This window comes from Symbiopectobacterium purcellii (assembly GCF_019797845.1).
Taxonomy (GTDB): Bacteria; Pseudomonadota; Gammaproteobacteria; order Enterobacterales; family Enterobacteriaceae; genus Symbiopectobacterium; species Symbiopectobacterium purcellii.
In genome coordinates this window covers 1,728,468-1,786,138 of sequence record NZ_CP081864.1, presented here as the reverse complement: position 1 = coordinate 1,786,138, position 57,671 = coordinate 1,728,468, and the positions used below count along the sequence as shown (strand labels likewise).

The following is a 57,671-nucleotide window of genomic DNA, read 5'->3' as shown; positions in this document are numbered from 1 at the left end:
GAGCGGATCATCGAAAGCAGCCCGGCAAGCGTTGTTGTTGGACAACAAACAGACGAGCGCCGCCCTGCACTCATTGCCCGGTGCGAAGAGGCGGCTCAGATGAGCATGGAAGTCTTCGCTGAAACATGGAAAAACCTGACCCACGAAGAGCGCCAGATTATCGGCAATGCAGAGAAGGAGCGCATCAAGAACACCGCCCCAATCGAAGCAGAATTCAGAGAGGTAGAGCATGCAACAGCGCAGTGATGAATGGTTTTCCGCCCGTTGTGGCAACGTGACCGCCAGTCGCCTGTCTGACGTGATGGCGAAAACGAAATCTGGATACGCTACCAGCCGTCAAAACTACATGGCAGAGCTTATATGCCAGCGCCTAACCGGAAAGGTGGAAGCAAGTTACTCCAACGCCGCCATGCAGCGCGGCACTGAACTTGAACCGGTGGCGCGGGAGATGTACCTGCTTAACCAATTTGACGCAGAAGTGACGGAAGTGGGATTTATTCCCCATCCAGATATCGCAGGATTTGGTGCATCGCCTGACGGACTCGTAGGGTGCGATGGTCTGATTGAAATCAAGTGCCCCAATACATGGACGCATTTAGAGACCATCAAGACTGGTAAGCCAAAACAGCAGTACTTGCTCCAAATGCACGCCCAAATGATGTGTACGGGCCGAAAGTGGTGTGATCTTGTCAGCTATGACGACAGGCTACCGCCAGACCTTGCCTATTACCAGTTGAGAATTCATCAGGAGGATAAGCTGGTTGCTGAAATAGGGGAGGCGTTAAGGCAGTTTCTGGCTGAGCTTGAAAGAGAACTTGAGGTTATTAGAAACTTATCCAAGGTGGCGGCATGAGTACCTGCACGTCGTCGGGCGGCTATACAGATGAGTTCAGCCTGACGCGGGAGCGGAGTTGCTGAAAGCTGGAGGGTCGAGCAGGGATCGAACCCGCATCTTACGGTTGGGGAACACGTACGCTCTTCCACATTAAGCTACCGACCCAGGGTGGCAGAATTGATTAAAGGGCCGTAACGAGAAAAGCTTTCACAACCAGAGAGATAATACCCAAGATTCCAGCACTCAGCATCCAGCGCATTAACTTCTGCTCTGAGCGGATACCCGCCATCTCAAGCTGTAAATCCTTGCGGACTAAAGATATCTGCGCCTCGGTCTTCTCGAAGCGAGCCTGCATCTGAGCTTCGTTCTTCTCGAAGCGAGCGTCAATATCCTTACGGACATCGGCTATCTGCGCGTCGGTCTTCTCGAAGCGATGAGCCATATCCTTACGGACATCGGCGACATTCCGATTTACCTCAGCGATATCAGCCTTGGTAGCGACATCAGCCACTTCATGAGATTTACGTACGACCAGCGAAATCGCCTTGGCTTGCTCTCTAGATATGCCAGCAGTTTCAAGCTCTTCTGACGCCTGCAATGTATCAAATGCAACCTGGCCCATAGCGGATCCTCCTGTGTTAAGCCAAGTGTAAGCGATCTGACCGCAAATCTGCAAAATTTTACCCGTTAGTCCTCTGATAACCACATACGTTTAATTATGGAGAAATTGTTATGTCTAAATTAGTTGTCATTGAAAATGCCACGATGAGTTGCTGATAAAGAAAATCAGGCCCCTTATCCCGCCGCGAAGCGGGGCGAAATAGTGGCCGGACAAGTATCATTAACGTAACCATGCGGTGGCGAATCAGCGTCTGAGCGGGAGTAATGATATGTGGAAAAAGAAAATGGGTTATCACCGGCGTTCAGTGGCAGAAACAGCGATGTTCCGCATAAAAACTTTGCTGGGTGGCCATCTGAGCCTGCGTGACTATGATGCTCAGGTAGGTGAAGCCATGGCGATGGTCAAAACGCTGAACCGTATCACGTTGTTGGGTATGCCACACAGCGTCAGGATCGGATAACAGGTGTAGCAGAGGGAGTCATCCTGTCGGCTAATTCTGATTTATTCAACAAAGCCATTTATTGAACAACCTTTTTTGTGAAAAGCCGATTATTAATAGTCATTCTAAGAATGAAGAATACAATATACCAATGATATGGTTTATTCTTTTAACTTGATGTCAGATGAATAAGGAAAAGCATGATTAACTTAACTTTAAAGAAACCAAACGTTTGTGTTTTAAATGTGCAACTAACCTCTGTTAGTAATGAAAAAGGTAATGTTCATTCGACAGCATTAGCAAAAGAAATACATTCCATTTATAACAGACCCTCTGTTCCACGCTTTATTTTCAATGAAGTAAATATTAAGTCCGGCCTGAATAAACATGGAAATACCTTTCAGGGGCTCCCGAAAAGTAACGTATCAACGCAGCCCGGCTGTATCAAAAACGTTGCAGACCAACGTAATGGCGTAAATAAAGTAAAACATGAAGGTTGCAGCATTGGTGATCTACTTAATAAACATGGAAATAACTTTCAGGGGCTCCCGAAAAGTAACGTATCAACGCAGCCCGGCTGTATCAAAAACGTTGCAGACCAACGTAATGGCGTAAATAAAGTAAAACATGAAGGTTGCAGCATTGGTGATCTACTTAATAAACATGGAAATAACTTTCAGGGGCTCCCGAAAAGTAACGTATCAACGCAGCCCGGCTGTATCAAAAACGTTGCAGACCAACATAATGGCGTAAATAAAGTAAAACATGAAGGTTGCAGCATTGGTGATCTACTTAATAAACATGGAAATACCTTTCAGGGGCTCCCGCACAGTGACGAATTAACACAGTCAGATCTTTTCAGAAGGTGTGCAGATAAACATAATGGTGTAAATAAAGTAAAATATAAAGGTTACAGCATTGGTGCTCCACTTAATAAAAATGAGAATGAATCTCAAGGGCTTTCTGCCAGCATGAAAGTAGTGAGAGACGTTTCCAAAAGAAATTCTATCGATATAGAATCTTATGGTCATTTTCTTGAAAATGAAAAATTATTCCCTGTGACGAGTGAAGCAGAAGTGCAAGTTGCACCTGTGGATGATGAAGGTGATATAAAACCGATTACGTTTAAAGATAATAAATCCTATTATCAAATAGCATTTGTAGATGACTTTGTTGAATAAATCAGTCATGTATTCAAAATGTTGATATCATTGTAAAATATCATTTTTGTAGACATAAATTACGGCAATTATCGAGGTAAAGTGCAGATTTTGTAATCAAACAGGGCTTTGTTGAATAAATCAGAGTTAGCAGACAGGATGCTTCCCGCCTAGGCTGTCGTTATGCGATGTTTTGATACGGAACATCGCTGTTTCTGCCACTGAACGGCGGTTATTGACGCAAGGAGAACCCATGCGCTATAGTCAGTCTGCATCTGCAAATTCAGGTGCCGGGATTGGAAACCCGCTGTAATACCGTGTCATAAAGTGACACGCAATTTGCGTGTTTTTTTATGCGCCTCAGCACCCTCTATGGTGGCTCAGGCAGGGGAACCGAAAGGTTCACCGGTTCACGGTATCCGGCATTTCCAACCCTGTCTGGGCTACCACCACGAGATTGGAAACTCCAGTGGTAGCAACACATAAAATACCGTTGGAGGTCTCTATGACCGCATTATCTACCACTCCATTTACTTTTGAAAACCATATAGTTCGCACCATCATCATTAATGATGATCCTTGGTTTATTGCTCAGGATGTATGCGATGCATTAAAGCTCACAAATTCCCGCATGGCTCTAAAGGCGTTAGACGACGATGAAAAAGCTGACGTAAGCTTAACTTACACCAGCTCGAACGGGGTCACCCAGAATCGTGATACCAACATCATCTCCGAATCCGGCATGTTCACCCTGGTACTACGTTGCCGCGATGCAGTGAAGCAAGGCACCTTGCCCCATCGCTTCCGCAAGTGGGTGACGAGTTAAGTACTTCCCTCAATCCGCAAAACTGGTAAGTACGAGCATCCACAATACAAACCCCAAGCAGCCGAACTATTCAACAACAATGATATTGATTGCCTCACTCGCCTCGTCTGGAGCATGGCAAATGGTTTTCATTTTGACCGGGCATGGAGTAACGCCATATGGCACGCCCTGCGCCGTGTAACGGGCGTACCCTCCCCTCAGCACTTCGAAATCCGGCAACTCCCCCTGCTGGCCGAAGAGTGCCGCCGTATCTACAGCATTACCAACACGCTCAAGGGTGCCATCTTCGACGCAGAGAAGGAGACGATACGCCGTGTTCTGCGTCATCGCGAGGATGAGGCTATCGTACTGGGCGAGATGCAGCAGATGCTGGAAGAGAGCACGCAGCAGCATTACGGCGTGATGACCCACGCGCTCGAAAAATGGCAACAGGCGAACGTTAGCCAGTTCCTGCAACGCCACTAACCACTAATCCCGCCCCGGTATCGTGCCGGGGTTCCATTATCGTTTTAACCAACGAGGTATACCTGTATGCAAAATTTAACCATTGCACAAACATTAACCATGTCCAGCCTTGAAATCGCGGAGCTGGTTGACAAACGTCACGACAACGTAAAACGGACTATCGAAACGCTGATTAGCAAGGGGGTAATAACTTCTCCTCAAATTGAGGAAAAGCCCACCGCAGGCCGCCCAACCACCGTTTATATGTTCGAGGGCGAACAGGGTAAGCGCGACAGCATTATCGTAGTTGCCCAACTTTGCCCAGAGTTCACCGCCCGTCTGGTTGACCGCTGGCAAGAGCTGGAGAAGCTGGCAGGCCAACCAGCATTGCCAGAAAACTACATCTCTGCCCTGGAAGCGCTGCTTGAGTCGAAAAAGAGTGAAGAGGCGCTGGCATTGGTCAATAAGAAACAGGAAGAGGAGATTCATTGCCTGCAAAACCTCTTTCAGGTCGGCATGACGCCCGTCCAGTTCTGTAAACAACTTAACGGGGTGAATATTATGGGAGTAAATCTGTTTCTGGCAGAGCGTAATTTCCTCTACGACGGACAGAAAGAGGAAAACAAACCTTATGAGTGGCGTGTAAAGGCGTATGCACGCGATAAATACTTCACCGAGAAAACCGTCACTGTTAACACCGAAAAAGGCAAGAAGCAATTTTATGAAGTTATTCTTTTAAAAGAAGGGGCTAAATGGCTTTATCGCCACTATTTGAAAGGCGAGCTTCCGATGAAGAAAGGCTGGAATGGACAATTTACCCACGATAAATACGCTCAGGTCGCATAAGGAAAAATGATGAAGCAATCACAGGAAATTATCGTTGCTCGCATTATTGCAGCATCTAAAGATATTGTCGCTTGTGAAAAGGCGATGGTAACACTGAAAGATATTTATCGTACCTCCATGCGCCAATATTTCCGTGAGCATGGTGACCCCGGTATTGATGGCGGACGACTCAGTCCGCATAAACCGAAATATGCGGGCGTCATCAAACATACTGACCCCTATTTTATCGCCCTCCTCAAGAAAAAACGTGAACTGCATAATGCCCGTCGTCGCCACAGTCGTGCAACTCAGGCATTAATCAAATATCAAATGGAGAAGGAAGCCGACCATGTTTAACACCTTCTGGACACTGAAAATCATTAACGCCATTTCAATTATGGCATGGATAGCGGCAGGGATAACCACTGTCATTGGCATCATGAATGCAGAGCCAACAACAGTTATCTTCTCAGCAATAGCGTTAGTTTTTAGTCGGTTATTTTTGGAATTTATTGCTGTGCAATTTGTACAGGCAGAAACGCTTAGCAAGATTCTCACTCAACTGGAGAAGGCCAATGAAACCTAAAATACCTAACAGGATAAGAGAGCGGGAGAAGTTATTTAAACGCTTATACCGTGAAGGTCTTATCCATGCAAGACGCATACGACGAACCGGTTATTTATCAATACGACTCTCCCTCTACTGGCGCATGTTATCCAAAGATAACGGTCAGAGTTGGAAAACCATGAGTCACGCCAAGTACGACACCCAAATAGCAATATAATCACAGGAGCACCCCATGAATTATGCATTCGCGGGTCATGCTGCCCTCATGGGGAGCTATCACCCGGAAGAAACCCAACTGGATAAATGGGTTCAATGGTTGAGAAACGGATACCGAAAGCTTATCGATATCCTCATTGCATATGCATATCTACGCTGAAATCTGGCGGGATTGTGGTTACAAATGTTAAGTGAGGTGACTATGTATGAAGTAATTCAAGTTGTGCCGAATAAGTGGGTGACTGAATCACTCCTGATGGTGATAACCGGTCTTTCTGGAAATGCTATCAAAGCGGCTCGTAAGCATTCATGGATGGAAGGGAAAGAGTATCGTCACTACTCTGGAGACGGCCAGCCAAAGGATAACAGCCCCATCATGTACAACCGTCACGAGGTCGATTCATGGATTGAACGACAACGCCCGGCGATCCGCCGTCAAAAATCTGCTTAAATACCCTCTCCTATCCACCCGGAGTAATCACAATGTCGAAATATCCAACGGGCGTAGAGTACCATGGAGGCACTTTGCGCGTTTGGTTTATGTATCAAGGCAGGCGATGCAGGGAAAGCCTTGGCGTGCCTGATACACCTAAAAACAGGAAAATGGCTGGAGAGTTGCGAACGTCGATATGCTATGCGATTAAGACTGGAACCTTCAACTATGCATCCCAATTCCCGCAATCACCAATTCTACGTAGTCTAGGTTACACCCCGGCAGGTGTGACGCTAGGCAATATGTCGGATAAATGGCTTGAGTTGAAGCGCTACGAGATAGCTAAAAGCACATTCAAATGCTACGAGGTGTGGGTTAAGGGGTGTGTCGGTGCCATCGGATCGGAGAGGTTGTTATCTGATATCAAAAACGAAGATATCTTGTCGGCCAGAAGTAGTCTACTGACCGGAAGCCAATCCTATTCACATGGAAATGCAAAATCTGGCAGATCTGTGCGCACGGTAAACGCCTACATAAGCTGCCTGTCGGCTATATTGCAATTCGCATTCGATAACGGCTATATAGACAAGTTGCCGTCATCAGGCATCACTCCCCTACGAAAAAGCAAAAGAGACCCCGATCCATTATCAAAGGATGAGTATCGCCGCGCTATGAGAGCGTGTACAACAAACCCCATCAGAAACCTATGGTGCTTTGCGATCAACTCGGGATTGAGGCATGGTGAGCTTGCCGCGCTGGCATGGGAAGATATTGACACTCAAAACTGGACTGCCACAGTAAGCCGCAACATCTCGCTAAAGGGCCATTTTACTCTGCCCAAAACGGATGCGGGGATCAGGGTTGTTAACCTTACTGACGCTGCTATTGATGCGTTGAAAAGTCAGATGACCTATACGCGCATGGGAAAGAGACATAGCATCGTTGTGGCATTACGTGAATACGGGGAGAGCCGAACAGATGAATGCACATTCGTTTTCTCTCCACAAGTTACATCGCACAATGGGATAGGAGGCAACTGGTACTCACCCGGCTCAATTGGGGGAACGTGGAGCAACATTCTAAAGCGTGCGGGGATCAGGCACAGGAGAGCTTACGAAACGAGAAACACTTATGCGTGCTGGGCACTATCGGCAGGTGTTAACCCAAGCTTTATTGCTTCGCAGATGGGACACACATCAGCGCAGATGGTGTTCAACGTTTATGGTAAATGGATGAAGGACAACAACGACACACAGATGAGCATTTTGAACAGGGATTTTAGCGATAATGTCCCACTCATGCCCCAAGAAATACTCCATAAAAAATAAATCCTTTCAAATCAAAGATATTACCTTCCATATCCAGTGATTGTACTTCATCATGGGTGAAATAGGTTCAACTTCATGCCGAGGGATAACGTATCGTAGATCAAAAAAAGCGCCAGACGTGCCCGTCTGACGCTCTGGAATAACCGGTTGCTTAGGGTGACTGTTTTACGCTGCTGGGCGTCAGAACGTCTCCCAGTTATCGTTTGCTGAGGCACTTTTCTTGCTGCTGGCTAACAGCGCAGGCGCGGGAGTTGCACTTTTGCGCGGCAGCGCTACCGCAGGTGACAGATTTTTATCCTGCGCAGAGAGTTTGAACAGCGCAACGGCTTCGGTAAGCTGACGCGCCTGATCTTCCAGCGATGCAGCCGCCCCTGCCGATTGATCCACCAGCGACGCATTCTGCTGCGTCACGCCGTCCATCTCGGCAACCGCTTGCCCGACCTGACTGATGCCACGACTCTGCTCATCAGACGCATTAGCAATTTCACCCATCAGATCGTTAACCCGCGTCACCGCTACAATAATGGCATTCATCACGTCACCGGTTTGCGCGACCTGCTCGGAGCCTTTACCCACCCGCTGTACCGACTCGGCAATCAGCGTTTCAATCTCTTTGGCCGCCTGAGCGCTGCGCTGTGCCAGATTGCGTACCTCACCGGCCACAACCGCAAACCCACGCCCTTGCTCTCCCGCTCGCGCGGCTTCCACCGCAGCGTTCAACGCCAGGATATTGGTTTGGAACGCGATGCCGTTAATCACACTGGTAATATCAGCAATCTTTTTCGAACTGGTGGTAATGCTGGCCATGGTTTCCACCACGTCAGAGGCCACTTCACCACCGCGCCGTGCGGCCACTGCCGCATCCTGAGAAAGCGTACTCGCCTGATGCACGTTTTCAGCATTCTGCTTCACGGTGGCACTCAGTTGCTCCATGCTGGCAGCAGTTTCGGCCAAGGCGGCAGCCTGCTGTTCAGTACGTGCCGAGAGGTGGTTTTTGCCGCTGCGAATCTCGCTCGAACCTTGATAGATGGCAGCAGAACTGTCGCGAATGGTGGAGACCGTACCAATCAATTTATTCTGCACGTCTCTGAGGTAAGGGATCAGTTGTCCCACACAGTTACGCCCAAACTCGACAACCGGGCTACCAAGATCGCCATCTGCCATCACTCGGAAATGGGCCTTGATGTCATTTAACGGCCGCACCAGATAGCTCACCAGATAACGATCGGTGAGCAATAGCATCAAAGCACCGATCACCAATGCCGCCAGCAGCACACTTCTGCCCCATGACAGCAAAGAATAGACCTGCTGCAACGACTCGGTTGAACGCGACGTAATGCTGTTCTGGTATTTTTCCATCGCGCCGCCAAAAGCGACGCTGAGCGGTGGGTAGGTGTTCATGAACAATTGTTGGAAAACCTCGGGTTTGTTCTCTTGCGCCGCCGCAATCATCGGCTGCAACCCATTACTGATAACAGCCTGCCAGGTGCTGACCATGGCAGCGGCAATCTCAGGATCGACGATAGAGTGATCGGTATTTTTGAATTGTTCTAAAGCATCGCTGGTGTTTTTTAATGCAGTCGCGGCGGCGGTCAAGGTTTTTTCAGCGTCTGCGCTGTTGCCGACCTGCTTAAAATCCATTGATCGCACCATGCGAGTCACAGTACGGAAATATTGGTCATTACCTCTCGACAACATTTCTACATTTTTTTTCTGTATTTCACTTGCTTCAAGCAGCCCTGTCATTTTGCTTAATGATGACATGCTATAAAGGGAAACCCCGGCCCACAACAGCAGAAAAGCCCCCAAAATGATAAGAAGCATTGCCCTGATGGTGATATTTCTTAAAAAGTTCACGGATGACTCCTGTAACCAATTCAGCGATCTTCTTTTACGCTTTTTGTCTGTTCTCTGCGTATTCGTCGAGATCGGCCGTCACTGCGTGACACATAGCTCATGCGCCACAACGTATCAAACACTCCTTGTCGTGTAACAAAAAAAAACATTTACCGGTCTTAACTAACATCATCGGCAATAAACGACTCACCTTTACCCCGGCCGAGCATTAAACACGATAAAAACATCGGCAACAATAGATATAGTCAATTGTTAGCACGAACTGATTTTTTTCGTAATAAATTCCGCTTTCATTAGGCTTTTTTATTTTTGACGGTTAAATGCCATTGGCGACACATGCTTTTTTACACGGTGTATTTGTTCGCTCACACCTAAGCATAATAACAGTAGATATTTCTCGGTTTTTAGCCAGAAAATATTAATTTATTTTTATATATAGCGAGCTAATAATTATTTAAAGTCACAGTGAATACCCGGTATTACCCACTTAAGAGAAGAAAATATTACCCATAACGTTGCGAGAAACTGGCAGAAGATCAGATATTTTCTTTGTGCGACAGACGCAATATTACGGTTTTGTAACAACCTTGAAATAGGTTTATCACGCTTTAGCATCGTGCAGGACGTCTTGCACCTCAGCCACGATTTTCTGTCAGATGTAACAAGGACGTTGCCAAGTCTCGTCACAATCGCTAGACTAAGTTTGTCATTTAAAATGAACAAGTGAGTCAAAGTTAGTCTCAAAAAAAGAAAGGTAGATTTATGGACCTGACGCAGCTTCGGATGTTCTGCCTGGTGGCGGAAACCAGCTCAGTGGCTCGCGCCGCTGAGTTATTGCAGCGCGTTCCCTCCAACTTGACGACCCGATTGCGTCAGTTGGAACAGGAATTAGGGCGCGATCTGTTTATCCGCGAGAAACAGCGGCTGCGCTTGTCCCCTGTGGGACACAATTTTCTCTGCTATGCAGAACGGATTTTGGCACTGAGTGAAGAAGCGATCAGCATGACGCGTGCGGGGGAACCCTCCGGCAATTTCGCACTGGGCGCGATGGAAAGCCTCGCCGTGAGCCATCTGCCCACATTGCTGTCGGCCTACCATGCCCGTTATCCCAGCGTGTCTGTCGCCCTGACCTGCTCGGTATCCAGTGATATCGTCGAGCGAGTTAGAGCCGGAACCCTGGCGACCGCGCTGGTAGACGGGCCGATACGGGCTGACGAACTTAACGGGTGCGCCGCGTTTGGCGAAACGCTGGTGCTGGTTTCCGCCTTGGACCATACGCCGATCGCTCACCCACAGGACATTGCGGGCAGCACGCTGCTGGCGTTTCGCGCGGGCTGCGCCTATCGACACAAATTGGAAAACTGGTTCCATCAGGCAGGTGTTACGCCCGGTCACACGATTGATGTGACCTCCTATGCGGCGATGCTGGCCAGTGTCGCGAGCGGTGCCGGTGTGGCGTTGTTGCCCCTGTCGGTGCTGGATGCACTGGCGGCACGCGAACGGATACAACGCCATTTTCTGCCTGAGCCGCTGGCTAGCGCATCCACCTGGCTGATATGGCGACGAGACGCCTTTGGCCCCAATGTGGAAGCCTTTAAGAAACTGATTATCGAGCAGTTCGATACCTGAACGCCCTTTCGCCTTTCGCCGGACACTATCGCGATTGGCTCCCCCCATTACTGCAACTGCATGACCTATAGGAGCACACCATGAACATGATCAAAACCCGCGCCGCTGTCGCCTGGGGACCGAACCAACCGCTCTCGATTGAAGACGTTGATTTGATGCCGCCACAAAAAGGCGAAGTCCTGGTACGTATCGTCGCGACGGGCGTGTGCCATACCGATGCCTATACGCTGTCTGGCAAAGACCCGGAAGGCGTATTCCCCGCCATTCTGGGCCACGAAGGTGGCGGTATCGTTGAAGCCATTGGCGAGGGCGTGACCAGCGTCGCCGTAGGCGATCACGTGATTCCGCTGTATACGCCAGAATGTGGCGAATGTAAGTTCTGTCGCTCTGGCAAAACCAACCTGTGCCAGTCGATTCGTAGCACCCAAGGCAAAGGGTTAATGCCGGATGGCACCACGCGTTTCTTTAAAGATGGCAAGCCGATTTTTCACTATATGGGCACCTCCACCTTCGCGGAACTGACGGTAGTGCCCGAAATTTCCTTGGCGAAAATCAATAAGTAAGCTCCGCTGGAAGAAGTGTGCCTGCTGGGATGCGGCGTCACCACCGGCATGGGTGCCGTACTGAATACCGCCAAGGTGAAACCCGGTGACAGCGTTGCCGTGTTCGGTCTGGGCGGTATCGGCCTGTCAGCGATTATCGGTGCACAGATGGCTGGGGCTGGACGCATTATCGGTATTGATATCAACACCAGCAAGTTCGATCTGGCCCGCAAACTGGGGGCAACCGATCTGATCAACCCAAAAGATTACGACAAACCGATTCAGGATGTGATCGTTGAGCTGACCGATGGCGGCGTGGACTTCTCTTTCGAATGCATCGGCAACGTTAACGTGATGCGTTCTGCGCTAGAGTGCTGCCACAAAGGCTGGGGCGAATCCGTGATCATCGGCGTTGCCGGTGCCGGAGAAGAAATCGCGACGCGCCCGTTCCAATTGGTGACAGGACGCGTATGGCGCGGCTCAGCGTTTGGCGGTGTCAAAGGCCGCAGTCAACTGCCCGGTATCGTCGATCGCTATCTGAAAGGCGAATTCCCGCTAAAAGATTTTATTACTCACACCATGCCGCTGGAACAGATTAACGAAGCCTTCGATTTGATGCATGAAGGCAAATCGATTCGTACTGTTATCCACTATCGTTAATCCGCGCACCAGGAGGCACGCCCCCATGAATGAGACGCTGGAATTACTGGAAGAGCATCGCCTGTTTGGCGGTTGGCAGCAGCGCTATCGCCATACCTCGAGCAGCGTGAATGGCCCGATGACGTTCAGCATTTATCTGCCGCCAACCGCAGACGATACGCCACCGCCGGTACTGTATTGGCTGTCCGGGTTGACTTGCAATGATGAGAACTTCACCACCAAAGCGGGCGCGCAGCGTATCGCCGCCGAACTGGGGTTGGTGCTGGTGATGCCGGATACCAGTCCGCGTGGAGAAACGGTTGCCAACGATCCCGGATACGATCTGGGTCAGGGCGCAGGGTTTTACGTCAACGCCACCCAAGCGCCGTGGGCCGCGCACTATCGCATGTATGATTACGTCAGCAGCGAGTTGCCAGCGCTGGTGCGTGAGCATTTCAACGTCAGCGATCGTCAGTCGATCAGTGGACACTCAATGGGTGGTCACGGCGCATTAATGCTGGCACTGCGCCATCCTGAGCGTTATCGATCCGCTTCTGCGTTTGCGCCAATCGTTAATCCAAGCGAGGTTCCGTGGGGACGTAAAGCCTTTACCGCTTATCTCGGCACCGATGAAACGACCTGGCAGGCCTATGATACCTGCTATCTGCTGGCGCAGACCACGGCTCGATTGCCGCTGCTGGTCGATCAGGGCGACAGCGATCAGTTTTTACCCGATCAGTTGCAGCCCGCTCGCTTGGCGCAACAGGCAGAGGAACAGGGTTGGCCGCTGACGTTGCGCACGCAGTCTGGTTATGACCACAGCTATTACTTTATTGCCAGTTTTATTGAAGATCATTTGCGTTTTCATGCCAGCCATCTGAAGGCTTAAGCGCTATCCCCCAATGAGGCCGATCGTCCGATCTGCCTCATTCCTTCCCTGCCTATCGCTTACGTCGCACCGACAATCACCTATCACACGGCGCTTTGATAGCGTTTTTTGCGATATTGCAACCAGCAACAGATTGTTAAACTGCTTTTTTTATCACACAATCGTTAACTGATTGGGCAATGCAAGAAACTGTTTCAGGGACCTGTTTAGCGAAACAAGACGCCACAAGAGGCGACGTATAAACAGGGAGATTTCACTGGGAGGGATTTGATTTGCAACGTAAACGAGTGGCTTCAAGCGAACTGTTTTCTGTCGGCTATGATGAAGAAAAAAAACATCTGGAAATTGAACTGTTGAACGGCAGCGTCTATCTGTACAGAGGTGTCGCACGGATGATCTATGAAGAGCTGCTGTCCAGTACAGCAAAGTACCGTTACTACACGCGCTACATCAAAAACTCATTTCCCTTCGATAAACTATAATCACAGTGCAAGCGCCTTATCGGTAGCGGGCCAATAACGGCCCGCTGCGCGGTGTCACAGCGCGCTCATCCGCTCAAATCAGGCACCGAATAGCGTTAGAGCCCTTGCTGCTGCACAAATTCATCGATGTTAGCGATGGTTTTTTCCATCAGCACTTGCAACGCAGAGCCGGATGTCCAGGCAATATGCGAGGTAATCAACAGGTTTGGCATGGTTTTCGCCGCTTTCATTAACGGGTTTTCCAACGACGGTGGCTCCTGCGCCAATCCATCCAACGCAGCCCCTGCAATGCGATGCTGCAACAGCACCGACAACAGTGCCGATTCATCCACCAACGCCCCGCGCGCCGTGTTGATGATAAACGCCGACGGCTTACACAGTGCCAACGTCTGCGCATTGATCAAACCTTGGGTATCCGCAGTCAGCGGGCAATGCAGCGAGATAACATCGGACGTTTGCATCACTTGTTCAAACGGCAAATAACCGGGCCGACACTGCATCGTTCTGCAAACTGCACTTTCATGCCCACCGCACTGGCCAACCGAGCGACCTCTTGCCCTATCGTCCCAGAACCGATGATACCGAGCGTTGACCCCGCAACATCTTTTACCGGATGATCGAAATAGCAAAACTGATTTTGCGCGGCCCAGCGATCGCTCAGCTGATCGCGATACCAGCCCATCAGACTATGCTTGAGAGAAAATATCATGGCGATCACGTGTTCCGCGACCGATTGCGTAGAATACGCAGGAACGTTGCGCACAGCGATCCCCAGTTCCTGCGCAGCAACGACATCGATATTGTTCACGCCGGTTGCCGTAACCGCGATCAGTTTTAGCGACGGCAACACTTGCAGAATCTCACGCGTCAGCACCACTTTATTGGTGATTATCACCTCACACCCTTGCGCACGCTCCACCACCAGTTCCGGTGGCGTATAGCTATATTCAATCCATTCATGTTGACATTGCGGTCTGCGAAAAAAATGCTTTTTCCAGAAAATGGTTTCAGGCAATGCCCCTTTATCCAGGAAAGTGATTTTCAACATGATGTCAGCCCCGAGAGTTAGCGTTGTGATTTATTTGATGATAATAACAAACATTAAAAACGACAATGAATACTGTTTTTTATGCACTGAAGGTTAATTTTTTTCATGTTGCCACGCTTTATTGTTATTCGACACTTTTTTTACTTTACTTGAATAGCGGGTATTGTTATCAACGACCGGTGATAATGTTAATTCGCACTTCAAGTTAACTGCAAATGAAATTGAATTTATTAACATTCATTGTTATGGATGACACCAATGGAAGGCACTTTTTGACTGAAATCATGATGGATATGAGCCAGATAATTACCTTGGTAAACTATTTATCAGCACGCTTATACAATATGATAGAAAAGCACGGTGGATATACTGAATTACGACATAAGCGGAGAATTTTTTTTACGCGTTGCAAATTAACGCTGTAACCGTATTATTCGACAGAAACGTATCTTCATAAAAAACGCCATGGATAATTTGATTACCCATGGCGCAATCGAATCACATGCTTAATCGTTATTTGTGAAAGTCAGGAAAGGTCATGTCTTCATATTTCACAATACGCGTCCCGCGAGACAGCTTATAACCAAACCAGATCAGCAAAAATAATGGAATGCCAATATAGGTTGCGGTGACGCCATACCAGTCAATGTTATCCTGCAAAAATGCCTGATAGTTTTGCCCCAGCGTGATCAACAGGCAAAGCACGAACGCGAAGATGGGACCAATCGGGAAAAATCCTGAACGGTACGGCAGCGCGTTAAGATCCAACCCGTGCTGCACATAGCCACGGCGGAAACGATAATGGCTAATCGCAATCCCCAACCAGGCGATAAAACCGGTCATGCCGGAGGTATTCAACAGCCAGAGATACACCGTTTGATTACCAAACATTGAGGTCAGGAAACAGAGCCCCGCCACAACGGTAGTGGCATACAACGCATTGCGCGGCACACCGCCTTTGGAGAGTTTAGCGAACATCCGCGGCGCTTTGCCTTCCTGCGCCAAGGTAAAGAGCATACGCGTGGAAGCGTACATTCCGGAGTTACCCGCAGAGAGCACTGCCGTCAGGATCACCGCATTCATCACCGCCGCCGCCGACAGCAGTCCGGCATTCTGGAACACCAGCGTAAACGGGCTGACCGTAATATCTTTTACATCATTACGCAGCAAGTTGGGGTCGGTATAAGGGATAATCAGGCTGATAATCAGAATGGCAAACACATAAAACAGCAATATACGCCAGAACACCTGGCGAATAGCGCGTGGAATATTTTGCGCAGGATCTTTTGATTCACCCGCCGCTACGCCGATCAGTTCCGTGCCCTGAAAGGAGAAACCGACAATCATCGCCACGCCAATCATCGCCGAGAAACCACCAGAAAAAGGCGCATCACCAATTTGCCAGTTGTGCCAGCCTGCGTTCTCTGCGCCGCGCAGAATACCGACGATCATCAGCACGCCAACGGCGATAAAGACCACGACGGTGACCACTTTGATCAGTGAGAACCAATACTCGGCCTCACCAAACCCTTTTACCGAGATGTAGTTAAGCAGGAACATCAAGACTAAAAACAGGGCACTCCAAATCCAGCCGGAAACTTCAGGGAACCAGTAGCCCATCACCAACTGCGCCGCCACCAGGTCGACGGCTATCGTCACCGCCCAGTTATACCAGTAGTTCCATCCGAGTGCGAAGCCGAAGCCCTCTTCTACGTATTTGGCACCGTAAGTGGAAAACGATCCTGAAACGGGCATAAACGCTGCCAGTTCACCCAGACTGGTCATCAAAAAGTAGACCATCAACCCGATAAGCGCATAAGAGAGCAGCGCCCCACCGGGGCCGGCCTGCGAAATGGTCGCGCCTGAAGCGACAAACAGCCCGGTGCCGATGGATCCGCCAATGGCAATCATGGTGAGATGCCGCGCTTTAAGCTCACGGCGCAGCGTAGGCGCGCCCTGAGATGTGCTATGTAATTCTTGCTGAGCCATAATATCCTGCGCTCTGTCTAAAATGAGGCGGGATTGTAGCAAATCGTTTTCTACAGAATCGCTATCATTATCGAGTTATAAGAGAGCTTCATAACTGTCGCGCCATCATTAGCAATAAGAAAGTCGAATGGCCGCAGTCAACCCTACTTTGCTGGCTGACAGTATTCCAGAAAGCGTTGCAACACATTGGAAAGGTGTTTTTGTCTGTGGTGCACCAGATAAAGTGTACGCACCAAGTGGGGTTGATCCAGTTGCAACGCCACCAGTGACCCCGCGGCAAGCTGATCGGCAATCACCCGGCGCGACAGACAACTGATACCTATACCGTGACGCACCGCATGCTTGATGGCCTCGGAGTTCCCCAATTCCATCACCAGTTTGAAGTGGGGCAATTGTGCCAAGAGTTGGTGATCCAGAATTTCCCGCGTGCCTAAGCCGCGTTCACGTAAGATCCACGGCGCTTCCGCCAGCATAGGGACGGTAAGTATCTGCTGCGCGAGGGGATTATCAGGGGCGCAAAAAACCACAAGCTCATCCTCCAGCCAGGGCTGCGTCACTAAATCCGGGTGATGACAAGGCCCCTCGATAAAACCGAGATCCACGCTGAATTCTGCCACTGCCGTCACCACGTCCTGGGTGTTGCCCACGTGCAGCTCAAAAGGGATAGAGGGATAATCACGCCGATAGCGCGCTATCATGGCTGGCAAGAGATAATTACCAATGGTGCTGCTGGCGAATACGCGTAATGCGCCATTGTCTTGCTGGAACATTTTTTCTATCTCCAGCGACTGTTCCAAAATGGCCAACGCTTTGGGATAAAGCAATCGCCCGTGCTCATTCACCACTAAGCGCTTACCGACGCGATCGAACAGTTGTACACCCAGTTGCGCTTCTAAATCCGATAACGCTGCGCTCACGGCAGACTGAGAAAGGGCTAGCATAACGGACGCTTGTGTGGTCGATCCGCTTTTCAGGACCTCAGCAAAAACTTCAAGTTGTCTCAACGTGATGTGCATCGTTCGCCCTTACCGGAAATAGCAATAGGTTATAAGCATATAATCAATTTCTCTTTTATCGCCACTCATCATAGGCTGTGTTCCAGGTTAGCTCGACTTCGAACAGGTATAACAATGGCATCTCTTTTTATAATTCAAGGTGATAAATATATCCACCCGCTTTTACGCAAGCTGCCTGGCCTGCTTTTTATTGCCCTTATGACCGTCGGTTTTCTGCAACTGGCCGCGCTCCCTTCGGTTGCCCGTATGGGGTTAGGTTCACTCACCCTTGCCATGGTAGGCGGTGCATTGCTCGGCAACACGCTTTACCCCCCCTACAACGCTACTGTGATGAGGGTGTTAATTGGGCAAAACACCATCTGCTGCGTTTAGGCATTGTGCTGTATGGCTTTCGCCTCAGCCTGCAACACATTGCCGCGCTGGGTATCAGCGGGCTCGTTATTGACGCGTTGGTGCTGACATCCACTTTTCTTCTTGCCTGTTATCTGGGCAAAACCCTGCTTGGCCTTGATGACAAGACAGTATATCTCATCGGTGCTGGCAGCAGCATTTGCGGTGCCGCAGCGGTGCTGGCCACCGCGCCAACGGTGAAGGCGGAGGGCGACAGCGTGGCGATTGCCGTCGCTACCGTTGTCATCTTCGGCACTATCGCCATGTTTCTTTATCCTTGTATCTACTCACTGGCCGTGACTGGCGACTATTTGCCCATCGCGCCGCAAACTTTCGGCGTTTATATTGGATCCACCGTACATGAAGTGGCCCAGGTTGTGGCGGCAGGCCACAGCCTTTCACCGGAGGTCGAAAACACCGCAGTGATTAGCAAGATGTTGCGCGTCATGCTATTGGCCCCGTTTCTCATGCTATTAGGGGGATTTCTGCAACGCCGCACCAGCAGCAGCACAGAAAAAACGCCAATGGCCTTCCCCTGGTTTGCCGTGGGTTTTATCGCCGTGGCCGGGTTTAATTCGCTCCATTGGCTGCCGGATACCTGGTTAACCACCGTCAACCAGATTGATAATCTGCTATTGGCGATGGCCATGGGCGCATTGGGCGTGACAACCCGTTTCAGCGCCGTGCGTCGTGCTGGTACCAAGCCGCTGTTGCTGGCGCTATTGCTGTTTATCTGGCTGATAGTTGGCGGTGCCGGTATCAACCTTGGTATTACGGCGTTGTTGGCATAAATACGCCTTTGGTACGCCAAGCGGTTAGCATGTTGTTACGCTTTTTACGCCAAGCGATCACCTTTGGTTAATAACAGTGGCATACTGTGCGCCAGAGCAATAAGGAGAACAGCATGAAATATGTAGGCGCACACGTCAGCGCGACCGGCGGAGTGGATCAGGCAGTTATCAGGGCCCACGAACTCAAGGCAACCGCATTTGCCTTGTTCACCAAAAATCAGCGCCAGTGGCAGGCTGCACCGCTATCCGAAACGGTGATTGCACAGTTCAAGGCCGTCTGCCAGCAGTACGGCTACCAACCGGAGCAGATCCTTCCGCACGACAGCTATCTGATCAATCTCGGTCACCCGGACACCGAGGCGTTGGAGAAATCACGCAGCGCCTTTATTGATGAAATGGCGCGTTGCCAACAGTTGGGGCTGTCATTGCTTAACTTTCACCCCGGCAGCCATTTGAAACAGATTGATGAACGTGACTGTCTGGCACGCATTGCTGAGTCGATCAATATCGCGCTTGATGCCACTCAAGGCGTAACGGCCGTCATCGAAAACACCGCAGGCCAAGGCACCAACCTGGGCTTCCGCTTTGAACATCTGGCGGCCATTATTGACGGCGTCGAGGATAAAAACCGCGTAGGGGTCTGCATTGATACCTGCCACGCCTTCGCCGGTGGCTACGATATCCGCACCGACGCCGCCTGTGATGAAACCTTTGCCGCGTTCGATCGCACCGTGGGCTTTGGTTATCTGCGCGGTATGCATCTGAACGATGCCAAAAGTGCCTTTAACAGCCGCGTCGATCGCCACCACAGCCTGGGAGAAGGAAACATCGGGCACGCGCCCTTCTGCTATATCATGCGCGACCCCCGTTTTGACGGAATCCCATTGATTCTGGAGACCGTTAATCCGGATATCTGGGCCGATGAAATCGCCTGGCTAAAAGCACAAGCCGCATAAAAAACGCCAGCCGTAAGGCTGGCGTTTTTGCATCGCGTTCAGTATTGGCTTACCACTTACGCCGCTTTCACCAACTGCTCGTCAGGGCGCTTCAGCACAGCATACAGCAGGCCCGCCACCGCCGTGCCCGCCAGAATCGCGAACAGGTAACCCAGTACCGGCGTGATTGCCCCTGGGATCAACAACACAAACAGCCCGCCGTGTGGTGCCATCAGGTGTGCGCCCACGGCCATCGACAGCGCCCCAGTAATGGCTCCCCCCAGAATACAGCACGGAAGTACACGCATCGGGTCACGTGCCGCGTAAGGGATTGCCCATTCAGAGATAAAGCACAAGCCGAGCACAAATGCGGCTTTGCCCCCTTCACGCTCGGACGCGCTGAATTTCTTCGCGGCCACCAGCGTCGCAAGGCCCATCGCCAGCGGCGGAACCATGCCTCCAGCCATAACCGCCGCCATCGGCGCGTAAATCTGGCTACTGAGCAGTGTGGTACCAAACACGTAGGCCACTTTGTTCACTGGACCACCCATATCGGTACACATCATGCCGCCCAGGATTGCGCCCAGAATCACCGCGTTAGCCGTGCCCATGGATTGCAACCAACTGGTCAAGCCCGTTAGGATTTTCGCCACCGGCGTACCTACCACGTAGATCATGATGAGACCGGTGATGAGCGTCGCCACCAGCGGAATAATCAGGATCGGCTTCAGGGCAGACATACTTTGCGGCAGCTTGACATGGTCACTGAGCGCTTTCGCCAGATAACCCGCCAGGAAGCCAGCAATAATACCGCCCAGGAACCCCGCACCGGTACTCATGGCCAGCATACCGCCAACCAACCCTGGTGCCAGACCGGGACGGTCAGCAATAGAGAATGCAATGTAACCCGCTAACACCGGTACCATCAGCTTAAAGGCAGAACCGCCCCCGATGGTCATCAGGTGTGCTGCCAGCGTGCCTTCCTCTTTAAACGCCTCGATGCCAAACAAGAACGAGAGCGCGATACACAAGCCCCCCGCCACCACCACCGGCAGCATGTAGGACACGCCCGTCAGCAAATGGCGGTACGGCCCGGAGCCGCCCTTTTTCTGTCCGGTACTGGCTGGTTGTGCACCACTTTGCGCCGATGACTGGTACACCGTGGCTTCTGCCTGCGCTTTATCCAGTTCCTGCGCCGTTTTCTTCAGCGCAAGACCGGTTGAGGTGCGGTACATTTTTTTGCCGGCAAACTTCGACAGATCCACTTCAATATCCGCTGCCACAATAACCAGATCGGCCTGCTCAACTTCTTCCGGCGTGATCGCGTTACCCGCGCCAACGGAGCCGCGCGTTTCCACTTTCACCCACCAGCCGCGTTTTTTCGCTTCCTGCTCGATGGCTTCTGCTGCCATAAAGGTGTGTGCCACGCCGGTCGGGCACGCCGTCACCGCTACGATACGCGGTACTGAAGACGCACTCACCGCCGCCGCAGGAGCCTGATACAACTCAGCCTGTGCTTTCGCCTGCGTCAGGAATTGTTCTGGCTGGCTGGCAGCCAGTTCAACATCACCGACATACACCTTTTTGCCATTGAGCGCGCTGTCAGCAGACAGTGCACCGCCCAAGACAATCGCCAGATCGCTTTCATTGATCTTGTCAGTCAGCGTCAGGTCCGCTTTCGCAGCCGCCGCGCCGAGCAGTTTTTTCACCAGGTGGCTTCTGGCAAGCCCCAGTGATTTATCTATTATTAGCAGCGTTTTCATGATCTATCTCTTGCTGTTAGTGATTGAAGGGTTTCAGGTCGACACGCGCCATCATCGCGGCCAACTGAGGTCGATCGGTAATGCCAACATTGCTTTGGCTTACGGCCAGCGCCGCAACAGCGGTTGCCAGTCGTAAGGTGTGTTCACTTGATTCACGCATTAACAGGCCATAAATCAATCCGCCGACCATGGAATCACCGGCACCTACGGTGCTGACAACATCGCAAGCCGGTGGTTTGGCCAACCAGGCACCTGAGGCGTTGACCCACAGAGCACCTTCCGCCCCCAACGAGATCACCACATGAGCGATACCTTGCTCGCGCAGCGCATGGGCAGCGTCTACCACATCTTCCAGCGTGGGCAGCTTACGGCCTGCCCAGATTTCCAGCTCACGACGGTTGGGTTTCACCAACCAGGGCGCGGCTTTCAGCCCAGCGACCAACGCCTCACGGCTGCTGTCGAAAATAATGCACGGGCATTGGGTACGCAGGCGTGACATCCAATCGGTAAACGCATCCGGATCGACGCCCGCAGGCAAACTGCCACTGACGGCAACCATGTCGAACTGCCCTAACCAACTGAGGGAATCATTGACGAAGCGCTGCCAGTCTTGCTGTGTGACATCGAACCCAGAGAAGTTGAGATCGGTCACTTCACCGGCTTTTTCCGTCAGCTTGACGTTGATACGCGTGCGGCCGGGTACAACCTGAAAACGGTTGGCAATGCCCAGTTCACTGAACAATTGCTGAAAGCCGTCCTGATTGTCTTTGCCCAGAAATCCACCCACCGTGACGTCAATCCCGAGGTCTTTCAGCACTTTGGCAACATTAATACCTTTGCCTGCGGCGTGAAGACCTGCCGTCTGCACCAGGTTGACTTCACCCCGTTCAATTTCGGGGCAATATCCCACCAGGTCATACGCGGGATTCAGGGTAATGGTGGCAACTCGCCTGCTCATGCTGCGCCCTCTCCTAATCCAGAATTAATCGCTTCGCCAATCGCCGCTAATGCCTGTTCAGCATCGCTGCCCGCTGCGGTAAAACGCAGCTTATGGCCCTTTTTAACGCCCAGTGCCACCACTTTCATCAGGCTGCGCCCGTTAGCCGGTTTACCGGTACCATCCAGGTTGGTCACCGTGATCTCGCTGGTGAACTGCTTGATAACATTCACCAACATGGTCCCCGGACGTGCGTGCAGCCCGTGCTCGTTACGGATGGTGTAATCGGCAGTCAGCACATCGTTTTCTTCCGGTACGTCGCTGGTCAGCAATGCCAGCAGCGTGGCGGCATCAGCATTCAGCAAGCGTTCAGCTTTTTGTGCGATCAGCAGGTTGCTTAAATAATCGATAGGGGATAACGCTTGTTCATCTGCGGCCGCGACCGTGATCAACAGTGCAACCGGCTCGTCATAGGCGGTAAACGCGGTGGCGGGACGGCTTACGGTAACCGCACTCGCCAGATTGCCCTTCGCGTTATCGCTCAACCACACCCCTTGCCCCAGATACAGCGGCTTCTGGCTGACGACTGCGCTGACAAACCCGGCATCGACGGCACCGATCTGCTGCAAACGGCCCGCATTCAGCGCCTGTAATGTCAGCAGGCTGTCCGTGGCGACGTCCAGCGTAATCAACGAGGTATCAAAGCGGAAATCCGCACCCTGCTGCTCACCCATCAGCAAACTGCGTAACTCTTCTGCTGACGCGGTTTTTGCCATCCGCGCTGCCACGCTTTCATCGCTCAGCACGTGGGTTAGCTGACGCAATAACGCCAGGTGTTCATCCGAGCGGGCTGCGATGCAGAGCACCACATAGGCCGTTTCCTCTCCCCAGGCAATCCCCTGCGGAAATTGAAACACCTGAACGCCAGTTTTCAGCACCAGATCGCGCGTATCGGTTGTGCCGTGTGGGATAGCAATACCATTGCCTAAATAGGTCGACGTTTGCAGTTCGCGCTGCAACATGCCATCGACATACGCCGGGCTGACACACCCGGCAGCAGCCAGTGCGGCCGCCACTTGCTGGATAGCGTCCTGCTTGTCGCTGGCAGTGGCACCCATATGAATATCTTGCTGTGATAACTGGAACATGACGCTCCTCTCCGCTTTTGTTGAATCGTTTCAGCAAACAAATGAAGATGTAAGGCCACGAATGGCAAGCAATGCAAAAAAGGATGACTGAAACGTTTCACTGAGTCTGGGCCTAATGTTGCTTTTATGCAAATATTCCACGACTTTCATGTGATGGATTTTTGACATCACGCACATTTTAGCCATTCAGCATGCTGAATTAATAGTAGAAAACCGAAGCAGCTGAAGGCCTGCTGAAGCAAAAAAGATGAAACAGCTTTTCAGAACGCGCAAAGCTCGCGTAAAATGCGCACGCTCGCTGTGGTATCAGGCTTGCATTATCTGACTCAAACGGCACTGACTCTCATCTTGCACGTTTTTTGCACGCGCGTATCGCCCATACGTTTTCTGACTCACAAACGCACTGCCCTAGATTGTTAACTATGTCTATATTGAACTCCGTGTTGCGGCGTCAGCCCGATCTGACATCCTCTGCGTTCCTGGTTATTGCTTTCCTGACCGGTATTGCCGGGGCATTGCAATTGCCGACGTTGAGCCTGTTCCTTTCGACCGAAGTGAAGGTAAACCCGCTGATGGTGGGGCTTTACTATACGGGCAGCGCCGTTATCGGCATTGTGGTGAGCCAAATGCTGGCCACGCGCTCCGACAAGCAAGGCGATCGTAAGCGGCTGATTCTGCACTGTTGTATACTGGGTGCTCTGGGATGCGTGCTGTATGCCTGGAACCGTAATTACTTTATCTTGCTGATTGTCGGCGTCATTCTTTCAAGTTTTGGTTCGACGGCTAACCCACAGTTGTTCGCGCTGGCGCGTGAGCACGCCGACCGCACCGGGCGTGAAGCCGCAATGTTCAGTTCGGTGATGCGTGCTCAAATTTCCCTGTCCTGGGTGATTGGTCCACCCGTGGCCTTTGCCCTGGCGCTGGGTTTTGGTTTCCCGGTGATGTACCTCAGCGCAGCCGTTGTCTTTTTGCTGTGTGGCGCGTTGGTGACTTTTCTGCTCCCTTCAATGCCAAAATCCGCCTTGAAAACGGATACTACGCTGGCATCACCGCGTCAGAATCGGCACGACACGCTGCTGCTTTTTTTCGCCTGTACCGCCATGTGGACGTGCAACGGGGTTTACCTGATCACCATGCCTTTATATGTGGTCAACGCGCTGGGACTTTCTGAAAAACTGGCCGGGATCATGATGGGCACGGCGGCAGGCCTGGAAATTCCTGTAATGTTGATTGCGGGCTATGTGGCAAAACGCGTTGGCAAACGCTTTTTGATGCGCATTGCCGTTGGCGCAGGCCTGCTGTTTTATGTTGGATTGGTGCTGTTTAGCGCAGAGTGGGCACTGCTAGCATTACAACTGCTGAACGCCGTTTTTATCGGTATTTTGGCCGGTATTGGCATGCTCTATTTTCAGGATCTGATGCCAGGACAGGCGGGCACCGCCACAACGCTGTTCACCAACACCACGCGCGTAGGTTGGATCATTTCCGGATCGCTGGCGGGCATCGTAGCGCAATTCTGGGGATATCACGCAGTCTTCTTTATTTCCCTGCTGATGAGCGTGGGGGCAGCTTACTGTATGTGGAAAATCAAGAATGTATAAACAACACGACGTCTATCAGGGCGCCGTTTCTGCTTCTAGCCGTAAAAGATAAATCAGCGCATCACCACGGTTTGTCATACACATCTCCGCCTGCGGTTGCAGCGTTGCGCACACCGCAGGTCGCAACGGTGAGCCAAACAGGCCACAGCGCATCGCAGCATCAAGATGAAGGCAGCGTACGTTGGCGGGCTTCCCCTCGGGCATTCCCGGCAGCGGAGTGGATATTGACGGGGCGATACAACAAGCCCCACAGCCTGAACGACATTCCATCCTGTTTACTCGCATGGCGGGTTTAGTGGCTGCTCCAGCCTAGCAAATTTGCTCGATAACGCCAGTTCAATACAGAGACATTCACCATTTTTCCCGTTTTTATCCCCATAAGCGTTGGCGATTTCACGTTTTACTGGCAGATCGACGATTTACTTAGCCATAAGTTTTTAGTATCATTAAACTAGTACAATACATCTACCTTGGAGCTGCAATGTCAGCCGACGTTTTCCCGCTTTCCCGTTCTCGCTCTGCCTTTGGCGGTGCTATGATCATTGCAGGCACTGCAGTAGGTGCAGGCATGTTTTCCATCCCCATCGTTACCGCCGGTGTCTGGTTTAGTGGCTCCGTGTTGTTGCTGGTTGCCACCTGGTTTTGCATGTTTGCCTCCGGGTTGATGATTCTGGAAACCAACCTGCACTACCCCGCTGGTGCCAGCTTCCACACTATGGTGAAAGATCTGCTCGGAAAACAGTGGAATACCCTGAACGGCCTGTCAGTGACCTTTGTACTTTATATTCTGACCTATGCCTATATATCTGCCGGTGGTTCCATCATCACGCACACGTTGGCAGATATTTTTCCCATCGGGCACGCCATATCAGGGGGAATGTTCTCCCTGCTGGTCGCCTTTATTGTCTGGCTCTCCACGCGCGCCGTGGATCGACTGAGCACCCTTCTGATTGGCGGCATGGTAATTACTTTTGTGCTGTCAGTGAGCGATCTGCTCACTCAGGTCAACCATCCTCGTCTGCTGATGAGTGCGCCCCCGGATGCCCCCTACTTTCCCTATGCGCTGGCCGCCTTGCCCTACCTGTTGGCCTCTTTTGGCTACCATGGCAATGTGCCTGGTTTGGTGAAGTACTATCATAAAGAGGGCCGCACGGTGGCGCGCAGCTTGTTGTATGGCACGTTACTGTCGCTGGCGATCTATTTGCTGTGGCAGTATGTGATTCAAGGCAACATTCCGCGTGAAGGGTTTAAAGCCGTGGTCGCCGAAGGCGGCAACATCGGCAATTTGCTTCAGCACATGGGTAGCGCTGCGCAAAGTGCTTATCTGATCCCCTTGCTAAACGCCTTTTCTTATATGGCGCTGGCCAGTTCGTTCCTCGGCGTATCCTTGGGATTGTTTGATTATATTCACGACTCTTTTTCACTGGCAGACACGCCGCGAGGCCGCACACAGGCCGCCAGCATGACCTTCATTCCGCCAACGCTTGCCGCCTTGCTCTATCCGGATGGCTTTCTGCATGCCATCGGCTTTGCGGGACTGGCGGCGACGCTGTGGGCGGTGATCATTCCCGCCTGTATGGTGGTGGCCGCCCGAAAGCGCTTTGCGTCTGATAGCACGACCTATCGCGCACCGGGTGGAATGTGGCTGGTGGTTATCGTTCTGGCGTTTGGTGCCATCAACATCGTGGCGCACCTGCTCACGCTATTGGGTGTTCTGCCGGTGTACGCCTGACCGACCTGCTATAAAATAGAACGACAGCGATGAATGCACGAGCGGATGATAAAATGCCGCTTGCCTGAATTCAGCGGCGCGAGTAACGTGTCGCCACAAAAATGTCTTTTTCTTTATTACAGGGTTTTTTCATGGCAAGAGCGAACGAAATCAAACGTGGCATGGTGATCAATTACGGTGGCAAACTGCTGTTGGTAAAGGATGTCGATATCCAGAGCCCCAGCGCTCGCGGCGCCAGCACGTTGTACAAAATGCGTTTCTCCGATGTGCGTACCGGCCTGAAGGTTGAAGAACGTTTCAAGGGTGACGACATTCTCGATACCATCACCCTGACACGCCGTTTTGTCACCTTCTCCTATGTGGACGGTGATGAGTACGTCTTTATGGATGATGAAGATTACACGCCGTATATCTTCAAAAAAGAGCAAATTGAAGACGAACTGCTGTTTATACCGGAAGGCGGGATGCCAGGCATTCAGTTGCTGACCTGGGATGGACAAATCCTGGCGCTGGAACTGCCGCAAACGGTGGATTTGGAAATTGTCGAGACCGCACCAGGCATCAAAGGAGCTTCCGCCAGCGCCCGCAACAAACCGGCGACGATGAGCACCGGTCTGGTGGTTCAGGTGCCAGAATACCTGAGCGCGGGTGAAAACATTCGTATTCATATCGCTGAGCGTCGCTATATGGGCCGCGCTGACTAAGTCTCTCTCGCGCCGGTCATTGACTGGCGCGCCTCTCGCCTTTCCCATGCATACGTATTTCCGGAGTCTGATGTGTTGACCAAAGTAAACCTGATCACTGGCTTTCTTGGCAGCGGCAAAACCACCACCATTCGTCATCTGCTGAAACAAAAACCCGATGATGAAGTGTGGGCAGTACTGGTCAATGAATTTGGTGAAATAGGCATCGACGGCGCGTTGTTGTCTGACAGCGGCGCGGTATTGAAAGAAATCCCCGGCGGTTGCATGTGCTGCGTGAACGGTCTGCCGATGCAGATTGGCCTGAATATGCTGTTGCAACAAAAGAAGCCGCACCGTTTACTGATCGAACCGACCGGCTTGGGACACCCGAAGCAGATTCTTTCGTTGCTCACCGCGGAAAGCTATCAACCCTGGCTCAGTTTGCAGGCATCTCTTTGCCTGCTGGATGCGCGGCAGTTACAGGACACGCGTTACAGTGAAAACGAAAACTTCCGCGATCAGTTAGCCGCTGCGGACATTATCATTGCCAACAAGCAGGATACCTACCGCGTGGACGACATCGCCGCGCTACAGCGTTGGCAACAGACTGAAGCGGGCGATCGCCCTATCGTGAGCGCCGCCCAGGGCGAAATCGATGTGTCACTGCTTGATGAACCTCGCCGCAACACGCGCGAACTTCCTGATGGTGCACATCATCATGCCCATGCTTCAGAGCGCGGATTGGCCGCATTGCGTCTGCCCGGTGGCGAAGCCTGGCGCCGCGCGCTCAATGAAGGACAAGGTTACTTTGCCTGTGGCTGGATTTTTTCACCAGAAACGCAGTTTTCCACCACAGCACTGTTAGATTGGGTTCGGTTGACGCCGGTCGACCGTATTAAAGGCGTGATGCGTATTCCCGAAGGGACATTGATTATTAATCGGCAGGGATTGGACCTGCATATTGAAACCAAACCGCTTCCCCCACTCGACAGCCGGATTGAGTTAATTCACACCGCATCGGCACCGTGGAATCAGTTCCAAAGCCAGCTGTTGAACTCCCGTTTAAGCTTTCAGGAATACGATTAAAGCGTTTTTTTCTTAATATTTTGAGTTTCTTGCATGTCACAACGTCAGTTTTTTGCCATTCTGCTGCTCAACGCCGCAGGCGTGGTGCTGTTCTTTTCCTGGTATCTTCCTGCTCATCACGGATTCTGGTTTACCCTCGACAGCGCCATCTTCTTTTACTTTAACCAGCATCTGGCAACCAGTCCGTTGCTGCTCTATACGGTTGCCATCACCAACAACCGCGCTTTCGATGCCTGTGCCCTGCTGGCGATGGGATTGCTTTATCTTTACCATTATCGGCGCGGGGATAGCACTGAACGCCAGCGCTTACTGATTATGGGCGTGGTCATGCTGATTACCGCCATAGTGTTGAATCAGTTAGGCCACTTGCTGCCAGTACAACACGCCAGCCCGACCTATTATTTCAGTAATATCAATCGAGTAGCGGAACTGACCGGCTGGCCGACCAAAGATGCCTCCCGTGACAGCTTCCCTGGCGATCACGGCATGATGCTGATGATTTACGCCGCTTTTATGCTGCGCTATTTTCCGCGCCGCTCATTGTTGATCTCATTGGCCATCGTGGTGGTTTTTGCCACACCGCGCGTAATGATCGGTGCCCACTGGTTTAGCGACATTGCGGTGGGTTCCCTGTCTGTGGTTTTGGTGGCACTAAGCTGGTGGCTGATCTCACCGGCCAGCGACGCAATGATTAATTTTTTGCATCGTTCATTACCGGCGCTAGACGCCCCTCTCTTTGGCGCAACGCCACCAACCTGCACCGGCATTCTGGCCCCAAGCGCCTGGATGCCGGCCTGTCATTAGAATGTCATCTGTCTGCGTTAGGGTTACCCGCGCTTTTAGGATAAATCCTATCCGCAATTTTACGAATTATTACATCATTAATTCTTATAAAGAATTTCCATAAAAAGGCTCGCAATCGCCGGAGCGTTAGGGTAGTCTCTGTAAAGTTTGAGTTTTACCGAACGCAGTTACCCTCGCAATGGAAGAAATTATGTGCGATTCCACACAGTTTCATCCTCAAGTGGTTGGTCCAGGTGAAACTCTGTTTTAGTCTGACTCTCGTTTCGTTTCGGCGTTTATATATGGCGTAGTTGCATACATGACGATGGTGGTCGTTAAGGAAATCAAGGGAACATAACGATAATGGTCAAATCTCAACCGAGCCTGAGATATATCTGGCGGACAATTCCCGCTTTGGCGATGGCACTTGCGCTATCTGCTTGTACAAATACAGGATCTCATCAAGCACAAACTGATCGTTCTGCAATAAATGATAAAGACAGTCTTTTATTGCAGGCCTCTCAGGACGAATTTGAAGCCATGGTGCGTAACCTTGACGTCAAATCCAAACTGATGGATCAATATGCCAGTTGGAAAGGTGTGCGTTACCGTTTAGGCGGTGACAGCCGTAAAGGCATTGATTGTTCTGCCTTTGTACAGCGTACCTTCCGTGAACAGTTTGGCATGGATCTACCGCGTTCGACTTATGAACAGCAGGAAACAGGCACCCAGGTGCAACGTAGCAAACTTCGCACCGGCGATTTGGTACTGTTCCTTGCGGGTTCTACCGGTCGTCACGTTGGCATCTATATCGGTAATAACCAGTTTGTTCATGCCTCCACCCGTGCGGGTGTGATGATTTCCAGCATGGATGAAGTGTACTGGAACAAACGTTATCAAGAAGGCCGTCGCGTCATTAGCAAAAGTGCGACCAGTTAATAGCCTAACCAGTTAGTCACATTTCCCTTGATGTGCAAAACGAAACGAAAACAGAGCGCCGCTTAATCCGCGGCGTTTTTTTTGCTATTCACCTTGCATCCACCAACCTCCCCGCTTGATGAAAACCTGCTCAACCCTCTGATATAAAGTAGGTTACTCGTAACTTTCATGGTAAAAAGGTACGAGCTTGCCTATTGCCCATAGGCGGCAACATCGGTTTGACCTATATTCAAATGAAAATCACCGCAACTTTGGTCTGATGCAAGATAATTGCACTGATTTGCAGGAGAAACACAGCGCAATGCTAAAACGTGTGGCCACTCTGGCTTTGCTCGGTTCTCTTTGTTGGGGAGCCTTTGCCGATACCGTCCAGCAGAACACCTCGTTCGCCTTGTTGGGAGAGCCTAAATACCCCGAGGGATTCACGCATTTTGGTTACGTCAACCCTGACGCGCCCAAAGGGGGGAGCATTACGCTCAGCGCGCTGGGAACCTATGATAACTTCAACCGTTTCGCGTTACGCGGCGTGGCAGCTGAGCGCACCGAACGCCTGTACGATACGCTGTTTACCTCATCCGATGATGAACCGGGCAGCTTTTATCCGCTGATTGCACTGTATGCACGTCATGCTGACGATTTCCGTTGGATGGAAGTGGAACTGAATCCAAAAGCCACGTTTCACGACGGCTCACCGATTTTAGCGTCTGACGTAGCCTTCACCTTCACGATGTTTATGACGCAAGGGGTTCCGCAATTCCGGGTGGTGTACAAGGGTGTCACGGTAACCGCTATTGGCCCGCGCACCGTGCGACTGGAAATGCCTGAGCCAGATAAAGAACGGCTGCTGGGATTGCTGACATTGCCCGTTATGCCTGAGAGTTTCTGGAAAAATCACAGTCTTGCCGATCCGCTGGCCTATCCCCCACCGGCCAGTGGCCCCTACCGCATCACGTCCTACCGCACCGGCCAGTACGTTACCTATAAACGGGTACAAGATTACTGGGGTGCCGATCTGCCGGTGAACCGCGGTTTGAATAATTTCGACCAAATCCGTTACGACTACTACCTGGATGACAGTGTCGCGCTGGAAGCGTTTAAGGCGGGCACTTTCGATCTACGTGTTGAAGGGTCACCCAAGCATTGGGCAACACAGTATCAGGGCGGTAACTTCGCGCGGGGTTATATCATCAAGCGCGATCGGACGAATCAGGCGGCACAGGATACCCGCTGGCTGGTGTTCAATATTGAGCGTCCACTGTTTCAGGATCGCCGCATCCGACAAGCCATTGGGCTTAATTTTGATTTTAACTGGATGAACAAAGCGTTCTATTACAACGCCTATCAGCGCGTCAACAGCCTGTTCCAAAACACAGAATATGCCGCGCAAGGAACTCCCAGCCCAGAGGAATTGAAATGGCTGGAGCCGCTCAGAGACAAAATACCGCCCGAGGTGTTTGGCCCCAGCTTTCAACCGCCAGAAAGTGATGGCAGCGGCTACGATCGCGCCCATTGGCAACAAGCCTTGCAACTGCTTGAGGACGCAGGCTGGGAATTAAAAAACCAGACGTTGGTCAACCGCAAAACCGGGGAGCCTTTTAGTTTCGAGTTATTGCTTCCCAGCGCTGCCAACGTGCAGTACGTACTGCCGTTCCAGCAAAATCTCAAACGATTGGGCATCGACATGAAGCTGCGCCTGATTGACAGCGGGCAGTTTACCAATCGTCTGCGCGCCCGCGATTTTGATATGCTCGCCCGCCTTTACCCGGCAAGAATTTACCCGGATGGCAACCTGAAATTTGGCTGGCATACGAAATACCTCGATTCAACCTATAACACGGCGGGTGTGAGCGATCCGGCCATCGATGCACTTATAGAACAAATCGATGCACATCAGGGCAATAAGGCAGAATTGCTGATATTAGGCCACGCGCTGGATCGGGTGGTGACCTGGAATCAATTTATGATCCCCATGTGGTACTCCAATCACGATCGCTACGCTTACTGGGACAAATTCGCCATGCCAGAAACCCGTCCGACTTATACGTTAGGGCTGGATAGCTGGTGGTACGATGCACAGCGGGCGCAATCATTGCCGCCCGAACGCCGTTAAGGAGCCATGGTGGGAACCTATTTACTACGCCGACTTTTGCTGGTGATCCCCACGCTGTGGGCCATTATTACCATTAACTTTTTTATTGTGCAGATAGCCCCAGGTGGGCCGGTTGATCAGGCCATTGCCGCCATCGAAATGGGTCAGGGCAGCGGGTTTGGTGCCGGTGGCGGTATGGATGGCGCGATGGCGCGCAGCGGCGGGGGTACACTGACCGTGGAAAATGCCTACCGTGGCGCTCGCGGGCTGGACCCAGAGTTGATTGCGGAAATCACCAAACGCTACGGGTTTGATAAGCCGATTCACGAGCGCTATTTCACGCTGCTGTGGAACTATGCCCGATTAGATTTTGGCGATAGCTTGTTTCGCGGCTCCTCGGTGATGGAGCTTATCAAGCAGAGTATGCCCGTTTCTATCACGCTGGGATTATGGAGTACGCTGATCATTTATCTGGTCTCAATCCCACTTGGCATCAAAAAGGCTGTAAGAAGCGGCACACCGTTTGATACCTGGAGCAGCACCCTGATTATTGTCGGCTACGCTATCCCGGCATTCTTGTTTGCCATCCTGCTGATTGTGCTGTTTGCCGGCGGCAGCTATCTTGATTGGTTCCCACTGCGCGGGCTGGTATCGAGTAACTTCGACACCCTGCCCTGGTACAGCAAAATCACCGATTACCTGTGGCACATCACGCTGCCTGTACTGGCAACGGTGATTGGCGGCTTTGCAACGCTAACCATGCTGACCAAAAACTCGTTTTTGGACGAGATTCGTAAACAATACGTTGTCACCGCGCGTGCCAAAGGCCTGGATGAAAACAGTATTCTGTACCGCCATGTCTTCCGCAACGCCATGCTGCTGGTGATTGCCGGGTTCCCGGCGACCTTTATCAGCATGTTTTTCACCGGTTCACTGCTGATTGAGGTGATGTTCTCACTCAACGGGCTGGGTCTGTTGGGCTATGATGCCACACTGCAACGCGACTACCCGGTGATGTTCGGTACGCTCTATATCTTCACGTTGATTGGTCTGCTGCTGAATATTGTCAGCGATATGACCTATACGCTGGTCGATCCGCGTATTGATTTTGAGGGGCGCCAATGAGCCGAATCAGCCCAATAAATCTGGCGCGCTGGGCCCGTTTCCGCGCCAATCGTCGTGGCTACTGGTCACTGTGGATCTTTCTGGTGTTGTTTACCCTCAGCCTGTTCGCCGAACTGCTGGCCAATGACAAACCGCTGCTGGTGCGCTATGACAACCGTTTTTATGCGCCGTTGCTGGTGAATTACCCTGAAACCACCTTCGGCGGCCAGTTTGCCACCATCACGGATTTTCGCGATCCCTATGTGGCAGCACGTATCACGCAACACGGCTGGAGTATCTGGCCGCCGATCCGTTATCGCTACGATACCATTAACTATGCCACCACCCAGTCATTCCCCTCCCCGCCCTCTGGACAGAATTGGCTCGGCACTGACAGTCAGGGGAAAGATGTGGTAGCGCAAGTGCTATACGGCTTTCGCATTTCCCTGCTGTTTGGGCTTTCACTAACCCTGTTCTCCAGCCTGATTGGCATTGTGGTCGGCGCAACGCAGGGTTACTACGGTGGCAAGCTCGATTTGTGGGGGCAGCGCTTTATCGAAGTCTGGTCGGGCATGCCGACCCTGTTCCTGATTATCTTGCTGTCCAGCGTTATCCAACCTGATTTCTGGTGGCTACTGGGTATCACTATTCTGTTTGGCTGGATGAGTCTGGTGAACGTAGTACGCGCCGAATTTCTGCGGACCCGTAATTTCGACTACATCCGTGCGGCGCAGGCCATGGGGGTAAGCGATCGGGTGATCATGATGCGCAGTATGCTGCCTAACGCCATGGTCGCGACGTTAACCTTTCTGCCGTTTATTTTGTGCAGCTCAATCACGACCCTGACATCGCTCGATTTTCTGGGTTTTGGGCTTCCGGTCGGTTCGCCGTCACTGGGCGCACTGTTGCTGGAGGGCAAGAACAATCTTCAGGCTCCCTGGCTCGGCATTACCGTATTTCTGGTGTTGGCAACCCTGTTGTCGTTACTGATTTTTATTGGCGAAGCGGTGCGCGACGCTTTTGATCCCAGCAAGGCACATTGATATGAACCCAACTCCGCTGTTACAGATTCAGGATCTCAGTATCGCGTTTCGCCAGGGCGAGCAGGTGCATCAGGTTGTGGATTCGGTATCCCTCAACGTTGAGCGCGGTGAAACGCTGGCGCTGGTGGGTGAATCCGGCTCGGGCAAGAGCGTCACGGCGCTGTCGGTACTGCGCCTGCTGCCTTCTCCGCCGGTTATCTATCCTCAAGGCGATATCCTGTTTGACGGCGAATCGCTGCTGCATGCGCCAGAAACACGCTTACGCGAACTGCGCGGCAACCGTATAGCGATGATCTTTCAGGAACCGATGGTGTCACTGAACCCGCTGCACAGTATTGAAAAGCAATTGATAGAAGTGTTGACATTGCACCGCGCAATGACCCGGGACGTTGCGCGCGGTGAAGTCCTTAGCTGTTTGGATCGCGTTGGCATACGGCAGGCGCAAACGCGCCTGAAAGACTTTCCTCATCAACTGTCGGGTGGTGAACGCCAGCGGGTGATGATCGCGATGGCTCTGCTGATGCAGCCAGATTTACTGATTGCCGATGAGCCAACCACCGCGCTGGATGTCACCGTGCAGGCACAAATTCTGACCTTGTTACGTGAACTTAAACAGGAGTTGGGCATGAGCCTGCTGTTTATCACGCATAACCTGAATATCGTCAAGCAACTGGCTGACAAGGTGGCTGTGATGCAGGGTGGACGCTGCGTAGAACAAAACCGTTGCCTCGATCTGTTTGCCGCACCGCAGCACAGCTACACCCGGCAACTGTTGGATGCCGAACCCTCCGGTTCCGCCCTGCCTCTGCCGGACGATACGCCGACGCTGCTACGCGTAGAAAAGCTCTCGATTTCATTTCCCATCAAACGTGGGCTGTTGCGCCGCACCGTAGCAGAAAAAAACGTGGTCAATGGCTTGAATTTCACCTTACGCCGTGGCGAAAGCCTGGGACTGGTGGGCGAATCCGGTTCAGGGAAAAGTACCACCGGACTGGCATTGTTACGACTCATCGCCTCACGCGGTAACATAGTGTTTGATGAACACCCGCTGCATCAATTTAATCGCCGCCAAATGTTACCGCTGCGTAGCCAGATCCAGGTGGTGTTCCAGGATCCCAATTCGTCATTGAATCCACGGCGCACCGCGCTGCAAATTATCGAAGAAGGGCTGGAAGTGCACCAGAAGATGAGTGCCTCCGATCGAGAACAGCGGGTTATCGAGGTGATGCGCGAAGTTGGGCTTAACCCCGAATTTCGTCACCGCTATCCGTCGGAATTCTCCGGCGGCCAGCGGCAGCGCATTGCTATCGCCAGAGCGCTGATACTCGAACCCGCACTGCTGATCCTTGACGAACCCACTTCGTCACTGGACAGAACCGTGCAGGCGCAGATCCTGACATTACTGAAAACGTTGCAGCAAAAACGCCATCTAGCCTACCTGTTCATTAGCCATGACTTACAGGTGGTGCGCGCGTTGTGCCATCAGGTTATCGTGCTGCGTCAAGGCGAAGTGGTAGAACAGGGGCATTGTGAACAGGTTTTTTCAGCGCCACAGAGCGCCTATACACAGGAACTGCTGCGCATGGCTACCCTGTAACGGCACAACACGCCATGTCATGGTAGGGCATGGCGTTTAAAACGGATAGAGCGCGCTCAGGGGCTCTGCGATAGCAACGCCCACATTTTTGAGACGACACAATGCCGTGCTTTCATCATCTCGGTGCAAAAACAGACACGGTTCCCCTTCCCATTCCAACACCGCACAATCAATCTGAATTTCAGCCAGCGACTGGTTCAACTGACGTAAAATAACCCAGGCCATTTCGCCGTCATGGCTTAATAATTTAAAGCCAATCAGGTTGTTGTCCTCATCTCGTCCCCGCAGGGGAATACCGCTCAGCGGAATCGGTTCCACCTTGATACCGGCAAAACCCGATAGCCAACGATAACTTTGCGGCAAACGATGCACTACCGAAAGTTGGAGAGTGTCCACTGTTACTTTCCCTCAGGTATGATGATGGTCAACAAACGCAATGACATTGGCGTCAAAGAAAGAACGTTTACTCTCAGTGCCCTGATAAGACGGCACTGCTGAATGAGCATTTCTACAAGAATCCGCGTTGCAATAGTCATAAGTCACCCTTCTTAGCGAATGGAAATGATTGCAATACTGATTAATGCCACGTTGATCACATTTTAAGATTTTTATAGGTTGCCCTATATTTAACGCTTTCCCTGCAATATCTCAACCCCTTTTATTTACATTGTTCACTTTTAAATCATACATTTTACATTTATAGAACAACATTCCAAAAAAAGACAATGTGATATCGATAACACTTGACCGTGATGAAAAAGAGAAGATCAAAATAATGGCGTCCGACCTGAGGGTCAGCAAACAGAGGCTTCCGTTCACCGCATCACTGCGGCAAACGGAAAAGCGAGGTCGAATCAGCGTGCGCGGGCGGCGTAACCATAAAGTAGAAAGGCGGCCACGGAGCAAAGTGACATGGAGGCGATCATCGGCCAGGCGCTGGTAAAACTCACCAGCGACAGCAGGCTTCCGACCAATGCACCCATACCAAAACGGAGCGTGCCAGCCAGCGAGGATGCGGTGCCCGCCATATGCGGAAAGTCATCCAGTATCACGGCCATGGCATTTGACATCACCATCGCGATGCAACCGACATAGATAGCGACCCCCAACACCAACGGCAAAAAGCCCAGATTCAACGCGTAGATAGCCACCAGCGCGATACCGACAGCGAACTGTATCAGTAACCCGATGCGAAACATCTGGTTCGCCCCTAAGCGGCGCACCACACGGCTATTGGTGTAGGTGGTCAGGAACAGGAAGACCACGTTCAGGGCAAAGTAATAGCCGAAATGCTGCGGAGACACACCGTAGAGGTCGATATAGACAAAAGGGCCGGCGTTTAAAAAAGAGAACATGCCAGAAAACGAAAATCCGCTTGCTACCATGTAGCTAAAGACTTTTTTGTGGCGAAACAGCGAGGCGAAATTCCCGGCGGTGGTACGAAAATGAAACGGCTGGCGTTTCTCTACCGGCAACGACTCTTTAACAAAACGCATCACCAGCACCGAGGCAATCAATGACAACCCGGCCAACGTCCAGAAAATTGCATGCCAGCTAAACCACAGCAGCAATACACCGCCCAACATCGGCGCCAACAGCGGTGCGACCGTCATGACCAGCATCACAAATGACATCATGCGCGAAAATTCATCTTTGGCGAAGGTGTCACGCATCAGCGCATTAATCACCACCGCAGACGCCGCCGCTGACAAGCCGTGCAGCATGCGCAGCACGGTAAGCTGCTCAATGGTCTGCGCCAGCGCGCAGGCCACGCCAGCCAACATAAAGACCAGCGTCCCCCCGAGTATCACGGGTTTACGTCCCAGGCTGTCCGCCATCGGGTCGTAGAATAACTGACCGATAGCAAACCCCATAATGTAGGCGCTTAACGTCATCTGCACCTGGCCCGGCTCTACGCCGAACGCTTTGGCAATCACCGGCAGCGCCGGCAGGTACATATCGATGGCAAACGGTGTCAGCATCGACAACAAGCCAAGAATAAAAATCAAGCCACGATGTGATGGCGCTTTCCCCACTGCATGTCTCCCAGCGTTTTGCCCGCAAAATAAAAAAATTCACCGCAGCGGCAGGCCTCCACCACGGTGACGGTTTACACAGCATGATGGCCGGTTTGTCGGCACATCGTGTTTACCTCAGAGGGATGACAAGCGCATGACACATACTGAGTGAGCATGGCGCACGTCGGCTCAACGCGGCATAACGCTGGCCACTTCCTCTTCCGTCAGTGTGCGATACTCGCCCGGCTCAAGCGCATCATCCAGCGCAATGCCACCAATACGCTCGCGGTGTAACTCAACCACGCGGTTGCCCACGGCGGCAAACATGCGTTTAACCTGGTGGTAGCGCCCTTCCCCAATGGTTAACCGGACTTGGTGATCGTCCAGTTTTTCCAGTTGTGCGGGTTTGGTCAGCGATTTTTCGCCGTGTAATTGCACCCCCTGCTCAAACAGGTGTGCGGTATCCTCCGCCAGCGGCTGCTCCAACGTCACCAGGTAGGTTTTTTCACAGTGGTGCTTGGGCGACGTGATGCGGTGCGACCATTGCCCATCGTCGGTCAGCAATACCAGCCCGGTAGTGTCAATATCCAGTCGACCAGCGGCATGCAGTTTGTGCGCAACCGGTTCATCGATAAAATAGAGGATGGTCGGGTGATCCGGATCTTCCGTTGAACACACGTACCCCTGCGGTTTGTTAAGCATAAAGTAACGTGGACCATTCTGCTGCACCAGCGCATTGCCATCGAATGCCACCTGATGGTCAGGTACCAACTTGAATGCGCCGCTTTTAACCACTTCACCGTCTACCGTAACGCGCTGCGCACGCAGTTCCCGCGCCACCAATGCGCGGCTGATCCCGAGTTGCTGGGATAAAAATTTGTCCAATCGCATGAGAAAATCAAGTGCCTGTCTGGGTTAAGGAAGGAAAATCATGCCGTAGTATAGCGAGTGATAGCGATTGCTCCTAGAATGTCCGACGTTTTCCCCCCGAGGCGGTAATGGATACGCACAAAATGTGCGATTGCGTTTCATTAACCACAGACGAGGGTTCGCCCTCGGCGCATAAAAATATAGAATAAATACATCTTTTATTTTCAAGGTTATTACAGGAGCACACGATGTCATCTATTCACGGCCATGAAGTACTGCATATGATGTTGGATTCTGCTGAATCCTACACCACGGAAGGGCTGATTGCCGCCATTGAGGCGCGTTTCGGGAGCGACGCGCGCTTTCACACCTGCTCCGCTGCCGACATGAGCGCGGCCATGTTGGTGGATTTTCTGGCAAACAAAGGCAAGTTTATCCCGCAGGATGCCGGGTTTAACACAGCAGCCAGCAAGATCTGCCAACACTAAGCCATGGCGTTCACCCTACGCCCCTATCAACAGGAAGCCGTTTCCGCCACGCTGGCCTATTTTCGGCAACATCAACACCCTGCGTTGATCGTACTGCCCACTGGCGCAGGAAAAAGTCTGGTGATTGCCGAACTGGCGCGGTTAGCGCGAGGGCGTGTGTTGGTGCTGGCGCACGTCAAAGAGTTGGTTGAACAGAATCACGCCAAATATTGCGCCTGGGGATTGAATGCCGACATTTTTGCTGCCGGGCTAAACCAGCGCCGTAGCGAAGGCAAAGTGGTGTTTGGCAGCGTGCAATCCGTGGCGCGTAATCTGCCTGCCTTTACCCAGTTCTCGCTACTGATTATCGATGAATGCCATCGCATCAGCGATGATGATGACAGCCAATATCAGCAAATCATTACGCACCTGCGCGCGCAAAACCCTGCGTTGCGCCTGCTCGGCCTTACCGCAACCCCCTATCGCCTGGGCAAAGGCTGGATATATCAGTATCACTATCACGGCATGATACGCGGTGATGCTCAATGCCTGTTTCACGACTGTATCTATGAATTACCGCTGCGTTACATGATCAAACATGGCTTTCTGGTGCCGCCACAGCGCCTGGATATGCCGGTGGTGCAGTATGATTTCAGCCGTCTGAACGTACACCCTCACGGCCTGTTCAGCGAAGCGGATCTCAACCGCGAATTACGACGACAGCAGCGCGTCACGCCCCAGATTGTTAATCAGATAGTCAGCTACGGCACCGAACGTAACGGTGTGATGATCTTTGCGGCAACCGTGGAGCATGTCCGAGAAATTCACAGTCTGTTACCGCGGGGAAAAGCCGCTTTTATCAGCGGAGAAACTCCTGCCGCCGAGCGTGATGCGTTGATCGCCGCCTTTAAGCAGCAACAGTTGCACTATCTGGTTAATGTGGCGGTGTTGACGACGGGCTTTGATGCGCCGCACGTCGACGTCATCGCTATCCTGCGCCCAACGGAATCCGTCAGCCTGTATCAGCAGATCGTCGGACGCGGCCTGCGCCTGTCACCGGGAAAAACGGATTGCCTGATTCTGGATTACGCCGGGAATCCCCACGATTTGTATATGCCGGAAGTCGGCAGCCATAAACCGCACAGCGGTAGTCAGCCGGTACAGGTGCTTTGCCCGCAGTGCGGTTTTGCCAACCTGTTTTGGGGAAAAACCACGGCGGAAGGTGATATCCTCGAACACTATGGCCGCCGCTGCCAGGGCTATGAAGAAGACGACAGCGGTGTACGTGTACAGTGTGATTACCGGTTTCGCTTCAAAGTATGCCCGGAATGTGGCGCAGAAAACGACATTGCCGCGCGTCGTTGTCACCAATGCGATCATATTATGGTCGATCCTGACGACATGCTGAAAGCCGCACTCAAGTTGAAAGATGCCCTGGTGTTACGCTGTAGTGGCATGCAGATGACGACCGGACAGGATGAGAAAGGCGAGTGGCTAAAGATCACTTATGTTGATGAAGACGGTGCGGACGTCAGCGAACGTTTTCGCCTGCATACGCCTGCCCAGCGCCACGTATTTACTCAACAGTTTTTACGGGTGCACCAGCGTGCGCCAGGACTGACACTGACATGGCAATCCGCCCAAGATATCTTGCGCCAACAGACCGCCCTGCGTGCGCCAGACTTTGTCATAGCGCGACGCCAAGGCAAACAGCGGCAGGGCTTTTGGCAAGTGAGGGAAAAACTGTTTGATTATGAAGGTCGTTTTCGCCGCGCCAATGAATTGCGCTAGCGGCCCCAACACAGTTTCATTTGCCGCCACGCGGATATTCCGTTAGAATGCAGCCCGCTTTTGTCATGCAAAAGCCACTCTGTTCCATTGTGAATAACACATTCCATTGCGAATAACCTAACCTGTTGCTGGGTCGCCTGTAGCAGGTGTATTTTCTAAAGTAGAGAAAATCATGATCACAATTAATGTTGAAGTACGTAAAGAGCAGGGTAAGGGTGCGAGCCGCCGCCTGCGCGCAGCCAGCAAATTCCCAGCCATCATTTACGGTGGTGCGGAAGCGCCGGTATCTATCGCCCTGGATCACGACAGCGTTAAAAACCTGGAAGCTAAAGAAGGTTTTTACGGTGAAGTTCTGACCCTGGTTGTCGATGGCAAAGAAGAAAAAGTTAAAGTTCAGGCTGTTCAGCGTCACGCTTACAAGCCGAAACTGACTCACATCGACTTCGTTCGCGCTTAATCGTTTGGGGAAACCTGTGGGACGCCGCGTGTTTTCCTAGCAAGCAAGAATGTCGATAAGAAAAACGCCGCTTATGCGGCGTTTTTCGTTTTCAGGTCGCTTATTAATCACCGCTGCTCAAACGGCGCTGTAGCTGATCGCGCAAATTCGGCGGCGTCCCTTTGATGGTAAGCGTGTCAGTCGTCGGATCCCAGAAGATACGCTCGCCCAGCAGCAAGGCATCAAAATTGATCGTTAAACCTCCGCCACTGCCAGCAAACTTGGTGAGTTGGCGTAGCGTACTACGATCCGCAGGGAAACTCTCTTCCAATTCATAGTCCTGCTCTTGCGAAAAAGCATGGAAGGTTTTCTCTCCCAGCGGCGGCAGTTCCTGCGACAACGCCGCAACCTCTATCTCTTCCCCAGCCTGCAACTGCTCATTGCAATAGCTGTACACCTGCTGACGGTATTGCTGACGCTCGTTTTTATCCAACTGCGCCTCGGCGCAATAATCGTCTACCGCCTGCAACAGGCCGCGATTCTGCGCCTTGGTATCAAGCCCTGCGCTGGCGCCGAGGAAATCCATAAAGAAATCCGCGACCTTGCGCCCTACCCGCCCTTTCAGGAAGGTTAGATAGCGTTGAGATTCCGGATTGGTCTCCCACTCCGTGAGATCGATACGCGCCACAATATCCGCATGGGGGATATCCAGATAGTGCGTGCTGCTGATATCCAGCTGTTCATTGACGCGCATGCTGCTGCAACTGTTCAACACCGCCACCAACAGATACTCAACCGCCAGATAGCGGTATTGGCAGAACAGCACGATGCCGCCCTCCGCAAAGGGATATTTCGCCAGTTCATCACGCAACCGAGCGGTAGCCGCGCGACTAAACCCGAGAAAATCCTCCTCCCCTTTACGGCAGCCACGCAGTGCCTGGGCCAGTTCGCTCTGTTCCTCGAACACGCCGTAGGCCTTGTTTTTCGCACTGTAGACGCGGTGCAGCTCAGCCATCATCTCGTCAACGGCGGGGGTGGCATCTAATAACGAATCCCGTAACACCAACTCCAACGTTTGCTCATCGCGTTTGACAAGCTGATGCAAGGCAATCTGGTCGATATCCAGACTCATGATAAACTCTCCTTTTGGCAAGGAGCGTATTCAAACACCAACGCAGGTCCCCTGCAAGAGAAAGCCTGCACCCACCAACGGTTGACGCTAAAATGATAAAATTGCGGAAAACGTCAGGTCGTTACGGTAAGATATTCCCCTTTATCAGCTTGAGAATCGCCCTTTTATGGCACAATTATCCCGTTACAGTGACGAACTCGTCGAACAAGTGCTTTCCGAATTGGTAAGCGTATTGGAAAAACATCATGCCCCCACTGACCTCTCCTTGATGGTTTTGGGCAACATGGTTACCAACCTTATCAACACCAGCGTAGCACCGGGGCAGCGTCAGGTATTGGCTCGTTCTTTTGCTGATGCGTTGCAGGCATCTATCACCACCCATAACGCGCACTAACACCGACCAGAGGCTATGGTAAGCAACCGTCACAACTATCGCGAAAAAGTTTCCCAGATGATCAGTTGGGGGCATTGGTTCGCGCTATTTAATATCCTGTTGAGTCTGGGGGTGGGCAGCCGCTATCTGTTCGTGGCGGATTGGCCCTCGTCGTTACTTGGCCGTAGCTATGCCCTTGTCAGTTGGCTGGGGCATTTTAGTTTTATCGTTTTTGCCGTCTACCTGCTGATTGTCTTTCCGTTGACGTTCGTGGTGATGTCACAGCGTTTGCTACGTTTTCTTTCTGCGGCGTTGGCGACCGCAGGGCTGACGCTGCTGTTGCTGGATATGGAGGTGTTTAGCCGCTTCCATCTGCACTTGAATCTCACCGTCTGGGAACTGGTGATCAATCCAGAGCAGAGTGACCTGGCCCGTGACTGGCAACTGATGTTTATCGGCATCCCCGTGATTTTCATGGTTGAGATGCTGTTTGGCACCTGGTGCTGGCAAAAACTGCGTAGCCTGAACCGTCACCGTATTGGCATGCCGGTCGCCGCGGTGTTTATCAGTGCGTTTTTCGCCTCGCATATGATGTATATCTGGGCCGATGCCAACTTCTATCGCCCTATCACCATGCAGCGCGCGACATTGCCGTTATCCTATCCGATGACAGCACGACGATTTCTGGAAAAACACGGCCTGCTGGATGCACAAGCGTATGAGCGCCGCATTGCGCTACAGGGCAACCCTGAGGCAATTACGCTGGATTACCCGCTGAACACTATTCAGTTCCGCGATGCAGGCAGCGGCTACAATCTGTTGATTGTGGTGGCAGACCAACTGCCGCTCACCCGAATGCCCCAGTTGATGCGTTTTGCTGAAGAGAATGTGCACTTCAGCAACCATTTCAATGTGGGCCAGAATGCCCAAAGCAGTCTGTTTAACCTGTTTTACGGTATCTCGACTACCTATATGGATGGGGTATTGAGTGCACGTACGCCATCAGTATTGGTGAGTTCCCTGAACCAACAGGGCTATCAATTTGGCCTGTTCTCAAGCAATGGCTTCGATAACCCGCTTTATCGTCAGGCACTGCTGTCAGATTTTTCGCTGTCAGTACCGGTAATTCAACGTGATGCGGATACCGTGCAACAGTGGCAGACGTGGCTGGAAACCGCTACGCAACCCACATCGCCATGGTTCTCTTATATTGAGCTGGGCACCACTGGCCCTCACGCCCTGACGGATGCTAAAGCTACCGATCAAAGCATCAGTGCAATACTGAATACGTTGCAAAGCCAAGGCAAGCTGGATAATACCGTCGTGGTTATTACGGCAAAATCCAGCGAACAGGAGAAAGGCAGCCGCTACCGTCGCTCACAGTGGCAAATCCCCTTGGTGGTGCATTGGCCAGGAACACCGGCGCAAACCATCATTAAAATGACGGATCAAAAAGACGTTATGGTCACGCTTATGCAGCGTTTACTGTATGTCAAAACGTCCGCCACAGACTATGCGCAAGGCGAAGACCTGTTTTCAGCCCAGCGACGTAATAACTGGCTAGTGAACGGCAACCGCGGGGCGTTGATGATCACCACGCCGCAGCAGATCATCCAATTGGAAGCCAATGGCAGCTACGATGCCTACAACAGCGACGGCGAAAAATTGCGTGATGAAAAACCGAGTTTACCGCTGCTGTTACAGGTACTAACCAGCGAAAGGCGATTTATTGCCAACTAACTGCCTAAATCTAAAGCGATCGCGCCAGCTGGCTATTGCAATCGACTCAGGAGACGGTAATATAGCGCCCCATAACGTCGGCACGTAGCGCAGCCTGGTAGCGCACTGTCATGGGGTGTCAGGGGTCGGAGGTTCAAATCCTCTCGTGCCGACCAAATAATCCCAAAAAAAACCAACCTTTTACGGTTGGTTTTTTTATGCCTGAAATGTGGCGGAGCAACATCCCTGACAGGGGCCTTGAACCTCCACGCACAAAAAAGGGAGCTTTCGCTCCCCTTTCTCGCAGGCCCATCAGCAATCCGGAAATCATTTGTACAGGATTGCGGTACCACGCAGTTGATCGTTACCGGCTACAGACACAATCTTGTAGGAAGATGCACCTGCTGCTTCCGCTTTTGCCGCTACCTGCGCTTCAAATGCGCTCAGCGTTTCTGCGCCGCTCACTTGCACAGTACCCATGTCTTGCGCAGCAAAGCTACCGAAAGAAACCAGACCAAGAGCAACAACTGCGGCAAATTTTTTGATAATGTTCATGATATAAATCCTTCTGTTCGATGTTTGATGTAAAGGCTATTTGCCTTTGATGTGATGAATCATAGCGCCATCGTTCAGGAGTGAATATCAGAGAAAATTGTTATAATAATTCAAATAAATTGAATCAAACAACAAGGCCTTGCGCATCAGCCCTACATACTGAATGACAGCGCATCATCCGCTCATTAAAACCTATCTCCCCTCACAAAAGCACAACACCCTCAGCAATAAAAAACTAACGGAATAAAAAGCCATATCAGCGCCTTGCTGCTTTTATAAATTTAATATTACTGCGTATTTTCATATAATTACCTGGACATAAAGTCTAATCATTTCAACAGGGAAGATATAATGAAACGCATTCTACTGGCTCTATTTACGTTAAGTTTAGCGGCGTCTGCTTGGGTTAATGCCGCAGAAACGGCAACGCCAGCGGCAGAACAATCTGCAACCAAAATGTTGGTCATCACTGAGGGAAAACTCAAGGATACTGAAGGGGGTTGCGCTTGCAGCTATACCGTAAAAAACCTGCAGAGCAGCCCGCTGAAGCGATTTGAAGCCTATATTTTCGTTAAAAATGGACAAGGAAAATTCAGGTGTGATGCCGCGCATTTTAGTTTCAATAAGCCCATTCAACCCAACGAATCACGAACATTATCCAATGAAGCTTACGGAAAATCCTGTGGTACCCATCCTTCCGTCTCTCTTCTGATGGTGGGCACCTGCAATTACACCGATGGTTCAGAGTGTGATACCGAAAATATTGAGACCACGGATTCTGGCCTGAAGTGGACTGAATAAAAGCGAAAACGCCCGGCAATCAACGCCATTGGGGCTCCACGTCTCATTTCAACTCACCGCCTTCATCGTTTGACAGTCATGGGGTCTGCCTGGGTGTTGACCTCATCCAACAAGAGCAAGGAAGTAAAGACGATTCCAATATCATGTCTCCTTGTCTCAGATATAATAGTTATATAAACAACGTTATTAACGTGAGTAGAGCAGAGGCGTTACGGGGGAAGGGGTTATGCAGGAAACACTGATTGCGCGGATTTCATCCGTGCTGGTGGCTGAAAAATCGCTGGAAGGACTGGTCAGGCAACTACTTGAAATGCTTTAACTTGTAACCAATATGGAATCCACCTACCTCACGCATATTGAATCCGATAAAAATGTGCAGCACGTGCTGTTCTCCCGTAATAGCAAAAAAATGCAGATCCCCGAGGGACTCTCCGTTCCCTGGGAGGACACGCTGTGTCGGCGTGCATTATCGGAAGACCGCTGTGTGATTGACGATGTGCCCAGCCATTGGGTCGATTCTCAAGCAGCGAAACAACTGGGTATCACCACCTACGTCACCACACCGGTACGCCTGGACGACGGATCGTTATACGGTACGCTGTGTGCGGTCAGCGGTGAAAAACAGAAACTGGACGGCCGCAGCGAACAAATATTACAGCTGTTTGCCGAGCTGATAGCGCAGTATATCCAGAAAGAGCAGCTACTCTGCCAACTACAGGAAGCCAACGCGGCGCTGACCGCATTTTCCTACACCGACGAGTTGACCCAATTGCCCAATCGACGAGCGGTGTTCAAGCAATTACCTCAATTGTTTTCACATGCGCTCGGCAGTAATCGCTTTGTCGTCATCGCCTTCATCGATTTGGATGGGTTTAAGCTGATTAACGATCGCTACGGCCATGAGGCGGGTGATGACTTTCTGTGTGCGGTCGGTCTACGACTCAGGCAAGGGATACGCGTAGAAGACATGCTGGGACGAATCGGCGGCGATGAGTTCATCGTTGCAACAACAGGCCCGTATATTCATGAAAATGCAAAGGAAGCCGCGCAGACCTTCAAAGCACGCTTGACCCCTTTGTTGATTGGGGACTATGCGCTTGAGGGATGTCACATAGACTACGCAGGAGCCAGTATTGGTGCGATAGCGATCAACCCGGCCCTGAGCACACCGGATGAAGCCCTGAGAGCGGCAGACACCGTGATGTATGAAGAAAAAAAGCAACGCAGACGTCAGCTTCATTGATCTTTTGTTGGCTGTGGGCCAATACCGCACATCGCGATGATTATCAGGTAGACTGTATCTCACCACACTCTCACCACTCAGTGGCTAATCGAGTTTATCCCGTGAAACGATTCCTGATTGCTTTGATCATCACCAGCCAGCTTTCTGGCTGCGGCAGTATCATCAGTCGAACGGTCAAAGGGCAAGGCCAGGGTCACCAGTATTATCCCGGCGTTCAGTGGCTGCTAAAAGATCGCTGGTGGAAATATCTGGTGATTATCGATCAGCCGCTCTCAATGCTAGCCGATACAATATTGCTGCCCATAGACATGAAACACGGCCCTTATGAATAAATAGGATCTCGTCCGTGTAATTCGACCCGATTGCGGCCGCTGCTTTTAGCCTGGTAGAGCGCCGCATCGGCGTTGTCGATCAGTCGTTGGTAATCTGGGTGATAATCAAACTCTGCCACCCCGATGCTGAGAGTAACGGAAAACGATTGGCTGCCGAAGGCGCTGATCGCCGTAGCCGCCACCTTTTCACGCAGCGTATCGACGATAACGTTAGCCTGATGTAACGACGTTTCCACCAACAGCACCATGAATTCTTCACCACCATAGCGGAAAACGTAATCACTGCTGCGAACGTGATCGTAGATCATGGCTGAAATACTTTTCAGCGTCGCATCACCCGTATCGTGGCCGTAGCGATCGTTAACCTGTTTGAAATGGTCCACATCCATCATCACTAGCGTAAAGGGTTTTCTGGTACTGGTCGCCAGAGCAATTTCCCGACGCATGATGGTCGGAATAAAACGTCGGTTTAACAGGTTTGTCAGAGGATCCTTGCCGTTTTCAAACTTGACCAGTTCGTCAAACATGGAAGTGATAATCAGCGTAATTTGTCCGGTGAGCTGCCGCACATTGCGTAACAGCCGCATGCGCGCCTCCGCCTGAGCGATCGCCGCTGGCGCAGCTGCGCCTATTTCACGGTCAACCTTGTCGATCAGGGTATCCGTTTCACGCAACAGGTCGGGGAAACCAAACAGGTGTTTTCCCTTGTGTGAAAACCATAATCCAAATTCTGAACGCCCCAAGAGCGAAATATCGGCCAGCGGCAACTCTGTCGCCACATGATAGATAAACTGGTTTTCCCAGTTCATCAGTGCCCCTAATTGCCGCTCCCGCTCAACGCTAACATCATCGTACACGCTCAATACGCGGTATCGCTCCTGATCGCGCATGGCATTTTTATAGGTGGGGGAATAGGCGATGGTCATCGCTTCCAGAGCGGTATCCATTGCCAACCCGCTAAAACAAAGTGCGCTGTTGATTACAAACGGAGAGTGCTCCCCTTTATTCGTTAATAGCGGATAAAGATCATTTTTTAATTTGCGGGCACCGCGTGCTACCAAATCGATGGGGAGACCAATACGCGCGTGCCCAACACCCACATGGTGCTGTTGGGCAAGTAGAGCAGCCAAATCCTGTTGAGCACTGCCCAACACGCTGCGCAACCAGTGAAACATGCTGATACTTAACTGCTCTGTGACCTGGCGGGTATTGAGATAGCGATGCGCATGTTCGTCGTTGAGCATGTAATCATAAAAGCGGTCTACCAGATAGCGGACTTCATCATCACTCAGAGAGTGCAACAGAGCATGGGCTTCCGGTTGTGTGATTTCAACCAAGGTGCGCCATTCGCTTAATAATGGCTCGATATGATAATCATTTTTAACAGAAATAGTCATGGGTAGGACATAAAGTGGTTAACCAGCTGCCATGATAGGCGATTCATCTGTGATATACCACCGCGCTAACAGTTTCATTACGGATTATTTCCAAAAGACATCATAAGGTTCGCAACAGTAATCACCAACGCCTATTCGCTCGAGGAAAAAGCGGAAATGTTTTTTTTTCTTTTCACCTAAACGCTATGATCATTTCGTCACACTTCAGACTATCCCTTACTTTACTTATTTTTCCACCGGTCACCTATCTCTATTACTGATCCAAAAAAGGAGATCACCCACAATGGTAATAAGCATAGATCAACATAGAATGCGCATCGGTCATTATCATCAAAGTAAAATGAAAGAAAATGCAAAACGGTGCAATAAGAAAGCACCAAGCACCGTAGATAAAACGGTTAAAAAAATACCCCTCGCGTCGAATATCAAAAATATAGCGCCCTCCTACGACGCTTGTCAGCAGAGAGAACACCGTTTACAATTAAAACAAATAATTTGCTTTATATTATTGTTGAATCACGTTCGCGCACATACGCTATTCGCGGGTGAAAGCCCTGACATCGCCCCTTCTCCGCTGGCATTAAACCACGCGACTCAAACACTGCCGTTGTTAAATGAGCGTTTACGCGTCAAAACAGAGACCACGTCAAATCACCAACGCTATGCTGATAGTAACGAAAAAAAAACGATAGAAAGATCAGAGAAGCACCCTACTCAATAGCCGACCAAGTAACGCATTCAACAACCGCCTTACCCGAAAAAATATATGTGTTTGGCAAAACAGGTATCATCACGAATGATGAAAAAACGTACTATACAATAGACAAAAAAAGGGTGATGTTTTTTTTGAAAATGCCGAAGTATCATTAAAGCAATTTTATGATGATTACCAGAAAAGAACGCCCTCTTTAACCGCTCTCGCCGCTTCAATCATGAAAAAAAATCTTAAAGAGAAACTTAATCTGGATATCGATCCAGATAAAAACTACTTTATGTTATTTAATTCAGCGATGAGTTGTTCGGATTGCTTCTCGGGGTGGTGTTTATCAGGTAGACCGATAGAATATGGCACATTATCAAGCTATCTGATACGAAATTTTCCAGCAGACGCTCAGGAACATCTGGTTTCGGTAAACAGCCAATCCGGTATTTATCGCGTCGCGCCTGAAACGACAAATACGTTTGACAGGGAAAATGAGGTTAAATTGCTGCCATCGGCATTCATTCAACTGGTGTGGGATATCAATTTTTATCAACAAGCACTCGCCCTCTACACCCACATATTCGATAACAATGGTATCCATAGCAAAAAAAACTTTATCGACTTCATCATCAACCTCACCGCTCAGTCACTTACTCACCGTGCCGTATCTGACCTGTTGTCAGGGACCGGGTTGACTAAGAATAACAACGTAACTGCCTCAGTGTTTGATATTAATGGCTATCAATCTGCTGACCTTATTATGTTTTACAATAATAACGAGCGTCGTGTTACGCTTTATCTACCCAGAGCGGCAAATAAATTTGCGGAGTTTGACAGCATAGAGGATATGCAAACATGGGTACTCGATAGCTGTCATGATAAGGTCCACCAGCAGAGTATTACTTCTCACTTTTCACTCAACAATCGACAGGATGGGATCATCTACTCCGGTGTAGATAATTGGATAATCTCGCAATGCAATAGCGTCAATCGCGAACGGGATAAAAGCAAAATCGGCACACAACGTACGCCGATTAGCCCCTCAACATTCTTCACGGTTATGGCAAACAGGCAGCGCGAACGTTTTTTCAGCGATCTGGATACGCGGGTCAAATCAGATGCCGAAGTCATTCGTGACATCTGGGAAACGGATATTGATGCCGCTGCCATTCTGCCCAATCCCATCACTCCCCTTGCTGCATTGGCAATTCATCTCGAGCACGCTTTCGACGGGGATACCAGTGAGGAACGTCAACAAGAATGGAATAAGGTATCGAACGATATCGTCAATCTGGTCTTGATGATAACGTTGGACAAGGTCAGTCGCTTTAATACAGAGGGTTATGAATTTATTGATAAAATCAAATATTCACTGGCAGAAGAGAGCCGCTCAGCGGTGCTTGATAAAACCCTCTCTTTTGAGCACGTCAACGTCAATATCCCCGAACAAGAGATGCTGTCAGCCGCACAGAGCATGACGCTACGCACGCACAACCTTCCCGAACTGGATAAGTCCCTTTTTTCAGAGACAAAACCCGATGCGCAGGGTATTTTCCATTATTCAGACCCACAGTCTGCTTCCGATAACTTAGCAATTTGTATCGAAAACCGTTTTTATGCGGTCCGTCCTGGCTCATTTGAAGGCATGTATATTCTCGCAGATGAGCAGGAGATCGTTTTTTTTGACGGCGGTTACTTTGAACGCAAACAGCCGCCACTCGAACGCGTTAGCTATACACAATGCCGCACTCGCCGAGCACCTGGAGTCCCCTGTACTCGGCTATCAGCATCCATTCAAGAGGCACTGAGTAAAAACAGAGATAAGGGATTTACCAAAGAAGATGCCATGATCATTGGTCGAGACCCTGCGCACCCGGCTTTATTTATTAATATTGAAGGTAAGAAATTTATCGGCTCAGATGACAGGTTTTTCAGAATAAAAGAAAAGGAGAATCTGTTTACCATCTATGCACGAAAAAGAACGGGGATGTTATCCCCTTTTCGACGCCGCAAAGTGATTGCCACATTTCAATTCAGCCAAGTACAGGGGGAACGCTATATCCACACGCCAACAGAAGCGATAATGGAGACACTTGGCGCTTCCCGCCCTGCCGCTAGCCTCTATAACCGCTATCAGGAGCGCGGTGGAGGGCAATACCAGACGAACGCTGCCGAACGGCGCGCCATTAGCGATTACACGCGCAACGTTTCTGACATGATCAATGAGTATCTTGAGCTCGACATGCCTGAAGACTTTTTGGGCCCCATGTTCGCAGAGCAATCATCGCAGATGGTGGCAAATATACGATCGTTGCTGAATAAGCTGCCCAGTTTTCACGGCGTGGTATATCGCGGGGGCGAACTACCTCCAGAGCTCAGGGCGACCTTAAAACCCGGAGATATTCTTCTGGTTAAAAAATTTCTATCCACCTCTGCCGATAAGAATATCGCGATGGCGCACAAGGCCGGCAAAGGGCCGCATCAAGCCTTGTACAAAATCCATGTCAGCCATGCAGCACACGCTATCAGCGGATTTACCCGTAATCTGCATGAAGCGGAGGTGCTGATAGAAGATCGTGCCTTGTTTCGGTGTGTGTCTATTGAGGGTGATAATGTCGAACTGAAAGAAGTATTGGATGCCACTGGTCTCGATGAGGGCAACGTGAAAATAGCGTCTATCTAGCCTTGCGCCCTCTATCGCTGGCTTTTATGAGTAAGCCGTGTCTGACAAGACGTAGCGTCAAAGCAAGATAGCCGTCACAATCCCACAAAACAAAACACTGTTTTATATTTTATGAACAGTGTTTTAAATTATATACTCCGCTCCGCCTTATAAGTAAGGTTCTAGATACCTTTGCCCCGACTCCAGTCGGGGTTTTTTTTATCTGAAATCGCCAGGGTTAGCACACCAGCCCCCTGTTTTAGCCATTAAGGCCACTGCGCTTATTCCAGGGCATGTGCATCAGTAATCTGGCCATACCGCAAAACCCGCTGATACCCGCAAACACCAATCCTGCACCGATGAAACCAGCAACGCTAAAAAAGGCCGGGTGCAACGTGTACCCCAAAACAACGCTTATCAGTGTCAACCCGCCAGCAGCGATTTGTACCTGACGCATAACAGGCAGCGGTTGCGTGCGATCCACGTCAACCGGCAAGCCCGCCTTTTTCCAAGCGTTGAGCCCCCCTTCCAGCAAAAATGCGTGTTGCCCGGGAACCAGTGTTGCTATCTGTTGTGCATACCGTTCACAGCGCGCTCCCGATAAACAGTAAAAAATCACCGTTTTATTTACGGGGAGTGTTATTCCCAACGGCTCGTTGGCTTGATCCCCCAGTGAATACAGTTGTGATTGCGAAATACGCTCCCGCAGGAACTCGGCTGTCTGGCGAATATCGACCATCAACGCTCCGTCGGCCTGGCGCTGCCGAGCATCAACGGGGGAAAGATAGGGTAGCGTTACCATGGTATTCCTCTCTTTCAAGGACAATAGATGTCTTTGAGCGTCATGATGATGCGTTCCAGATCGCGGTTAGCGATCGCGTAATAGATGGTAGTGCCTTCGCGTTGGGCAATAACCAACCCTTCAGAACGCATACGCGCCAGATGCTGCGATGTGGCTGAAGGGCTTAAACCGCACGCCTGCCCAAGTACGCCAGCACTCACCTGCTGACGTTCAACCAACATACATAGGATCAGTAAACGGTTGGCATTGGCCATCGCTTTTAACAACAACGCAGCGTCATGGGCACGGCGCTGCAATTCACTCACGGTATCTGGCATGATTAATTATTTTAGAAAACCCTTAATTAAGGGAATGCTAAAATTACAATTAAAACAAATCAAGCGTTTTCTCTGAAAAGTGTGACCAGGGCTGGAGCATCTTTCGGTTGGCTGTTACTCTATAAAAAAAACGGTCCACTGTTTCAGATTTCTTCTGCACCTGACGTACTGTTGGGGGCGATCATTAGCCAGATCAACGTTTCCAGTAGCAAAACAAGGCACACTATTGCGGCTTTGCGTAATGGCACCAGCAGGTAGCGTTATCGCAATCTCGCTGTTGCGCAACCAGGTCTTATTCAGAATAATTTCAAAGCGGTGCATGAAAAACTTCTCTCGATTAGTCAATAGGTATCACCAAACGGATTGGTACAAAAAGCGGCACTCAAACCGTGTTCTGCTCTGGCGCGAGATCACACCATTGGCTGTGCCCATTTTTATTGAAGGGCTCTGTGTGGTGTTGATGGGGGTATTCAGCACCTTTCTTGTCAGTTGGTTGGGCAAAGAATCCATGGCCGCCGTGGGACTGGCCGACAGTTTCAACATGCTCATCATCGCTTTCTTTACCGCTGTCGCACTGGGTACCGCGGTCGTGGTGGCATTCAGTCTGGGCCAGCGCAATCGCAAACAAGCCCGCGCAGCAACGCGTCAATCCATGTCTTTGCTGGTGCTGGTCTCCTTTTTGTTGGTGCTGCTGATTGAATTGGCCGGCGAAGCCATTATTAACCTGATCGCCGGTTCAGCGGATCAACATGTTAAAGCGTTAGCGCTGGTGTTCCTGCGGCAAACCGGTTGGAGCTACCCGGCAATGGCGATTGCCTTGGTCGGCTGTGGAGCGCTACGCGGTGCCGGTAATACCAAGCTGCCGATGTTCATCAACATCGGTATGAACATCCTGAACATTCTGATCAGTAGCGTACTGATATACGGGATTTTTTCCTGGGATGGGTTGGGATTTTATGGCGCAGGTATCGGCACGACGCTGTCACGCTATATCGGCGCGGTATTTGTTATTCTCACGTTGATGCACGGCTTTAACGGTGCGCTGCGCATCCCTTTCAAATCCTATTTTGCGCCTTTCACTTACACAATTCTGTATGAAGTGTTAAGCATCGGTGTTCCTGCCAGCGTGGAATCCGTGATGTTTAATCTGGGTAAGCTGATCACACAACGCTTTGTCGCCGGAATGGGCACAGAGGTTATCGCGGGCAATTTTATCGCTTTCTCTATTGCGGCCTTGATCAACCTGCCCGGCAATGCCCTGGGATCAACCGCTACCATCATCGTTGGAACACGCTTGGGTAAAGGGCAGATTTTTCAGTCGATTCGCCAGTTGCAGTATATTTTTGTGCTATCCAATATCGGTTTATGCATTCTCGCCTTATCGTCAATACCGTCGGCCAGTTTCCTGTCATCGCTGTATACCAACGAGCCCGAAGTGATTGAGGTCGCCAAGCAGTTGCTGTGGTTGAACGCGCTATTCACCCCATTTTGGGCCGCGGCCTGGGTAGTGCCTGCGGGTTTGAAGGGGGCAAAAGACGCCAGTTACACCATGTGGGTAGCCATGGCCAGTATGTGGGGATGCCGTATTGTAGCGGGTTATATCCTCGGTATCTGGCTCGGTTTTGGCGTTATCGGCGTGTGGATGGGCATGTTCTTTGACTGGATCGTGCGCGGCCTGTTGTATTATCGCCGTATGGTCAGCGGCCGGTGGCTGTGGCGCTACCGGCCTCCCGCCGCTTAACACGCGGTAGGCGTAATAGGCTCGGCACCGCAACACCAGAGACCGGAGCTGGCACGGTGAGTCTGTGGATTCGAGCACGGCCAGCACCAAAATGATAGGTAAACCGGCCCTACATTAACGCCCGCGCGTTTTGCGGGCGCTCAATGGCCGAAAGCGAAAAGCCATCACTATCAGCACAACAACTCCCCATGCCATGATCGTCCAGGCTTGCTCCAAGCCTTCGGTGTGCTGTCGAATGACACCCGCGAGCGTTGGCATTACACTGGCGAGGATATAGCCACCGCCTTGTACAAAGCCCATCAATCGCCCCGTTTCCTGTACATTGGTTGCATGATCGAGTGCCACAATTAGCGACAGTGGAAACAGCGCCCCGATACCCATCCCGAGAAGCAGCATCGCGACAAAGGCCAGAGAAAGCGGAGCCATCAACAACACCACCATGCCGGCAAGCAGTACCACCAGTATCGGTACCAACAGCATACGCCGATCGGGAAAGCGCGAAATCAAGGCGGAAACGGCCAACCCCGCACACACTTCGGTCAGCGTTAATCCCCCCAGCAAAAAGCCGCTTTGCGCGGCACTCCACCCTAACTGCATGTAATAGGGAGGCAACCAAGCCAGTACCAGCGTATAAGCTCCGGTTCCTATGCCAAAGAACAGCATCAGGGACCAATGTTGCAAACCGTGCGGCGCAGGCTGATAAATCGCATTCTGCTCATGATCCTCACGCGAAGACGGCGCTTTGCGCCAGACCAACAGCGCGATGAAAGCGAGGATTCCCCAAAATGCCAACGCACCAGACCAGCCAGCGATACCTGACAAGGGCGAGGCTGTCGCCGCAGCAACCGCTGCCCCAGCCATAATCCCCGTGGTATAAAGCCCCATCAGCAGACTGCTGCGCTGGAGAAAGAAGCGCTTGATAAACGACGGTACCAAGGCCTGAATCAACGCAATGCCTACCCCGCCGAGCGCAGCACTCACCAACAATCCAATGCGCGTATCCCAAGGGAAGCGCACCAGACAAGCAACTGCAATGATAGTAATGCCGAGCAGGATGCCACGATACTCCCCCAGATGACGTTGCAACCAGCCACCGTAAAGCGCACAGATCCCCATTGCCAGAATGGGCAACGTGGTTAACAGGCCAGCCTGACTGTCATCCAAACCAGTAGCCTGCTGAATTTGTTCAAGCAATGGGCCAACCACAGCCAGAATCGGGCGCAGGTTTATCCCGAGCAGAAGAATGGCGATAAAGAGAAATTGGCGTGAGTGCCAGGAGGAAACGGGCATAAAGTGATCCTGTGATGGTTATCTTCGCGCTGAGGATTATGTCATCAAAAATGTCGATGAACGGCTACGTTGGTAGCGCGTATTCTTGCATAAATTATCTTAACGTCAAGATAATCATTTTCCATCCCAGCGCTGCCGTCTCGTGTTACAAACAAAAAAAAATCCGCCATGATGGCGGATTTTCATACAACATCGCATTCCGGTTCAGAATCACACTTCTGACCGCGCGACATCCTTAGAAACGGTAGCCTACGCCAACCGCCCAGGTGCCAACATCGATGCTACGGATACGGCTTTGCTCATAACCAACATCCAGGGCAACGTCCTGAATCGGGTTGAATTGCAGACCAGCACCGTAGGTGAAACCATAATCATCGTTATGGTTGTTGTCAGTACCGTCTACCGCATTGTAGGTGTATTTACCGTGGCTCAGGCCAATCACGCCATAGACGCTTGCCCAATCATTGATACGGTAAGCCGGGCCCGCAGTAAAGCCCATGTATTGGCCTTTATTGTAGTAACCGTCGTTGGACTGGCTGTCTTCCAGATAGGTGAAGGAGCTGATCACGCCAACCTGGCTGTCATCAAACTCATAGCGGTATTTAAGGTTAAAA

At 51.2% G+C, this 57,671-nt stretch carries 56 protein-coding genes, 2 tRNA genes and 4 pseudogenes (2 of these 62 cut by a window edge); 41 read left to right on the top strand and 21 right to left on the bottom strand.

What is annotated here, in order from left to right:
* Positions 1-246: the end of a phage recombination protein Bet gene (bet, locus tag K6K13_RS08260; protein ID WP_222160365.1), read on the top strand. The gene continues 495 nt to the left of window position 1, outside the view; the window shows 246 of its 741 coding nt (coding positions 496-741); the start codon falls outside the window, past its left edge; the stop codon is at positions 244-246.
* Positions 230-853, top strand: a complete 624-nt coding sequence (locus tag K6K13_RS08255; protein WP_222160364.1) for a lambda exonuclease family protein — start codon at positions 230-232, stop codon at positions 851-853. Before bet ends, K6K13_RS08255 begins: the two co-directional genes overlap by 17 nt.
* Positions 854-922: 69 nt before the next feature.
* On the opposite strand, the gene K6K13_RS08250 is transcribed toward K6K13_RS08255, so the two are convergent.
* Both K6K13_RS08250 and K6K13_RS08245 read right to left on the bottom strand, forming a co-directional pair.
* Positions 923-1,000: transfer RNA gene (locus tag K6K13_RS08250), tRNA-Gly, on the bottom strand.
* A gap of 16 nt (positions 1,001-1,016) precedes the next feature.
* The gene (locus tag K6K13_RS08245; protein ID WP_222160363.1) at positions 1,017-1,457 is read right to left on the bottom strand and encodes a CCDC90 family protein; all 441 of its coding nucleotides are present in this window, start codon (positions 1,455-1,457) and stop codon (positions 1,017-1,019) included.
* A gap of 136 nt (positions 1,458-1,593) precedes the next feature.
* On the opposite strand from K6K13_RS08245, the pseudogene K6K13_RS08240 reads away from it, so the two are divergent.
* The 11 genes and pseudogenes from K6K13_RS08240 to K6K13_RS08195 form a co-directional block, all read left to right on the top strand.
* A pseudogene (locus K6K13_RS08240) lies at positions 1,594-1,917 on the top strand (IS5/IS1182 family transposase); the annotation flags it as partial.
* 179 nt (positions 1,918-2,096) lie between these two features.
* Positions 2,097-3,077, top strand: a complete 981-nt coding sequence (locus K6K13_RS08235) for a hypothetical protein (protein ID WP_222160362.1) — start codon at positions 2,097-2,099, stop codon at positions 3,075-3,077.
* Positions 3,078-3,561: 484 nt separating this feature from the next.
* Complete coding sequence (locus K6K13_RS08230; RefSeq protein ID WP_222160361.1) at positions 3,562-3,882, top strand: BRO-N domain-containing protein; 321 nt, start codon at positions 3,562-3,564, stop codon at positions 3,880-3,882.
* A 114-nt stretch (positions 3,883-3,996) separates the two neighbouring features.
* Complete coding sequence (locus tag K6K13_RS08225; RefSeq protein ID WP_222160360.1) at positions 3,997-4,347, top strand: hypothetical protein; 351 nt, start codon at positions 3,997-3,999, stop codon at positions 4,345-4,347.
* A 66-nt stretch (positions 4,348-4,413) separates the two neighbouring features.
* Positions 4,414-5,172 (top strand): Rha family transcriptional regulator, encoded by a 759-nt coding sequence (locus tag K6K13_RS08220; RefSeq protein WP_222160359.1) that lies wholly within the window; start codon positions 4,414-4,416, stop codon positions 5,170-5,172.
* 6 nt (positions 5,173-5,178) lie between these two features.
* The gene (locus K6K13_RS08215) at positions 5,179-5,508 is read left to right on the top strand and encodes a hypothetical protein (RefSeq protein WP_222160358.1); all 330 of its coding nucleotides are present in this window, start codon (positions 5,179-5,181) and stop codon (positions 5,506-5,508) included.
* Positions 5,501-5,737, top strand: coding sequence for a hypothetical protein (locus tag K6K13_RS08210; RefSeq protein WP_222160357.1), 237 nt, complete (start codon positions 5,501-5,503; stop codon positions 5,735-5,737). The genes K6K13_RS08215 and K6K13_RS08210 overlap by 8 nt, the downstream gene beginning before the upstream one ends.
* A complete protein-coding gene (locus K6K13_RS23715) occupies positions 5,727-5,936 on the top strand; it encodes a ParE family toxin-like protein (RefSeq protein WP_434064595.1) in 210 nt (69 codons plus the stop codon). The genes K6K13_RS08210 and K6K13_RS23715 overlap by 11 nt, the downstream gene beginning before the upstream one ends.
* 15 nt (positions 5,937-5,951) lie before the next feature.
* Positions 5,952-6,095: a protease FtsH-inhibitory lysogeny factor CIII gene (locus K6K13_RS23540; protein WP_222160356.1), complete on the top strand. Its 144-nt coding sequence runs from the start codon at positions 5,952-5,954 to the stop codon at positions 6,093-6,095.
* Positions 6,096-6,137: 42 nt separating this feature from the next.
* Positions 6,138-6,386, top strand: a complete 249-nt coding sequence (gene xisR, locus K6K13_RS08200; RefSeq protein ID WP_222160355.1) for an excisionase family protein — start codon at positions 6,138-6,140, stop codon at positions 6,384-6,386.
* 32 nt (positions 6,387-6,418) lie between these two features.
* A complete protein-coding gene (locus K6K13_RS08195; protein WP_222160354.1) occupies positions 6,419-7,696 on the top strand; it encodes a site-specific integrase in 1,278 nt (425 codons plus the stop codon).
* A 180-nt stretch (positions 7,697-7,876) separates the two neighbouring features.
* On the opposite strand, the gene K6K13_RS08190 is transcribed toward K6K13_RS08195, so the two are convergent.
* The gene (locus tag K6K13_RS08190) at positions 7,877-9,553 is read right to left on the bottom strand and encodes a methyl-accepting chemotaxis protein (protein WP_222160353.1); all 1,677 of its coding nucleotides are present in this window, start codon (positions 9,551-9,553) and stop codon (positions 7,877-7,879) included.
* Positions 9,554-10,315: 762 nt separating this feature from the next.
* On the opposite strand from K6K13_RS08190, the gene ptrR reads away from it, so the two are divergent.
* From ptrR to K6K13_RS08170, 4 genes and pseudogenes are all read left to right on the top strand, one after another.
* The gene (gene ptrR / locus K6K13_RS08185; protein ID WP_222160352.1) at positions 10,316-11,182 is read left to right on the top strand and encodes a putrescine utilization regulator PtrR; all 867 of its coding nucleotides are present in this window, start codon (positions 10,316-10,318) and stop codon (positions 11,180-11,182) included.
* Between the two features lie 80 nt (positions 11,183-11,262).
* Positions 11,263-12,384: pseudogene (locus tag K6K13_RS08180) on the top strand (S-(hydroxymethyl)glutathione dehydrogenase/class III alcohol dehydrogenase).
* Between the two features lie 25 nt (positions 12,385-12,409).
* Positions 12,410-13,252 (top strand): S-formylglutathione hydrolase, encoded by an 843-nt coding sequence (gene fghA, locus K6K13_RS08175; RefSeq protein WP_222160351.1) that lies wholly within the window; start codon positions 12,410-12,412, stop codon positions 13,250-13,252.
* A 272-nt stretch (positions 13,253-13,524) separates the two neighbouring features.
* Positions 13,525-13,734 (top strand): KTSC domain-containing protein, encoded by a 210-nt coding sequence (locus K6K13_RS08170; RefSeq protein WP_222160350.1) that lies wholly within the window; start codon positions 13,525-13,527, stop codon positions 13,732-13,734.
* A 95-nt stretch (positions 13,735-13,829) separates the two neighbouring features.
* On the opposite strand, the gene K6K13_RS23160 is transcribed toward K6K13_RS08170, so the two are convergent.
* From K6K13_RS23160 to yieE, 4 genes are all read right to left on the bottom strand, one after another.
* Entirely contained in the window at positions 13,830-14,195 is a 366-nt protein-coding gene (locus K6K13_RS23160) for an NAD(P)-dependent oxidoreductase (protein ID WP_252120452.1), read from the bottom strand.
* The gene (locus tag K6K13_RS23155; RefSeq protein WP_252120451.1) at positions 14,195-14,782 is read right to left on the bottom strand and encodes an NAD(P)-dependent oxidoreductase; all 588 of its coding nucleotides are present in this window, start codon (positions 14,780-14,782) and stop codon (positions 14,195-14,197) included. The genes K6K13_RS23160 and K6K13_RS23155 overlap by 1 nt, the downstream gene beginning before the upstream one ends.
* Positions 14,783-15,295: 513 nt before the next feature.
* Entirely contained in the window at positions 15,296-16,771 is a 1,476-nt protein-coding gene (locus tag K6K13_RS08160) for an amino acid permease (RefSeq protein ID WP_222160349.1), read from the bottom strand.
* Positions 16,772-16,914: 143 nt separating this feature from the next.
* The gene (gene yieE / locus K6K13_RS08155) at positions 16,915-17,787 is read right to left on the bottom strand and encodes a DNA-binding transcriptional regulator YeiE (protein ID WP_222160348.1); all 873 of its coding nucleotides are present in this window, start codon (positions 17,785-17,787) and stop codon (positions 16,915-16,917) included.
* A gap of 114 nt (positions 17,788-17,901) precedes the next feature.
* Here yieE and K6K13_RS08150 point away from each other — a divergent pair.
* A pseudogene (locus K6K13_RS08150) lies at positions 17,902-18,968 on the top strand (YeiH family protein).
* Positions 18,969-19,081: 113 nt separating this feature from the next.
* Positions 19,082-19,924 (top strand): deoxyribonuclease IV, encoded by an 843-nt coding sequence (gene nfo / locus K6K13_RS08145; protein ID WP_222160347.1) that lies wholly within the window; start codon positions 19,082-19,084, stop codon positions 19,922-19,924.
* Between the two features lie 56 nt (positions 19,925-19,980).
* Here nfo and fruA read toward each other — a convergent pair whose 3' ends face one another.
* From fruA to fruB, 3 genes are read right to left on the bottom strand one after another with little or no spacing between them, the layout of a single operon-like run.
* Positions 19,981-21,666 (bottom strand): PTS fructose transporter subunit IIBC, encoded by a 1,686-nt coding sequence (fruA, locus tag K6K13_RS08140; RefSeq protein WP_222160346.1) that lies wholly within the window; start codon positions 21,664-21,666, stop codon positions 19,981-19,983.
* Between the two features lie 16 nt (positions 21,667-21,682).
* The gene (gene fruK, locus K6K13_RS08135) at positions 21,683-22,624 is read right to left on the bottom strand and encodes a 1-phosphofructokinase (protein WP_222160345.1); all 942 of its coding nucleotides are present in this window, start codon (positions 22,622-22,624) and stop codon (positions 21,683-21,685) included.
* A complete protein-coding gene (gene fruB, locus K6K13_RS08130; RefSeq protein WP_222160344.1) occupies positions 22,621-23,751 on the bottom strand; it encodes a fused PTS fructose transporter subunit IIA/HPr protein in 1,131 nt (376 codons plus the stop codon). Before fruB ends, fruK begins: the two co-directional genes overlap by 4 nt.
* A 422-nt stretch (positions 23,752-24,173) precedes the next feature.
* On the opposite strand from fruB, the gene K6K13_RS08125 reads away from it, so the two are divergent.
* Positions 24,174-25,352, top strand: coding sequence for a sugar efflux transporter (locus tag K6K13_RS08125; RefSeq protein WP_222160343.1), 1,179 nt, complete (start codon positions 24,174-24,176; stop codon positions 25,350-25,352).
* Between the two features lie 15 nt (positions 25,353-25,367).
* On the opposite strand, the gene K6K13_RS08120 is transcribed toward K6K13_RS08125, so the two are convergent.
* Entirely contained in the window at positions 25,368-25,622 is a 255-nt protein-coding gene (locus K6K13_RS08120) for a YkgJ family cysteine cluster protein (RefSeq protein WP_222160342.1), read from the bottom strand.
* A gap of 211 nt (positions 25,623-25,833) precedes the next feature.
* Between K6K13_RS08120 and mtr the strand changes: the two genes are divergently transcribed.
* From mtr to yejF, 9 genes are all read left to right on the top strand, one after another.
* Positions 25,834-27,084, top strand: a complete 1,251-nt coding sequence (gene mtr / locus K6K13_RS08115) for a tryptophan permease (protein ID WP_222160341.1) — start codon at positions 25,834-25,836, stop codon at positions 27,082-27,084.
* A 131-nt stretch (positions 27,085-27,215) separates the two neighbouring features.
* Positions 27,216-27,788, top strand: coding sequence for an elongation factor P-like protein YeiP (gene yeiP / locus K6K13_RS08110; protein WP_222160340.1), 573 nt, complete (start codon positions 27,216-27,218; stop codon positions 27,786-27,788).
* A 72-nt stretch (positions 27,789-27,860) separates the two neighbouring features.
* Complete coding sequence (locus K6K13_RS08105) at positions 27,861-28,853, top strand: CobW family GTP-binding protein (protein WP_286206785.1); 993 nt, start codon at positions 27,861-27,863, stop codon at positions 28,851-28,853.
* Between the two features lie 33 nt (positions 28,854-28,886).
* Complete coding sequence (locus K6K13_RS08100; RefSeq protein ID WP_222160339.1) at positions 28,887-29,657, top strand: phosphatase PAP2 family protein; 771 nt, start codon at positions 28,887-28,889, stop codon at positions 29,655-29,657.
* 342 nt (positions 29,658-29,999) lie between these two features.
* On the top strand, positions 30,000-30,575 hold the full coding sequence (gene mepS, locus K6K13_RS08095) for a bifunctional murein DD-endopeptidase/murein LD-carboxypeptidase (protein ID WP_222160338.1): 576 nt from the start codon (positions 30,000-30,002) through the stop codon (positions 30,573-30,575).
* Between the two features lie 301 nt (positions 30,576-30,876).
* Positions 30,877-32,685, top strand: a complete 1,809-nt coding sequence (locus tag K6K13_RS08090) for an extracellular solute-binding protein (protein WP_222160337.1) — start codon at positions 30,877-30,879, stop codon at positions 32,683-32,685.
* Between the two features lie 9 nt (positions 32,686-32,694).
* Positions 32,695-33,789, top strand: a complete 1,095-nt coding sequence (locus K6K13_RS08085) for a microcin C ABC transporter permease YejB (RefSeq protein ID WP_222160336.1) — start codon at positions 32,695-32,697, stop codon at positions 33,787-33,789.
* Positions 33,786-34,811, top strand: a complete 1,026-nt coding sequence (locus tag K6K13_RS08080; RefSeq protein ID WP_222160335.1) for an ABC transporter permease — start codon at positions 33,786-33,788, stop codon at positions 34,809-34,811. The genes K6K13_RS08085 and K6K13_RS08080 overlap by 4 nt, the downstream gene beginning before the upstream one ends.
* Before the next feature lies 1 nt (position 34,812).
* The gene (gene yejF, locus K6K13_RS08075) at positions 34,813-36,408 is read left to right on the top strand and encodes a microcin C ABC transporter ATP-binding protein YejF (protein WP_222160334.1); all 1,596 of its coding nucleotides are present in this window, start codon (positions 34,813-34,815) and stop codon (positions 36,406-36,408) included.
* A gap of 36 nt (positions 36,409-36,444) precedes the next feature.
* On the opposite strand, the gene K6K13_RS08070 is transcribed toward yejF, so the two are convergent.
* From K6K13_RS08070 to rsuA, 3 genes are all read right to left on the bottom strand, one after another.
* The gene (locus K6K13_RS08070; RefSeq protein WP_195312834.1) at positions 36,445-36,804 is read right to left on the bottom strand and encodes a YejG family protein; all 360 of its coding nucleotides are present in this window, start codon (positions 36,802-36,804) and stop codon (positions 36,445-36,447) included.
* Positions 36,805-37,262: 458 nt separating this feature from the next.
* The gene (locus K6K13_RS08065) at positions 37,263-38,390 is read right to left on the bottom strand and encodes a Bcr/CflA family multidrug efflux MFS transporter (protein ID WP_222161011.1); all 1,128 of its coding nucleotides are present in this window, start codon (positions 38,388-38,390) and stop codon (positions 37,263-37,265) included.
* Positions 38,391-38,615: 225 nt separating this feature from the next.
* Positions 38,616-39,317 carry a 16S rRNA pseudouridine(516) synthase RsuA gene (gene rsuA / locus K6K13_RS08060; RefSeq protein ID WP_222160331.1) on the bottom strand — a complete coding sequence of 234 codons (702 nt, stop codon included), beginning with the start codon at positions 39,315-39,317 and terminating at the stop codon, positions 38,616-38,618.
* A gap of 227 nt (positions 39,318-39,544) precedes the next feature.
* On the opposite strand from rsuA, the gene K6K13_RS08055 reads away from it, so the two are divergent.
* The 3 genes from K6K13_RS08055 to rplY all read left to right on the top strand — a co-directional run bounded on the left by K6K13_RS08055 (position 39,545) and on the right by rplY (position 42,011).
* The gene (locus K6K13_RS08055; RefSeq protein WP_222160324.1) at positions 39,545-39,784 is read left to right on the top strand and encodes a YecH family metal-binding protein; all 240 of its coding nucleotides are present in this window, start codon (positions 39,545-39,547) and stop codon (positions 39,782-39,784) included.
* A gap of 3 nt (positions 39,785-39,787) precedes the next feature.
* Complete coding sequence (gene radD, locus K6K13_RS08050) at positions 39,788-41,554, top strand: DNA repair helicase RadD (RefSeq protein ID WP_222160322.1); 1,767 nt, start codon at positions 39,788-39,790, stop codon at positions 41,552-41,554.
* Positions 41,555-41,726: 172 nt separating this feature from the next.
* Positions 41,727-42,011 carry a 50S ribosomal protein L25 gene (gene rplY, locus K6K13_RS08045; RefSeq protein ID WP_222160321.1) on the top strand — a complete coding sequence of 95 codons (285 nt, stop codon included), beginning with the start codon at positions 41,727-41,729 and terminating at the stop codon, positions 42,009-42,011.
* 103 nt (positions 42,012-42,114) lie between these two features.
* Here rplY and yejK read toward each other — a convergent pair whose 3' ends face one another.
* Complete coding sequence (gene yejK, locus K6K13_RS08040) at positions 42,115-43,122, bottom strand: nucleoid-associated protein YejK (RefSeq protein WP_222160320.1); 1,008 nt, start codon at positions 43,120-43,122, stop codon at positions 42,115-42,117.
* Positions 43,123-43,288: 166 nt separating this feature from the next.
* Here yejK and K6K13_RS08035 point away from each other — a divergent pair, with 166 nt between their 5' ends.
* The 3 genes from K6K13_RS08035 to K6K13_RS08025 all read left to right on the top strand — a co-directional run bounded on the left by K6K13_RS08035 (position 43,289) and on the right by K6K13_RS08025 (position 45,390).
* Positions 43,289-43,516 (top strand): YejL family protein, encoded by a 228-nt coding sequence (locus tag K6K13_RS08035; RefSeq protein WP_195312827.1) that lies wholly within the window; start codon positions 43,289-43,291, stop codon positions 43,514-43,516.
* Between the two features lie 15 nt (positions 43,517-43,531).
* Positions 43,532-45,235, top strand: coding sequence for an LPS biosynthesis-modulating metalloenzyme YejM (yejM, locus tag K6K13_RS08030; RefSeq protein WP_222160319.1), 1,704 nt, complete (start codon positions 43,532-43,534; stop codon positions 45,233-45,235).
* Between the two features lie 78 nt (positions 45,236-45,313).
* Positions 45,314-45,390 (top strand) — tRNA-Pro (locus K6K13_RS08025).
* Between the two features lie 151 nt (positions 45,391-45,541).
* On the opposite strand, the gene K6K13_RS08020 is transcribed toward K6K13_RS08025, so the two are convergent.
* Positions 45,542-45,769, bottom strand: a complete 228-nt coding sequence (locus K6K13_RS08020) for a YdgH/BhsA/McbA-like domain containing protein (RefSeq protein WP_222160317.1) — start codon at positions 45,767-45,769, stop codon at positions 45,542-45,544.
* Positions 45,770-46,120: 351 nt separating this feature from the next.
* Here K6K13_RS08020 and K6K13_RS08015 point away from each other — a divergent pair, with 351 nt between their 5' ends.
* The 3 genes and pseudogenes from K6K13_RS08015 to K6K13_RS08005 all read left to right on the top strand — a co-directional run bounded on the left by K6K13_RS08015 (position 46,121) and on the right by K6K13_RS08005 (position 48,145).
* Positions 46,121-46,570, top strand: a complete 450-nt coding sequence (locus tag K6K13_RS08015) for a hypothetical protein (RefSeq protein ID WP_222160316.1) — start codon at positions 46,121-46,123, stop codon at positions 46,568-46,570.
* A gap of 226 nt (positions 46,571-46,796) precedes the next feature.
* A pseudogene (locus tag K6K13_RS08010) lies at positions 46,797-47,813 on the top strand (sensor domain-containing diguanylate cyclase).
* Between the two features lie 101 nt (positions 47,814-47,914).
* On the top strand, positions 47,915-48,145 hold the full coding sequence (locus K6K13_RS08005; protein ID WP_222161239.1) for a YceK/YidQ family lipoprotein: 231 nt from the start codon (positions 47,915-47,917) through the stop codon (positions 48,143-48,145).
* On the opposite strand, the gene K6K13_RS08000 is transcribed toward K6K13_RS08005, so the two are convergent.
* The gene (locus K6K13_RS08000; RefSeq protein ID WP_222160314.1) at positions 48,136-49,542 is read right to left on the bottom strand and encodes a diguanylate cyclase; all 1,407 of its coding nucleotides are present in this window, start codon (positions 49,540-49,542) and stop codon (positions 48,136-48,138) included. The two genes, K6K13_RS08005 and K6K13_RS08000, sit on opposite strands and share 10 nt — an antisense overlap.
* Before the next feature lie 283 nt (positions 49,543-49,825).
* On the opposite strand from K6K13_RS08000, the gene K6K13_RS07995 reads away from it, so the two are divergent.
* Together K6K13_RS07995 and K6K13_RS07990 are read left to right on the top strand one after the other, a co-directional pair.
* Entirely contained in the window at positions 49,826-50,263 is a 438-nt protein-coding gene (locus K6K13_RS07995; protein WP_222160313.1) for a hypothetical protein, read from the top strand.
* A 211-nt stretch (positions 50,264-50,474) separates the two neighbouring features.
* Positions 50,475-52,928, top strand: coding sequence for a dermonecrotic toxin domain-containing protein (locus tag K6K13_RS07990; RefSeq protein ID WP_222160312.1), 2,454 nt, complete (start codon positions 50,475-50,477; stop codon positions 52,926-52,928).
* Positions 52,929-53,166: 238 nt separating this feature from the next.
* Here the strand turns inward: K6K13_RS07990 and K6K13_RS07985 are convergent, their stop codons facing one another.
* Entirely contained in the window at positions 53,167-53,709 is a 543-nt protein-coding gene (locus K6K13_RS07985; protein ID WP_222160310.1) for a rhodanese family protein, read from the bottom strand.
* A gap of 14 nt (positions 53,710-53,723) precedes the next feature.
* The gene (locus tag K6K13_RS07980; RefSeq protein ID WP_222160308.1) at positions 53,724-54,026 is read right to left on the bottom strand and encodes an ArsR/SmtB family transcription factor; all 303 of its coding nucleotides are present in this window, start codon (positions 54,024-54,026) and stop codon (positions 53,724-53,726) included.
* 319 nt (positions 54,027-54,345) lie between these two features.
* On the opposite strand from K6K13_RS07980, the gene K6K13_RS07975 reads away from it, so the two are divergent.
* Positions 54,346-55,767, top strand: a complete 1,422-nt coding sequence (locus K6K13_RS07975) for an EmmdR/YeeO family multidrug/toxin efflux MATE transporter (RefSeq protein ID WP_222161010.1) — start codon at positions 54,346-54,348, stop codon at positions 55,765-55,767.
* Between the two features lie 114 nt (positions 55,768-55,881).
* On the opposite strand, the gene K6K13_RS07970 is transcribed toward K6K13_RS07975, so the two are convergent.
* Positions 55,882-57,057: an MFS transporter gene (locus tag K6K13_RS07970; RefSeq protein WP_222160307.1), complete on the bottom strand. Its 1,176-nt coding sequence runs from the start codon at positions 57,055-57,057 to the stop codon at positions 55,882-55,884.
* A gap of 235 nt (positions 57,058-57,292) precedes the next feature.
* Positions 57,293-57,671, bottom strand: the 3' portion of a protein-coding gene (ompX, locus tag K6K13_RS07965) for an outer membrane protein OmpX (RefSeq protein ID WP_222160306.1). 137 nt of this gene lie beyond the right edge of the window; the window shows 379 of its 516 coding nt (coding positions 138-516); its start codon lies off the right edge, out of view — the gene reads right to left on this strand; its stop codon occupies positions 57,293-57,295.

Coding starts and splice junctions, on each gene's coding strand:
- K6K13_RS08090 (WP_222160337.1), top strand. CDS start 30,877: ATGCTAAAACGTGTGGCCACTCTGGCTTTGCTCGGTTCTCTTTGTTGG.
- K6K13_RS07975 (WP_222161010.1), top strand. CDS start 54,346: ATGAAAAACTTCTCTCGATTAGTCAATAGGTATCACCAAACGGATTGG.
- radD (WP_222160322.1), top strand. CDS start 39,788: ATGGCGTTCACCCTACGCCCCTATCAACAGGAAGCCGTTTCCGCCACG.
- K6K13_RS08100 (WP_222160339.1), top strand. CDS start 28,887: ATGTCACAACGTCAGTTTTTTGCCATTCTGCTGCTCAACGCCGCAGGC.
- K6K13_RS07995 (WP_222160313.1), top strand. CDS start 49,826: ATGGTAATAAGCATAGATCAACATAGAATGCGCATCGGTCATTATCAT.
- K6K13_RS23715 (WP_434064595.1), top strand. CDS start 5,727: ATGAAACCTAAAATACCTAACAGGATAAGAGAGCGGGAGAAGTTATTT.
- K6K13_RS08245 (WP_222160363.1), bottom strand. CDS start 1,457: ATGGGCCAGGTTGCATTTGATACATTGCAGGCGTCAGAAGAGCTTGAA.
- K6K13_RS08125 (WP_222160343.1), top strand. CDS start 24,174: ATGTCTATATTGAACTCCGTGTTGCGGCGTCAGCCCGATCTGACATCC.
- K6K13_RS08120 (WP_222160342.1), bottom strand. CDS start 25,622: ATGGAATGTCGTTCAGGCTGTGGGGCTTGTTGTATCGCCCCGTCAATA.
- K6K13_RS07970 (WP_222160307.1), bottom strand. CDS start 57,057: ATGCCCGTTTCCTCCTGGCACTCACGCCAATTTCTCTTTATCGCCATT.
- fruB (WP_222160344.1), bottom strand. CDS start 23,751: ATGTTCCAGTTATCACAGCAAGATATTCATATGGGTGCCACTGCCAGC.
- yejF (WP_222160334.1), top strand. CDS start 34,813: ATGAACCCAACTCCGCTGTTACAGATTCAGGATCTCAGTATCGCGTTT.
- ptrR (WP_222160352.1), top strand. CDS start 10,316: ATGGACCTGACGCAGCTTCGGATGTTCTGCCTGGTGGCGGAAACCAGC.
- yejK (WP_222160320.1), bottom strand. CDS start 43,122: ATGAGTCTGGATATCGACCAGATTGCCTTGCATCAGCTTGTCAAACGC.
- rsuA (WP_222160331.1), bottom strand. CDS start 39,317: ATGCGATTGGACAAATTTTTATCCCAGCAACTCGGGATCAGCCGCGCA.
- K6K13_RS08065 (WP_222161011.1), bottom strand. CDS start 38,390: ATGCTGACACCGTTTGCCATCGATATGTACCTGCCGGCGCTGCCGGTG.
- xisR (WP_222160355.1), top strand. CDS start 6,138: ATGTATGAAGTAATTCAAGTTGTGCCGAATAAGTGGGTGACTGAATCA.
- K6K13_RS08000 (WP_222160314.1), bottom strand. CDS start 49,542: ATGACTATTTCTGTTAAAAATGATTATCATATCGAGCCATTATTAAGC.
- K6K13_RS08160 (WP_222160349.1), bottom strand. CDS start 16,771: ATGGCTCAGCAAGAATTACATAGCACATCTCAGGGCGCGCCTACGCTG.
- fruA (WP_222160346.1), bottom strand. CDS start 21,666: ATGAAAACGCTGCTAATAATAGATAAATCACTGGGGCTTGCCAGAAGC.
- K6K13_RS08220 (WP_222160359.1), top strand. CDS start 4,414: ATGCAAAATTTAACCATTGCACAAACATTAACCATGTCCAGCCTTGAA.
- K6K13_RS08080 (WP_222160335.1), top strand. CDS start 33,786: ATGAGCCGAATCAGCCCAATAAATCTGGCGCGCTGGGCCCGTTTCCGC.
- K6K13_RS07980 (WP_222160308.1), bottom strand. CDS start 54,026: ATGCCAGATACCGTGAGTGAATTGCAGCGCCGTGCCCATGACGCTGCG.
- K6K13_RS08255 (WP_222160364.1), top strand. CDS start 230: ATGCAACAGCGCAGTGATGAATGGTTTTCCGCCCGTTGTGGCAACGTG.
- K6K13_RS23155 (WP_252120451.1), bottom strand. CDS start 14,782: ATGTTGAAAATCACTTTCCTGGATAAAGGGGCATTGCCTGAAACCATT.
- nfo (WP_222160347.1), top strand. CDS start 19,082: ATGAAATATGTAGGCGCACACGTCAGCGCGACCGGCGGAGTGGATCAG.
- K6K13_RS08015 (WP_222160316.1), top strand. CDS start 46,121: ATGAAACGCATTCTACTGGCTCTATTTACGTTAAGTTTAGCGGCGTCT.
- K6K13_RS08230 (WP_222160361.1), top strand. CDS start 3,562: ATGACCGCATTATCTACCACTCCATTTACTTTTGAAAACCATATAGTT.
- K6K13_RS07990 (WP_222160312.1), top strand. CDS start 50,475: ATGAAAAAAAATCTTAAAGAGAAACTTAATCTGGATATCGATCCAGAT.
- K6K13_RS08195 (WP_222160354.1), top strand. CDS start 6,419: ATGTCGAAATATCCAACGGGCGTAGAGTACCATGGAGGCACTTTGCGC.
- yejM (WP_222160319.1), top strand. CDS start 43,532: ATGGTAAGCAACCGTCACAACTATCGCGAAAAAGTTTCCCAGATGATC.
- K6K13_RS08235 (WP_222160362.1), top strand. CDS start 2,097: ATGATTAACTTAACTTTAAAGAAACCAAACGTTTGTGTTTTAAATGTG.
- K6K13_RS23160 (WP_252120452.1), bottom strand. CDS start 14,195: ATGCAAACGTCCGATGTTATCTCGCTGCATTGCCCGCTGACTGCGGAT.
- K6K13_RS08055 (WP_222160324.1), top strand. CDS start 39,545: ATGTCATCTATTCACGGCCATGAAGTACTGCATATGATGTTGGATTCT.
- fruK (WP_222160345.1), bottom strand. CDS start 22,624: ATGAGCAGGCGAGTTGCCACCATTACCCTGAATCCCGCGTATGACCTG.
- rplY (WP_222160321.1), top strand. CDS start 41,727: ATGATCACAATTAATGTTGAAGTACGTAAAGAGCAGGGTAAGGGTGCG.
- mepS (WP_222160338.1), top strand. CDS start 30,000: ATGGTCAAATCTCAACCGAGCCTGAGATATATCTGGCGGACAATTCCC.
- mtr (WP_222160341.1), top strand. CDS start 25,834: ATGTCAGCCGACGTTTTCCCGCTTTCCCGTTCTCGCTCTGCCTTTGGC.
- K6K13_RS08210 (WP_222160357.1), top strand. CDS start 5,501: ATGTTTAACACCTTCTGGACACTGAAAATCATTAACGCCATTTCAATT.
- K6K13_RS23540 (WP_222160356.1), top strand. CDS start 5,952: ATGAATTATGCATTCGCGGGTCATGCTGCCCTCATGGGGAGCTATCAC.
- fghA (WP_222160351.1), top strand. CDS start 12,410: ATGAATGAGACGCTGGAATTACTGGAAGAGCATCGCCTGTTTGGCGGT.
- K6K13_RS08225 (WP_222160360.1), top strand. CDS start 3,997: ATGGCAAATGGTTTTCATTTTGACCGGGCATGGAGTAACGCCATATGG.
- K6K13_RS08035 (WP_195312827.1), top strand. CDS start 43,289: ATGGCACAATTATCCCGTTACAGTGACGAACTCGTCGAACAAGTGCTT.
- yieE (WP_222160348.1), bottom strand. CDS start 17,787: ATGCACATCACGTTGAGACAACTTGAAGTTTTTGCTGAGGTCCTGAAA.
- K6K13_RS08215 (WP_222160358.1), top strand. CDS start 5,179: ATGATGAAGCAATCACAGGAAATTATCGTTGCTCGCATTATTGCAGCA.
- K6K13_RS08020 (WP_222160317.1), bottom strand. CDS start 45,769: ATGAACATTATCAAAAAATTTGCCGCAGTTGTTGCTCTTGGTCTGGTT.
- K6K13_RS07985 (WP_222160310.1), bottom strand. CDS start 53,709: ATGGTAACGCTACCCTATCTTTCCCCCGTTGATGCTCGGCAGCGCCAG.
- yeiP (WP_222160340.1), top strand. CDS start 27,216: ATGGCAAGAGCGAACGAAATCAAACGTGGCATGGTGATCAATTACGGT.